Genomic DNA, 52438 nt, shown 5'->3' on the forward strand with positions numbered 1-52438 from the left:
CGCTTCGGTGGTGATGCGGCTATCGACGAGGGGCACACCCACGGTGAAGTGGTAGAGCGACTGCAGTTTCTGGTCACGGATACCGAGCAGATCGTGCAGCGCGTCGTCGAAATAACAGCCGATGCCGGTGCCGCGAAAACCATGTGCCTCGGCTTCCATGTAGAGCACCTGGCCGAGCAGGCCGGCTTCCTGGAACAGGCGGCGGTAGTCGGCCGGGTCTTCCTGCAGCGTGGTCGAGAATTCCGCCAGCATGGCCACGGCGAAGCAGGCGTCGGCGCCGATGCTCTGGTGGCAACACAGGGTGCGCAGGGTTGTCGCCAGCGCGGTGTCGGCCAGCAGGTAGAGCGGCAGCTCGGCCTCGCCGCCCAGTGGCAGCCATTTCATGTCGGCCGCCAGGGTGGCACGCAGGACTTGTTCGCCGCGCCGGCTGCGTGGCAGCACCCAGGCGCCGCTCTGCAAGCCCTCGACGCGATGCACGAAGAACACCGGATGGATGCGTGCGTCGTGCGGCCAGACATCGAAGGGCAGGGCATCGTCGAGCAGGCTGCGCGCCATCGCGAGAAAGCTTGCCAGCGGCATGCTGGCGCGGCGCTCGAAGTGCTGGGCGCTGCGGCGCTGGCGGATCAGGGTGGCCGCTGCGGTATCGGCGTGCAGGCGCGGCTGTGTGGTGGTCGGCGGCGCAGCGCGCGGGCGCTCGGTAATCGGCAGCTGATGGCGCGTCGCTTCAGCGACTTGCTCGATCACCGGCCATTGATACAGGCGCCGGCCCGGATCGAGGCGACTGGCCTTGCCCGTCCAGGTGCCCGGGGCGATCCAGTCGAGCGGCGCCAGCAAGCTGGCGCCGGCAGGGTAGAGCTCGATCAGCAGCTCGGGCTCTTCGGCCTCGGCGCCGGCGAAATCGCTGTCGCGATCCGTGCCGATCAGCGCGCCCAAGGTCGGTGTGTCGAGCGGGATGACGCGTGCCTGCCAGCCGAGCAGGGCGGCGGCGTAGCGCAGGGCGGCGATGGCGTGGCCGGTGTCGAGCTGGCAATAGCGGAAGGCGCGCTCGCCGTACTTCCAGGCTTCGCGCCACATCACCGAGCTCAGCGCGATCCACAGATGTGGCCGCGCCTGCGGCAGGCCGGGGCGCAGGCCTGCGCGCAGTTCGAGCTCGTGCTCACGCGGCGCGTAGTGCCACAGCCCGTCGGGCAGGCCGGCGACCTCGTGGGCGATGACATAGGCCTCGGTGGGGTGCAGATTGCCGCTGGAGGGATTGCAGCGCAGTGCCCAGCGGTCGGGCCCGTACTGCTTCCAGGCAGACAGGCCGAAGGAGAGTTCAAGCAGCGCGCCGAGCGATTCGCGGCTGAAGCATTGTGGTGCGATGCGGCCGCTGGCAAACAGCTCGGCCCAGCTGTAGGGCAGGGCGTCGGCGAACAGCGGCAGGGTCTCGACCGCGCTGCCGGCAAAGCGGCGGAAAGGGTCGGGCTGCATGTCCCAGTCCAGGGTTTCGGGGCCAGCCGCGTAGCGCTCCAGCGTGTGCTTGCTGCGCTGGTGATAGGCGAGGATGGTGTGCAGGTTTTCGTCGAGCATCTCAGTGCGGGCTCCGGTGGTCGGCAGGCGGGCGCATCACAGGCTCCGCGGGAAGGCCAGCGCGAGCAGCTGACGGGTCTGTACTTCGATGGCGTGGCGGATGTCCGGATCAACCTTGCGCAGCCACTGGCGCGGCAGACCGCGCACGCCAAAGCGCGCACCGGCGAGCATGCCGGCCAGCGCGCCGGTGGTGTCGGCATCGTCGCCACGATTGACGACGGCAATCAGGCAGTTCTCGAAGCTGTCCTGGCTGAAGAAGTGGTGCAGCACGGTCTGCGTGGTGTCGACGATGTAGCCGGTGGCGCGGCCCTTGTAGCGTTCGATGGAGAACTTCGGCTCGGCAACGAACAGCTCTTCAGCGATGGCGCGGGCGCGGCTCAGCGGCTCGCCGCGCAGCAGCGAGGCCGTCATGCGTGCAAAGGCGATATTGGCGAGGTCGGACAGCGGGTGGTTGTGGGTCAGACGGCCTTGTTCGTAGCTGTGCTTGACGAGCAGTTCATCGCTGTGCAGAAAGCCCAGCACGGCGGGCAGATTGCGCATCACCGCGCCATTGCCGGCATCGCCCTCGTTGAAGGCGGCTTCCAGCGTGCCTTCGAGCATGTAACGGCGAATCCCGCGGCGGCAGGTGTTGCCGCAATCGACAGGCATGGCGCGCATCCAGGCGACATAGCGTTCGGCGACTTCGCGCAGATCCCAGCCCTGGCGGGCGACGATGGCATCACCCAGGGCCAGGGCCATGGTTGTGTCGTCGGTGACCTGGCCGGGCTTGAGCTTGAGCCAGCCACCGCCGATGATCTGGCGGTGCGTGCCATAGGTGGCCATGATCTCGCGTGGCGTCATGAACTCCACGGTGGCGCCGAGCGCATCGCCGATGGCAAGGCCCAGATAGGCACCGAGGGCGCGGTCGAGCAGGGACAGCGGCGCGGTGCCCGCCGGGGTGTCGGGGGCACTGGACAACGAGGGTGCGAGCATTGCTTCAGCCATAACGAGCCTCCACGCGGTAGAGCCCGCCAATCACAAGCGCCTCGCCTTCAGCATTGAGAACGCGGTCATTGAGCAGGCCGGGGAAGAACAGCAGCTTGCAGGTGGGGACCTCGCTTTTAAGCACCCAGTCGCCGAACTCGCTGGCGCGTTCAGCATCGAGGCTGAACGAGACCAGGTTGTTCAGGCGCATGATGCAATTGCGCTGCCGCAGCGAGCCGCTGAGAATCTGCTCTTCCATGTGATTGGTGCCGCGCCACAGGATCTGTTTGGCCGGATGCCCGAAACGCGCGAGGCTCCATTGACAGAATTCGTACAACACATCGAGCTGCATGTTGATGCAGTTGTTGTGAAAGCGGCTGTTGAATTTCTCTTCGAGGAAGCCGGTCCAGGCCGGCGAGGGGTAGCGCTCCAGCGGCGCCTTGTGAAATGAGGGGGTGATGCCGAAGCGGCTCTCCACCCAGCCCTTGAGTACGGCGCCTTGCGGGCTGTTGGAATCGAAGCCCCAGCCCTGCAGCAGCTTCAGGTAGCTGGCGCGGAAGCGCCGCTCGCGTGGCCGTGGCTGCCCCGGCTCGGGCTTTTCGAGGCCGAACACGGCATCCATGTAATGCGCAAAGCGATCCGCCGCATCCGCCTGATCCAGCGCATCGGCGAGCAGGCGGAACAGGCCGGCATTGGCCTCGCGCGCACCGCCGATGGCCAGCGCCTGCGGCCAGCTGTTGAACTCGACCGACGCAATCAGATCCGCCGGCAAACCGACCAGATTGGTCGAATACCAGCGACTCGGTTGATGCTCAAGAAGCTGCGCGTTGTCACGAGCGGCCATTCCAGATGGTCCGGGTTTTGAACTTCATTCGCGATGTGACACATGCGCAGAAATCGTAGCGAGCGGCCCGAGGTCGAGACGAGGAGCGGAAACGTACAAATGTACGTTGAGCACCGGAATCTCGAGATCGGGCTGCGCAGTAGATTTATGCGCGTGGGTCAGACGGGGCGGTTTTCGTAGGGATTACGCACGGGCCCCATGGTGGCCAGCAGCTCTTCATAGGTGCTCTTGATGAACTTCTTGTCGCCGACGAACTTCAGGCCTGCATTGACAACGGCATCGACCTTGCCGCCGGTGTCGAGCTTCTTCAGCTCGGTCTTTTCGAGGTAGAGCAGTTCCAGGGTCTCGTTGTACACCGTGGCTTCGTCGATCGGCAGGATGTAGAAGGTCGCGCCAGCGTAATCGATGACGAACTTCTTCGACAGGTCGATGTTGTCGCAGTAGAGGATGTACTTGCCGGCCGGCGACAGCTTTTCGCCCAGGGTTTCGGCCAGCAGCTTGATGTAGCCGAAGGAGAGCAGGAAGCCGGAGAGGAAGGCGATGTGCGTTTCGCCTTCATTGGCGGCGGCGATGATCTGCTCGGCGCATTTTTCCGGCGGACGCTTTTCATCGGCGAACTGTTGCTGGAATTCGATGGCGATGTCGCCACGGAAGCCGAAGCGACCCTTGACGGCGGTGCCCGCCTTGAAGACGGCGTTGAGGAGGCGGCCCTCGGCATCGAGGGAAGCGAAGGCGGTGTTATCGATGGTGGTCATGATGGTTTCCCTGGTCGTTGCGGATGAAATCTGCGGTTTTGAAAAAAGCTTGCTCAAGTTGGGTCTTCAATGTCGCGTCGGGCACGACTTCTTCTAATGCCTTGCGCATGCAGAGCATCCAGGCATCGCGCTCTGCGGGGCCGATGGGAAAGGCCGCATGCTTCATGCGCAGGCGTGGATGGCCACGCTCGGCGGAATACTGCTTGGGCCCACCCATCCACTCGACCAGAAAATTCACCAGCACCTGCTTGACGGGCGCGAGGTCCGCCGGATGCATCGCGCGGATGCCTTGCGCTGCGTCCTGCGTATCCATGTGGAAGTAGAAACGATCCACCAGCGCAGCGATGGCCTCGGCTCCGCCAATCCGCGCGAAATGCGGATTGCTCGGGTGGGCGGCCTGCCCTGCGGCGGGTGAAGCGATTTCAGATGGCTTGATCATGATGTGCTGGCGACACGTTATTCAGGTACTGCGCTTGCATGCCTACAGCAAGGGCCGTACCCGACATTCATGAACAGCCTGCAAAGCCTTTACTGGCGCGACTTTGGCTGCTTTTGTGTGGTCCCTGACAGGGCTTTTGTCGGAAGTGATCTTTCCAACACGCCGCGCCGCTTTGTCGTGTTTGTCACATCGGGCTATCGCCACGATAGTCAATTCGAATCGTCCGGAAAGTGGCGCCAGATAAGGATCTACGCGATTTTTATCGAGAGTGGCACGCCAGTTGCTGAAAGCTCATCGCACCGACCATGTCTCGCCGACGAGTCGCTAACTCGAAGACCTAAAAATGGCGCGAGGGGCTGCATCCGGGGCACGGTAAAGCGCGAAGGTAAGCCCAACAGGGAACGCCAGTACCTTTGCGAAGACTTTTAACTGCTCATCTGTTTCAGGAGAATCACATGTCAGACCTTCGTCAGATTGCCTTCTACGGCAAAGGTGGTATCGGCAAATCGACCACTTCGCAAAACACGCTTGGCGCCCTCGCCGAAATGGGTCAAAAGATCCTCATCGTCGGCTGCGACCCCAAGGCCGACTCCACCCGTCTGATCCTGCACGCAAAGGCTCAAGACACCATCCTGTCGCTGGCCGCTGAAGCCGGTTCCGTGGAAGATCTGGAACTGGAAGACGTCATGAAGATCGGCTATCGCGACATCCGTTGCGTCGAATCCGGTGGCCCGGAACCCGGCGTTGGCTGCGCAGGTCGCGGTGTCATCACCTCGATCAACTTCCTCGAAGAAAACGGCGCCTACGAAGGTGTGGACTACGTTTCCTACGACGTGCTGGGTGACGTGGTGTGCGGCGGCTTCGCAATGCCGATCCGCGAAAACAAGGCGCAAGAAATCTACATCGTCATGTCCGGCGAAATGATGGCCATGTACGCCGCCAACAACATCTCCAAGGGCATTCTGAAGTACGCCAACTCCGGTGGCGTGCGTCTGGGTGGCCTGGTGTGTAACGAACGCCAGACCGACAAGGAACTGGAACTGGCTGAGTCGCTGGCCAAGATGCTCGGCACCACGCTGATCCACTTCGTGCCGCGCGACAACATCGTGCAACACGCCGAACTGCGCCGCATGACCGTGCTCGAGTACGCACCGGACTCCAAGCAAGCCAACGAATACCGTCAGCTCGCCCAGAAGATCCACGCCAACAAGGGCAACGGCACGATCCCGACGCCGATCACCATGGACCAGCTCGAAGACCTGCTGATGGAACACGGCATCATGAAGCAGATCGACGAATCGCAAGTCGGCAAGACGGCTGCAGATCTGGCCGCCTAAGAACCGAGAGTCGAGGGTCGAGAGCCTTGGGCCCAGCCCGGGCTCTCCTCCCCCGCCAGTGACCCAAGGTTCTCCTCCCTCCGCTCTCGATACGCACAGGAGTTTATGAAATGAGCATGACGATTGACGAAAAGAAGGCCCAGAACGCAGCCCTCATCGATGAGGTGCTGAAGGCCTACCCGGAAAAGACCGCCAAGAAGCGCGCCAAGCACTTGAATGTGCATGAAGAAGGCAAGTCCGACTGCGGTGTGAAGTCCAACATCAAGTCCCTGCCGGGCGTGATGACCATCCGCGGCTGCGCTTACGCTGGTTCCAAGGGCGTGGTGTGGGGTCCGATCAAGGACATGATCCACATCTCGCACGGTCCGGTCGGCTGTGGCCAATACTCCTGGGCGGCTCGTCGCAACTACTACATCGGCGTGACCGGCGTGGACACCTTCGTGACCATGCAATTCACCTCCGACTTCCAGGAAAAGGACATCGTCTTCGGTGGTGACAAGAAGCTCGAAGTCATCATGGACGAAATCCAGCAACTCTTCCCGCTCAACAAGGGTATCTCGGTGCAATCCGAATGCCCGATCGGTCTGATCGGTGACGACATCGAAGCCGTGTCGAAGAAGAAGAGCAAGGAATACAACGGTCACACCATCGTGCCCGTGCGCTGCGAAGGTTTCCGCGGCGTGTCGCAATCGCTCGGCCACCACATCGCCAATGACGCGATCCGTGACTGGGTGTTCGACAAGACGGATCCGGACAAGCGTCCCGAGTTCGTCTCCACCCCCTACGACGTGGCCATCATCGGTGACTACAACATCGGTGGTGACGCCTGGTCCTCACGCATCCTGCTCGAAGAGATGGGCCTGCGCGTCATCGCCCAGTGGTCGGGTGACGGCACCATCGCCGAACTGGAAAACACGCCCAAGGCCAAGCTGAACGTTCTGCACTGCTATCGCTCGATGAACTACATCAGCCGTCACATGGAAGAGAAGTACGGGATTCCATGGGTTGAGTACAACTTCTTCGGCCCGACCAAGATCGAAGAAAGCTTGCGCGAAATCGCCGGCCACTTCGACGACACCATCAAGGCCAATGCCGAGAAGGTCATCGCCAAGTACAAGCCGCTGATGCAAGCGGTGATCGACAAGTACCGTCCGCGTCTGGAAGGCAAGAAGGTCATGCTGTTCGTCGGCGGTCTGCGCCCGCGTCACGTGATCGGCGCCTACGAAGATCTGGGCATGGAAGTGGTCGGTACCGGCTACGAATTCGGCCACAACGACGACTATCAGCGCACCACGCACTACGTCAAGGACGGCACGCTGATCTATGACGACGTCACCGGCTACGAATTCGAGAAGTTTGTTGAGAAGGTCAAGCCTGACCTGGTCGGCTCCGGCATCAAGGAAAAGTACGTGTTCCAGAAGATGGGCGTGCCTTTCCGTCAGATGCACAGCTGGGATTACTCCGGCCCGTATCACGGCTATGACGGCTTTGCCATCTTCGCCCGCGATATGGACATGGCGATCAGCTCGCCGATCTGGGGTCTGTCGAAGGCGCCCTGGAAGAAGTAATCCGGTGAGGTGTGAGGGGTGAGGAGTGAGGAGCAATCCTTCGCCAGCCATCCCCCCTCACTCCTCCCTCCTCACCCCTCACGATTTTCAGGAGTATTTATCATGCCGCAAAACGCAGACAAGATCCTCGATCACGAGAACCTCTTCCGCGAGCCAGAGTACCAAAAGCTGCTCTCCGACAAGAAGGCTTTCGAGTTCAACCATCCCGATGCCAAGATCCAGGAAATCGTCCAATGGACGAAGACCGAGGATTACAAGCAAAAGAACTTCGCCCGTGAAGGCCTGACGGTCAACCCGGCCAAGGCTTGCCAACCGCTCGGCGCCGTGTTCGTCGCCAATGGCTTCCACAAGACCCTCTCCTTCGTGCATGGCTCGCAAGGTTGCGTGGCGTACTACCGCTCGCACTTCTCGCGCCACTTCAAGGAACCGACCTCCTGCGTCTCGTCCTCGATGACTGAAGACGCCGCCGTGTTCGGTGGCCTGAACAACATGATCGACGGTCTGGCCAACAGCTACAACCTGTACAAGCCCGAAATGATCGCCGTCTCCACCACCTGCATGGCCGAGGTGATCGGTGACGACTTGAACGCCTTCATCAAGACGTCCAAGGAAAAAGGCAGCGTGCCCGCTGAATTCGATGTGCCCTTCGCACACACCCCGGCCTTCGTCGGCAGCCACATCACCGGCTACGACAACGCGCTGCTGGGCATCCTCAAGCACTTCTGGGACGGCAAGGCCGACACCGCGCCGAAGCTCGAGCGCAAGCCGGATGAGTCGATCAACTTCATCGGTGGCTTCGACGGTTTCGTCGTCGGCAACATGAAGGAAATCAAGCGCATCCTCGGTCTCTTCGGTGTTGATTACAACATCATCTGCGACCCGTCCGAAGTGTGGGCCACGCCGACCGATGGCGAATTCCGCATGTACGAAGGCGGCACCACCAAGGAAACCGTCGAGCGCGCGCTCAACGCCAAGGCCACCTTCATCTTCCAGGAATACACCTGCGAGAAGACTGCCAAGTTCATCGCCGAGCATGGTCAGGAAGTTGTTATCCTGAACAGCCCGATCGGCGTGGCGGGTACCGACCGCTTCCTGATGGAAATCTCGCGCGTCACTGGCAAGCCGATCCCGGCTCAGCTCGAACGCGAACGTGGCCTGCTGGTCGACGCCATGGCCGACAGCCAGGCTCACCTGCACGGCAAGCGTTATGCCATGTATGGTGATCCGGACTTCCTGCTGGGCCTCTCCGAGTTCCTGCTCGAACTGGGTGCCGAGCCGGCTCACGTGCTCGCCACCAACGGCGAAAAGGAATGGGCTGAAAAGCTGCAGAAGGTTTTCGACGCCTCGCAATACGGCAAGGACTGCAAGGCCTATCCGAAGCGCGACCTGTGGCACATGCGTTCGCTGCTCTTCACCGAGCCGGTCGACTTCCTCATCGGCAACACCTACGGCAAATATCTGGAACGCGACACCGGCACCCCGCTGATCCGTCTCGTGTTCCCGATCTTCGACCGTCACCACTACCATGTCTACCCGATCTGGGGTTACGAAGGCGGCATGCGCGTGCTGGTGAACCTGCTCGATGAGTTCTTCGAAACGCTCGATGCCAACACCATCGTGGCCGGTAAGACCGACTACTCCTACGACATCATCAGATAAGGCACTTGCCTACTGCGCGGACCGATCTTGAAACTGCGGTGCTCAACGTACTCACGTACGTATCCGCTCCTCGTTTCAAGCTCGGCCCGCTCGCTACGGCAATTGCCTCATCTACCTGGGGTGTCAAAAAGCAGTTTGAAGTTGATGTAGTACCAAGTAATGAATGGCATAGCGGGTGGTGATTTACCACCCGCTGTTTCATCACGAGTCCGGACACAGAGCCGGGCCGCTATACACGTAGTCTCCCCTGACAAGAGGTGCAACATGCTGATCAGCCACGACATCCTCGGGCCGAAGAGCTTTGCCTTGGTGATGCAGGAAGCCGGCGTCGCGATCGAGTCTGAACCGATCCTGAGCTGGCCGCTGGGAATCAAGGGGCGCAGCACGGTGCAGCGCTACACCTATCTGTCGCCCAAGAGCGGCAAGACGGTGTGGGTGCTGTCCTACTCTGAGCCGCTGATGCCTGCAGGCGAACATCACGAAGTCTGGCAATTCGATCATGCCTTCTCCGAGTCTGAAGCCGTCGCTTCGCTCGATCAGCACAGCTCACTGAATTCCAGGCACAGCTAGGCGCGCCAGCGCGGCCACGGCGGTATGTGATGAGATGCAGCGAGTGAACGCGCAGCGCGCTGGATCCTCCGGCGCGGGCGATTGGCAGTTGCCACGTGCCCGGACCGGTGCGTGCGCTGCCAGCGACTCAGGAGACATACCGATGGCCAACGTAACCTTCACTTCGCCGCGCATGCAGCGCGACGTCACTGTCTATGCCACTGCCGGCGACTGCAGCACCTTGCTGTCGGTTGCGCAAAAGCATCAAATTCCGGTCAGCTTCGAATGCGAGAACGGCGAATGTGGTTCCTGCGCCATCGAAGTCTCCATTCTTGAACGCAAGGCGCCGATGGGCATGCACCTGACCGAGAAAGAAAAGACCGTGCTGCGCTACGCCGGCAAGATCACCGCTGCCCAGCTGGCCGACGCCGAAACGAACGACGTGCCGCCGCCCTGGCGTCTGGCCTGTCAGTTCATCGTGCGTGATGAAGATATCCTGGTGACATTCTGAGCCCGTTCGGCCCATGCTGATCAGTCACGACCTGCTCGGCCCGCGCAGCTTCCTGTCGATCACGGAAGCGGCGGGAATTGTCCTCTCCGAGCTGCCGATGCCCGGCTGGCAAGTCGGGCGGCCAGGGCGCCAGCTGGTCCGTCGCTACAGCTACGAGTCGCCGCGCACACAGCAAACGGTATTCGTGCTGTCCTGCACCCGACATTCGCCGGCCGTGGGCGCGCAGCATCAGGTCTGGCAGTTCGATCATGAATTCAGCGAGGCCGAAGCCATCGCCTTGCTGGCCCCACAAGAGGCTCCGCACAGCGCGGTCTGAGGCGGGGCAAACAAGCGGAACAGGAGCCGCGCATGGATAGCACGCAATCGCTGGTCTTTTTCAAATCCCGCCATGCGGCTTTTGCCGCCACGCTTGCCGCGAAAGCCGGCGATCTGCTGGCCGGCCTGCTCGATCAGGCTTTTGCCGATTTCGATCTGGAAGTCGATCAGCAATGCCGCGGCAAACCGGCGCTTGACTGCCACAAAGGCTGCGCCACCTGCTGCACCGTGCGCGTCACGGCGAGCGCTCCTGAAGTGCTGCTCGTCGCCCGCCACTTGCGCGAACAGGTGAGCCCCGAAGCCTGCGGCCGCCTCGTGCGCCGCCTGCTCGAAGCCGATGGCCTGACGCGCGACCTCGATGAAGCCGAGCGCGTGCAGCTGCGCCACCGCTGCCCCTTCGTTGAAAAAGGCGCCTGCGTGATCTACGCCGCCCGCCCGCTGGCCTGTCGTGGCCACGCCTCCTACTCGCGCCGCGCCTGTGTGCAAGCCGCTGCCGGGCGACTGACTGAAGTGCCGTACTCGATCCCTCACCAAAACGTACGCAGCCTGGTGCAGAACGCCATGCAATCGGCCCTGCGCGACGCCAGGCTGGCTTGGGCATCTTACGAACTCAATCACGCGCTGCGCATCGCACTCTCCGACGCCAGTAGCGAAGCGCGCTGGTGCGCGGGCGAAGATGTCTTCGCCGCCGCCCAGGTCAATGAGATCAGCGCTGCCGAGATGGCCGCCGGCTTCGACAGGATCAAGCTCATCGTCGGCTGAAGGGCAGCGCGCGCGCTGCCGGCGATTCGCGATGGCTAATATGCGCATCACGCAAGCGCCCATCAGGGCGGCGCTCTTGTCACAGCGCCGGCGCTAGAATGGCGCGCTGCGTGTTGGCGGAGCCTGATGGCTGCGCGGACATGTTGAGCGCCGCTGGGGCTCTGGCCTTGCGCGGATCGAAACCACTCCTTTGCACGACCCGAATCGAGGCCTATGAAGCTGTTTCGCCAGGCATTCACGCTCGCCCGCATCGAGGCCAGCTACTTGTGTCGTCATGCCCGCCTGCTGGTCGCCGCTCTGGTGGTGGTCTTGGTGCCGGCAGTCTATGCGTGGATCTATCTGGCCAGCGTGTGGGACCCGACGGCGCGCACCAATGCGCTGGCGGTCGGTTTGATCAATCTGGATCAGGGCATTGCCTATCACGAGCTGCAGTTCAATATCGGCCGCGAAGTGGTGGCCGAGCTCAAGAGCGGGCAGCGCTTCAACTACATCGAATATCAGGACGAGGCGCAGATTCGTCGCGATGTACGCCTCGGTCGCCTGAGCTTTGCGCTGATCATTCCGCATGATCTGAGCGCACAGGCGGTGCCGGGCACCGAAGCGGGCGCCGGCAAGCCGGTGATCTACGCGGCCGAGGGCAATAACTACGAAGCCGGTGCGATTGCGCAGCGTTTCGCCGAGACCTTGGGCGAGCGCATCAACACCAGTCTCAACGAGCGACGCTGGGCCCTGGTCTTGTCCAGCGAAGTGGGCTCTGAGCGCGGCGTGGCGCAGCTGCGGCGCGCGGTCGATGCGCTCGACAAGGGCGCACATGAATTGCGTAGCGGCGCGCACCGCGCCGAGCATGGCGCCGAGCAGTTGCTCGGCGGTGCCGAACGCGTGGCCGAGGGCGAGCAGCAGCTCAGTGCGGGCATGCGCCAGCTGAGCAATGGCTTGCGCAGCATCGACGCGCAACGACCGCATCGCAGCGAGCTGGCCCGTCTGGAGAGCGGCGCCGCAGCCTTGACCGCAGGCCATGCCGAGCTGGGCGAAGGGCTCGGCGAACTGCAGCACGGTTCAGCCAAGTTGCGCGAGGGCACACAGAAATATCGCGACAAGCTGGCCGACAGCCTGTTTGTGCCGGAGGCCCTGAGCACGCCGGCGGAGCAACTGGCCGACGGCGCGCAGAAGCTCGACAGCGGCATCGCGAGCGCACGCACGGCGCAGCAGAAGCTGGCGGAGGGCTTTGGCAGCTTCAACAACGGTGTGCTGAGCCTCGCCAATGGCACACGCAGCGTGTTTGGTGCGATCCATGGCGCCGTCGGCAAGCTGCCTGAGGAAAAGGATCTGGATGCGCTCGACAAGGGCACGGGCGAGCTGGCGCAGGGCGTCAAGCGCTTGTCCGACGGTAATCACCGCCTCGCAACGGGCGCCGATCAGCTGGCCTTCGGGATCGACCAGCTGGCGCACGCCTTGCCGGCCAGCCTCAGCAAGCCTGATGGCAGCCCGCGCGGTCTGGCCAATTCGATCGAGCCGCGCGTCGAGCGCTACGCCGCGGTCGAGAACAGCGGCAGCGGCTTTGCACCGAACATGCTGCCGGCGGCGCTGTGGTTAGGCTGCGGGGTGGTGATCTTCCTGCTCCACGTGCGCATCCTGCCGCGCGAGGCCGAGTCATTCAGCTTGCCGGCGCGCCTGCTCGGCAAGATGCTGCTGCCCGGAACCCTGGTGCTGGCGCAAACGCTCTGCCTGTTGTTTACCGCCTTGTTCGTGTTGCACATCCATGTGGTCGACATTCCGGCCTTCGTGCTGGTGCTGAGCGTCTCGGCGCTGACCTTCCTGTGCATCATCTTCGCGCTGGCCAAGGGCTTTGGCGACGCCGGCAAGGGTGCCGCGATGATTCTGCTGGCTTTGCAGTTGTCATCCTCCGGCGGGGTGATGCCGGTCGAGCTGAGCGGCTGGCTGTTCAAGGACATCAGCCCCTGGTTGCCGCTGACCTGGTCAGTCAAGGCGATCAAGGCCAGCATGTTTGGCGCCTTCGAAGGCGCCTGGCAGCAGCCTTTGTGCTACGTCGTGCTGTTCGCGCTGGGGGCTTTGCTGCTCGCCGCCTGCGTCGGGCGCTGGCGCCTGGTCAGTCACGACACCATGCGGCCCTCGGTGGAGTTCTAGGGCGTGTTCACATTCACCCGGCGGATTGCGTTGAAGTGCAGGGCTTGCCAGACAAGGCGTGCGACACAGTGCAGGGTGGCCCCCCTGCACAAGGAGCGCAACGCAGTATGGCGAGCCCTGCACTTCAACCCTCCGGGCGGGTACTGAATTGGCCGCAGCACAGCGTTGCAGCTCCTCGTCAGGGGGGCCACCCTGACAGCGTCGCTGCGCCTTGTTCTGCGCCCAATTCAGTACCCGCGCAACCGCCGCGTGAATGTGAACACGCCCTAGGCGCGCTTCAGTCTTCGTCGGCGCTGTCATCGTCCAGGTCAATCTCGATCATCTCGCCATTGATCTGGATCGGGTACTCAACCATTTCGCAGCCGCTCGGCGACAGTCCTTCGCCGCTGTGGCCATCAAACACCCAGCCGTGCGCCGGGCAGATCAGCGTGCTGCCGTTGAAAATGCCCTGGGCGAGCGATACGCCCTCGTGCGGGCAGCGTGCATTGAAGGCACGCGGGCGTCCGCCCTCGGGCCAGATGATCACGATCTCGGTGTTGTCCACCATCGCCGGCACCAGCTCGCTGGGACTCAGCAGGGTTTTCTTGCAGAGGGTCTGGTAGGCCATGTCAGCGGTGCTCGCGAGCGGGTGTGTGTGGGGCGCCTTCTCCCGGTCGCGGGAGAAGGCAGCGGGTGTGCGCTCAGAGCGGCAGGCCGAATTCCGGCGCAATCAGCTTGAGCCAGCCATCAAGGCGCTCGGTGGTGAGCTCGGGCTGGATGTCGTTGTCGATGGCCAGACCGACGAACTTGTCATCGATCACCGATTGCGAGGTCTCGAAGTTGTAGCCATCGGTCGGCCAGGCGCCGACGATCTTGGCTCCGGCATCCTTGAAGAAGTCGTAGAGCAGGACCATGCCGTCGACGAACTCATGGCCGTAGGTGTCCTGATCGCCGAGGCCGAAGATCGCCACCGTCTTGCCGGCGAAGCTGGTGCCCTTGAACTTTTCGATCGCTTCGGCCCAGCTCTCTTCGTCACACTCGGCTTCGATGCCGGGCAGCAGGCCGTCGCCCAGCGTCGGTGTGCCGAGAATCAGGAAGTCGTACTTGAGCAGGTCTTCGACCGTTGCCTTGTTGATGTTGACGGCGTCCGCCATGGTGTCGTCGTCGAAGCGTTTCTTGATCTGCTTGGCGATCTTGCGCGTGCTGCCGCTGTTGGTTCCGAAGAAGAGGCCGATGCGTGCCATGGTGTGTCCTTAATGAAGTGTGGTGGAAAAATGTTGGGGAAGTCTTGTTATGTGCAATGCATTCACGCCGCCAGCTCGTGTGCCTGATCCATGCCACGGAAAATGGCACAGCGTTTGAACACCTCCAGCGAAGCCTGACAGCCCTTGTGCTGGCAGTACTTGGCGGCAAGCTTGGAGAGGCCCTTGATGTCGCGCCCGGTGGCGGCGGGAAACAAGGCGGTGAGCTGATCGACCAGCGCGCTGTCGAGCGCCAGACCGAACTGATCGCCCATCACCTGCCAGATGCGGCGGCGGGCAGCTTCGTCGGGCGGGTAATACTTGATCATCGCGATGCAGCGCGAGACGATGGCTTCGTCGATGTCATCCACACGATTGGTGGTGAGGAACAGCAGGCCGTTGAAGTATTCGAGCACGCGCAGGAATACACCGACCACCGCATTCATGGTGATGTTGTCGTCACGGCGCTTGATGTAGACGTCGGCCTCGTCGATCAGCATCACCGCGCCCCAGCGCTGCGCACGCGTCAATACGTCTTTCAGCGCCGTCTCCATTGCCGCGACGTTGAGACCCAGCTGACCCGAGTGCACGCGGTAGAGCGGGCGCTTGATGATCTCCGAATAGACCTCGGCAGTGAGCGTCTTGCCGACACCGGCCGGGCCTGCACAGAGCACCGTGGTGCCGCCCGATTTGCCGGCGACGATGTCGTCCATCAGCACGTCCATCTCGGCCGTGAGGATGTCGATGAGGTCGGTCTGTTCCGGCGGCAGCACCAGCTTTTGCTTGAGCTCGGGCTGATAGACATAGGGCTTCATGTCATCGACGTGCACCCACAGATAGTGGTGCAAGTCGAGGTGGAACATCAGGATGTAGGCGTGGATCGGCAGCTGCGAAAACAGGCCGGCCGGAATCTCCGCTTGCGAGGCAATCGCCTCGTCTTCGCTCTCGTAGCGATTGCTCTTGGCCGCCTTGCGCAGATAGGGGCCAAGGATGTCGCCGGGCGCATCAAGGGTCAGCGTGCGGCTGGTAAGGATGCTTTCATCATTGACCAGGCGGGCGCTGCCGCCGCTGGCCGAGAGCACGATCACATCCTTGCGCGTCCAGTCATTATCGTGATGGGTCGCGTTGGGATCGCCCGAGTAGAAGCCGGTGCCGCTGCCCGAGAACTGCTCGCCATAGCGCGCGCGCCAGTCGAAATAGCGCTCGATGGTGCGGTCGTACTGGGCGATGAGTTCCGGCGTTTCCTTCAGGTAGCCTTTGGCGGCGAAGATCTCGCCGACCGTCTTGCCCGCCGCGTCGCTGGCGTAAATGCGCATCACCCGCGTGGTCAGCGTGCCCTTGGCATTGCCCTTGAGCTCGATGAAGACCTTGCCGGTCTCGTCATTGGCGGGCGGCGTGTAGTCCAGACGCGTCACCACGTAGGGCAGGGGCCGCGTAGTCATGTCGGCGGTGAACAGCCAGCCACGGATGGCGTTTGTCGCCAGGTAACGGGCAATCGCCGGCACCACGCTTTCGAGCTGATCGGCACCGAAGCGCGGGCCTTCAGCATCGAGTGCCTGGCGTAGGGTGGCCAGGTGCGCAGCGCGCTCCTGCATCGCCGGGCCGGCGTCGGCGTAGAGCTTGCCGAGAAAATCCAGCGCCGCGCCGGAGAGCTGCTGCAGGTGGATTTCCACCTTGTCGGAAAACAGCAGCTGCTCGCCCACCGGGCTCAGCTCGGTAAAAGCGCCGATCAGCGATTCGGCATAGGGGCGTTCGATGGTGAGTTTCATGGCCGCGCTTCCCGTTCCGCGCTCAGCGCACGACCACCGGGATTTCGAGGGCTGCGCGGCGGCCGATCTGCGCATCGACCTTGCGGCGCACGTTCTCCAGCTTGAGCGGGCGCAGCAGGGTACTGGCGGCGCCGAGCGACAGCGCTTCCTTGACCAGGGGCTCGTCGGCATCAAAGCAGACGATCAGGATGCGCACATCGGCAATGCTGTTCTTGAACTGCGTGACGACCGCTGCACCCTCGGCTTCGATCACGCTGAGGCCGAGCAGGATCAGCTCCGGCGGCGTGCCGGCGGCCTTGGCCAGCGCTTCGCCAGCGCTCATCAGCACATGCGTTTCCATCTCGTCCGCGAGCATGAACTGCAGCGCGGTACTGACCACATCATCATTGTCCACCACGAAGACGCGCTTGTTCTCGACCGCGCGCTGGCTATCCACACCGATTTGCATGATCAGTCCCTTCTCTCTGTTGCAAGGCACGTACTTGTTCGACGTTCGCGCTCCGTGTCCGTCTTGCTGCGGAAACCTCCGGGCTCAAACAGCTTGAGCAAGCTCCGTTCCCATGCCGGACAAGGCCGATTCATCGGGCTTTGCGCGGATTTGCGTGGTACGGCGCGCGCGATCGCGTCGCATTTGTCGTGTGCCATGTCTGTTTTGTCGCAGTGCAGCGCATCGTGGTGCGCGCTGCATCCCGACATGACGCGCAAATTGCCCGCCGTGACGCCACTTGGCAGCGCACGGCACGGGATCTGCTACGTGCCCCACACCAACCCTGTCAGGAGCACGAGATGAGTACGACTTTCATCAGGACCACCAGTGACGGCCGCAGGATCGAGGTCATCGACGGCAAAGTCTGTCTGGACGGCCGCCCCGAAGCCAGCGAGCTGGTCTCGCTCGACGAGCATCCGAATCGTCAGGCCATTGCCCGCGCCGTGCCGGGTGCCACACACGTCGCAGGGCGTCTGGTATTCACGCTCGAAGAGGCGCACATGGTTAACGACGCGATGAGCGAAGCCAAGCGCGAGCTTGATCTCTCGCCGGTGGCGATCAATCGGCGTTTGCAAGAAGTCATGTTCCACCGCGCCAAGATGGAAGGCGTCGAGTGATTTTCGTCGAAATGGGCGCGATGCTTTGTCGACCTTGCTTGCCGTGCAATTGCACTGTCAGAGCAAGGTCTTCGCGCCTCGCACCCATTGCGACGGAAATCGGCAGTCGTGGTGCACTGTCTCGCGTCGTCTTCGCGCCTCGCGGCGAATCCGGCCGGAATCGGCTGTGCTTGGCAAGGTCTTCGCGCCTCGCGCCCATTGCGACGGAAATCGGCGCTGTGCCGGATGTGTCTCGCGTCGTCTTCGCGCTGCGCGGCGAATCCAAACGGCAGCGCTTCAGTTGCCGGCCAAACCCGACAAAGCCTTGTCACAAAGACGCCATGCGAATGCGCACGGATCGACGCGAATTTTGCAGGTGATTGATTGAAATAATAAATTTAGCTTGGCATCAATCCTGCTGAGGGGTGATGTCAGCCGACAGAGAGGTGTGCCATGGATGCTCGAGTTTCCGCCAAGATTCAGGATGTGTTCGAAGAGCCCGCCTGCGAGCACAACCAGAACAAAAGCGCCAAGGAAAAGAAGAAGGGCTGCACCAAGCAGCTCTCGCCGGGCGCGGCTGCGGGTGGTTGTGCGTTTGATGGCGCCAAGGTTGCGCTGCAGCCCATCGTCGATGTCGCCCACCTCGTGCATGGCCCGATTGCCTGCGAGGGTAATTCCTGGGACAACCGCAATTCCACCTCGTCCGGCTCGCAGCTCTACCGCACCGGTTTCACGACTGACATCAATGAACTGGATGTCATCTACGGTGGCGAGAAGCGTCTGTTCAAGTCGGTCAAGGAAATCGTCGAGAAGTACAACCCGCCGGCTGTTTTCGTTTATCAGACCTGCGTCACGGCGCTGATCGGTGACGACATCGAGGCGGTCTGCAAGAAGGCGACCGAGAAGTTCGGCACGCCGGTGATTCCGGTGAACTCCCCCGGCTTCGTCGGCCCCAAGAACCTCGGCAACAAGCTGGGCGCCGAAGCGCTGCTCGATTACGTCATCGGCACCGCCGAGCCCGAATACACCACGCCCTACGACATCAACATCATCGGCGAGTACAACCTCTCCGGCGAGCTGTGGCAGATCAAGCCCTTGCTCGACGCGCTGGGCATCCGCATCCTGTCATGCATTTCGGGTGACGGACGTTACAAGGAAGTGGCTTACTCGCATCGCGCCAAGGCTTCGATGATGGTGTGCTCCAAGTCGATGATCAACATCGCGCGCAAGATGGAAGAGCGCTACGACATTCCCTTCTTCGAGGGCTCGTTCTACGGCATTGGCGACATGAGCGAGACCCTGCGCGAAATTGCCCGCCTGCTCATCGAGCGCGGCGCGCCGGCCGAGCTCAAGGACCGCACCGAGGCGCTGATCGCCATCGAAGAGAAGCGCGCTTTTGATCGCATCGCCGCCTATCGCCCGCGCCTGGAAGGAAAGAAAGTCCTGCTGATCACCGGCGGCGTGAAGAGCTGGTCGGTGGTCGCGGCGCTGCAGGAAGCCGGGCTGGAAATCGTCGGCACCAGCGTCAAGAAGTCGACCAAGGAAGACAAAGAAAAGATCAAGGAATTGATGGGGCAAGACGCCCACATGATCGACGACATGACGCCGCGCGAGATGTACGCGATGCTCAAGGACGCCAAGGCCGACATCATGCTCTCCGGCGGCCGCAGCCAGTTCATCGCGCTCAAGGCCAAGATGCCCTGGCTGGACATCAACCAGGAACGCCACCACGCCTACGCCGGTTACGAGGGCATGGTCGACCTCGTGCGCGAGATCGACAAGGCGCTCTACAACCCGATCTGGGAACAGGTGCGCAAGCCCGCGCCCTGGGAAGTCGTGGCGGCCTGAGGACGATGCCATGAACATGCCGTTCTCTCATCTTGCAGGCAGTGTGCTGGTGGGCATCAGCCTGAGCTTCCTGTTCCTGCGCGTGGTCATCGAAGTCAAACGCGAGCTGCGCACGCCGCAGCCGGAAGCGAGTGGGGTGACGACATGGCAAAGCTGATCGAGCCGAAGAAGGCTTGCGCGGTCAATCCGCTGAAGATGAGCCAGCCGCTCGGCGCCTGTTACGCCTTCATGGGGCTCGACAACACCATGCCGATGATGCACGGCTCGCAAGGCTGTACCTCGTTCGGCCTGGTGCTGCTGGTGCGTCACTTCAAGGAAGCGATTCCGCTGCAGACCACGGCGATGAACGAAGTGAGCACCATCCTCGGCGGCTACGAGAACATCGAGCAGGCTGTGCTCAACATCAAGAAGCGCGCCAATCCCGCGATCATCGCGATTGCTTCGACCGGCCTCACCGAAACCAAGGGTGACGATGTCGACGGCTATCTCAAGACCATCCATCGCAAGCATGGCGAGACGCTTGGCGAGACCAAGATCGTCTATGTGTCGACGCCGGACTACGTCGGTGCGTTTGAAGACGGCTGGGGCAAGGCTGTGCTGGCGGTGGTTGAAGCTTTCGCCGAACCGGCTAGCGAACGCAATGCGCGGCAGGTGAATCTGCTGCCCGGCTGTCATCTGACGCCGGCCGACATCGACGAGCTGCGCGAGATCATCGAATCCTTCGGCCTGCGCGCCGTGGTGCTGCCGGATATCTCCGGTTCGCTCGATGGGCACATCCCCGAGAATTTCACGCCGACCACGCTGGGCGGCACGACCCTGGCCGATCTCAAGAGCATGGGCGCCTCGCTCGCCACCCTGGCCATCGGCACGCAGATGAGCGCCGCCGCCACGGCGCTGGAAGATCGCACCGGCGTGCCGTTCAAAGTCTTCGAGCGCCTCACCGGGCTGGCCTCGGTCGATGCCTTCGTGCAATACCTTGCCGAGGTGTCGGGGCAGCCGGTCGCCAACAAGTATCGCCGTCAGCGCGGCCAGCTGCAGGACGCCATGCTCGACGCGCACTTCTGGGTTGGCGGCAAGAAATTCGCCATCGGCGCCGAGCCCGATTTGCTCAACGCGCTGACCTGGACCGCCTACGAGATGGGCGCCGAAGTGCTGGCTGCGGTGACCACCACGCAGTCCTCGGTGATTGCCGGCCTGCCCTGCGAAGAAGTGATTCTCGGCGATCTCGAAGACCTCGAAATGCGCGCCAAAGCCACCGGCTGCGAAGTGCTGGTGACGCATTCGCACGGCCGCCAGAGCGCGCAGCGCCTGGGCATTCCGCTGCTGCGCACGGGTTTGCCGATGTTCGACCGGCTCGGTGCTTCGCACACCTTGCTGGTGGGGTATCGCGGGACGCGGGAACTGATCACACAGTGGGCCAATACATTCCTTGAAGCCGAGCATGTGGCCACGCCACAAGACTGGCCATTGCCTGCAGAGAGCCTCGCCGCCGCACGCGGCGAGTCCGGCGAAGCCGCAGCCTGCGGTACGGGTTGTGGTTGTGGCGGCAGCGCTCCGGGCGAGCCGCAGGAAATCCATTTCACATAGGAGCAGATCATGAAGATCGCTTTTGCCACGCAAGACAAGCAGCGCGTCGACGCACACTTTGGCTGGGCCAAGTGCATTGCCGTGTATGAGATCAGCAAGGACGGTTACAGCTTTGTCGAGAACTTCGAGTTCGGCGGCAAGCTCGACGAGGACGGCGACGAAGACAAGCTCGCGCCCAAGCTCGACGCGATCAAGGACGTGGCCATCGTGTACGTGGCGGCCATCGGTGGTTCGGCTGCGGCGCGTGTCGTCGCCAGCAAGATCCACCCGATCAAGGTCAGCCAGCCCGAGCCCATTCTCGACATTCTCGACAAGCTGCAGGAAGTGCTCAAAGGTACGCCGCCCCCGTGGCTGCGCAAGGCGATCCTCAAGGATGAGGCGCGTGATCTGGATTTCGAAGACGAGGTGGAAAATGGTTGATACCGTGGCTGAACAAGAAGCGTTGTCCGCAGAGGACCTTGCCGCGCTGGAGACGCCCTTCATGAAGGAGCTGATCAAGCAGTGGCGCGCGCAGGACACGCATGGCACCTGGGAAGGCAAGAGCGACGTCAAGCTGCTCCATCCCTACATCCTGACCGCCGAGGCGCGTCGCGCCCTGCCGATCATGGGTGACCCGGACCCCGAAACCCTGTGGCGCATCGAGCTGTTCTTCAACGCCGTCGGCCTCACCATCGAGCGTACGACGGGCGTGATGGTGACGCCGATGATGAAGATGTCGCACGAAGGTTTCGGCCGTCAGGTGCTGATCGCCGGTCGCCTGATCGCGGTGAACAAGCAGCTGCGCGACGCCCACCGTTTCGGCTTCCCGACCCTGGCCAAGCTCGCCGAAGGCGGCACCAAGTTCGTCGAAGAGGGCGTCGGCATGGTCGAGAAGTTCAAGGAAGTGGCGACCTGGGGTTGATATGCCCCTCTCCCCACGGGGAGGGGGGAGCAGAAGACAGGAGTAAGAAAATGGAAGATCTTGAAACCCTCAAGACCAAAGTGAAGAAGCTCAACGCGCAAGCCACGCAGGCCAAGATGGATCTGCATGACCTGTCCGAAGAGTTGCCGACCAACTGGGAGAACATCCTGGAAGTCGCACAGAAGGCATTTGATTCGCATAAGGCCTTGATGGCCGCGCGCAAGGAATTGGCGGCAGCGACAGCCTGATCGGCCGCGCTGTACGCATCTGCGTAGCAAGAACGATTGCCCCGGCTTCCCCTCCTCCGGCCGGGGCAATCACCCCGATTGTGTGCCGCCTACGGCCGGCGCAATCGCCCAGCGAGGACGTTCGCGCCGGACAGTACGGGTCCGGGCACGATTTGAAGCAGAGGTATGCATCATGGCTACATTTTCCGTCACCCTGCCCAGCGGTGAAGTCTGGACGCCCAAGTTCGTCGCCGATCTGAATCAGGAAACCTGTATCGGCTGTGCGCGCTGCGTCAAGGTATGCGCCAACAATGTGCTGGCCCTGGCCGGCATGACCGAGGACGGCGAGCTGATCCGCGTCGACCCCGAGAACGACGATGACGACGACGAATACGAACGCAAGGTGATGACCATCGCCACCCAGGCCAACTGTATCGGCTGCCAGGCCTGCTCCAAGGTTTGCCCGAAGAAGTGCTACACCCACGCACCGGCTGAAGTCTGAGCGGCGCGCTGCCCAAGCGAAGGAGAGTGTCATGCAACTGGCCGAAGCCCTCATCGCTGATCATCCCGGCGCACACGTTCCGCCGCCCCTGCCGCCGGCGAGCGCCGCCGGCTTGCGTGACGCCTTGCTGGCCCTGGCGCCGCGCCCGGCCTATGGCGTGAGCCTGGCGTTGGCCGGGGTGGTCGCTGCCAGCTGGGCGCGCCGTGGCCCGCAGTACCTGCCGCTCTACGGCCTGGATGAAGCGGCGACCTGCCAGCTGCTCGACACCCACTTCCCCGGCGCGAGCACCGCGCTGCTGCACAGCAGCTTGCAGGAACCGCTGGAATTCAGCGAGGCGCTGGAGCTCGACGACCTGGTCACCCTGCTGGTCGATCACCGCACCATTGCAGATGAAGACAGTCGCGCCCTGGCCCACGCCATCGCCACCGCCTGCTTGAGCAGCGACCACCTCTGGCAGGACATGAACCTGCCCGCACGCAGCGTGCTGAGCGATCTGCTGCATGGCTTCTTCACCTCGCTGGCGGTGCGTAACCGGCAGGACATGAAGTGGAAGAAATTCCTCTACCTGCAGCTCTGCGAGCGCGCCGAGATCCGCGTCTGCAAATCCCCCAGCTGCGGCGTGTGCACCGACTACACCTTGTGCTTCGGACCCGAAGTCTGAGCCCGCGAATCCGCATCGCCCGCAGTCTGGCTCCAGTGATTGCCGCGCGAGCCTTGCGCGCGGCGCAAAGCCAAAGCCTGCTCAACCCTTGAGCAGGCTTTTGCGTTCTTTGGCCGAGAAGTTGCTGAAGTGCCCTTCCTTGGCCGCCGCACGGCGTGCGTTGGCGATGATGGCCTTGCTCTGCCCCGGCGCGGCGGGCAGGGACAGCAGTTTGTCGATCTGCGTGCTACCGCAATGCGGGCAGCTCGGCGTGTCGTTACCGCGCACCAGCAGCTCACTGGTTTTGTCGCAAAGCTGACAATGAAAGTCGAATAAAGGCATCAGATTCCCCGTGCATTGAGACACGAGGAGACTCCTGCAAGATCGGTGCCGGGCGCTGGCGCCCGCCCTCAGTCACGCACGCCGAGGATCACGTGGCTGGCCTTGATCAGCGCGCTGGCCGGCTTGCCGGGGGCGAGGCCCAGTTCGGCGACCGCCTCGTTGGTGATGACGGCGTGCACCTCGCTGCCGCCGGGCAGGCGGATGCTGACTTCGCTGTTGATGGCGCCGTGCTGGATCGCGCTGACCGTGCCACCGAGGCGGTTGCGTGCCGAAAAGCGGATCGGCGCATCTTCACCGAGCACCATTACCCAGGGCGCCTTGACGATGGCGACGGCCGGCTTGCCAACTGCCAGCCCCAGGCTGGTCACACTGTTGCGGGTGACAATCGCGACAATCGTGTCGCCGCCGCCGATGTCGAGGCTCACTTCGACATTGACCGCGCCAAGCGTCAGCTCTCTGACCTGACCTTCGAAGATGTTGCGCGCACTGACTTTCATGATCGGCTTCCTGGGCGGGTTCGCTGTGGGCGAGGGCTTGCGGTGCATCAGCGCCGCTTCGCTATGTATATGGCACTATAGATGGTACGACAGCTCGTAGTACTTGTCCGCAAAGTACTGAAAGTCCAGTTCTGTTGCTCAAAGCTACTCATAAAGCGGATTGCCGAACAAATTGGCCCGCTTAGTGCTTTAGATCGGGCATCCGTTATATACATTCAGATATTGATATAAACATGACAAAAAGCGCCAAGCGCAGCAGCGAACCCACGGGCCCACGCCTGGTCAGCAAGCTGGAAGTGTCCACCGAGTTCGGCAATTTCCTCGGCGATACCCGCATCCGCCTGCTGGAGGCAATTGCCGAGCATGGTTCCATCTCGCAAGCCGCGCGCCATGTGCCGCTGTCGTACAAAGCCGCCTGGGATGCTGTCGATGCGATGAACAATCTGGCCCAGCAGCCCCTGGTCGAGCGCCTCACCGGCGGCCGTCAGGGCGGCGGTACGACGCTCACCGAATACGGCCGGCGCGTCATCGCCATGTATCGCGCGGTGGAGCAGGAATACCAGCTGGCGCTGGACCGCCTGTCGCAGCAACTGGGCGCCGAGGCCGGCAGCGCGCAGCAGTTCCAGCAGCTGTTGCGGCGCATGAATCTGCGCACCAGTGCCCGCAACCAGTTCGCCTGCACCGTGGTGGGGCTGCGCGAGGGCGATGTCGACTACGAAGTCTATCTGCGCCTCGACAATGCCATCGAACTGGTGGCGATCATCACCCGCGACTCGGCCGAGCAGCTGGAGCTTACCATCGGCACCGAGGTGTTTGCCCTGGTCAAGGCTTCGTCGGTGTTGCTGATGACCGAGCGCGGCCTGCGCACCAGTGCGCGCAACCATCTGTGGGGCACGGTCAGCCGCGTGCATGAAGGCCCCGTCAATTCCGAAGTGGTGATCGATCTGGGCGGCGGCAAGAGCGTCACCGCCGTCGTCACCACCGAGAGTGTCGCCAATCTGGGCGTCGAAGTCGGCAAGCCGGCTTGCGCCGTCATCAAATCTTCCAACCTCATTCTCAGCGTTGTCGGCTGAGCCCATTGCTGCAAGGAGCGTCGTCATGAAATCTGCATGTGTTTCGCGTGTATTGCTTGGTTTGCTGTTGAGTGTGTCGCTGGCGGCACGGGCGGCGGATGTTCAGGTCGCCGTGGCGGCCAACTTCGCCGGCCCGTTCGAGAAGATCGCTGCCGACTTCGCCGCGGAAACCGGCCACAAGGCGATTGTCGCCGTCGGCTCGACCGGCAAGTTCTACTCGCAGATCAAGGCCGGCGCGCCCTTCGAGATCCTGCTGGCGGCCGATGACGAAACGCCCAAGAAGATCGTTAGCGAAGGAGATGGCGTGGCCGGCAGCCAATTCACCTACGCCCGCGGCAAGCTGGTGCTGTGGAGTGCCAAGCCCGGCGTGGTGGACGACAAGGGCGCGGTACTCACCAAGCCGGAGATCGCCCACATCGCGATCTGCGATCCCAAGCTGGCGCCCTACGGCCTCGCCGCCGAACAAGCGCTCAAGGCCAGCAAGCTGTATGACACGCTCAAGCCCAAGTTCGTGACCGCCGAGAGCATCAGCCAGGCCTACCAGTTCACCGCCAGCGGCAATGCCGAGATCGGCTTCATCGCGCTGTCGCAGGTCGCCGTGCCAGGCAAGCCGCAAGCGGGCTCGTACTGGGTGGTGCCGGCCAATCTCTATTCGCCGATCCAGCAGGACGCCGTGTTGCTCAAGAAGGGCGAGGCCAATCCGGCCGCCGTGGCCCTGCTCAAGTTCCTCAAGGGCGACAAGGCGCGTGCGCTGATCAAGTCCTACGGCTACGAGCTCTGAGGCGGGATTGCAGCGATGCCTGATGTCGACCTCTCCTCCGTCACGCTGACGCTCAAGCTCTCGGCGGTCACGGTGTTCATCCTGCTGCTGATCGGCACGCCGATCGCCTGGTGGCTGGCGCATACGCGGTCGCGCTTCAAGGGGCCGATTGGCGCGGTGGTGGCTTTGCCGCTGGTGTTGCCGCCCACCGTGCTGGGTTTCTACCTGCTGGTCCTGCTCGGGCCGCAGGGCCCGGTGGGCAAGCTGATGCAGGCGCTGGGCCTGGGCCTGCTGCCCTTCACCTTTGCCGGCCTGGTAGTCGCCTCGGTGCTGTATTCGATGCCCTTTGTCGTGCAGCCGCTGCAGAACGCTTTCGAAGCCATCGGCCCGCGTCCGCTGGAGGTCGCCGCCAGCTTGCGCGCCGGCCCCTGGGACCGTTTCCTCAGCGTTGCCGTGCCGCTGGCGCGGCCGGGCTTCATCACCGCCGCAGTGCTCGGCTTCGCGCACACCGTCGGTGAGTTCGGCCTGGTGCTGATGATCGGCGGCAATATTCCGGGCAAGACGCGCGTCATCTCGGTCGATATCTACAACCACGTCGAAGCACTCGAATACGCCCAGGCGCACTGGCTGGCCGGTGGCCTGCTGGTATTTGCCTTTGCCGTCCTGCTGATTCTCTATTCCTTCAATGCAAAGACTCGATCCTTCTGAGCTGGCGGGCTACGTGCAGGCCCGCTTCGCCGTGCATCACAGCGACTTCTCCCTGCAGCTGGCGATGCAGCTGCCGGCGCGTGGCGTCACCGCCTTGTTCGGCCGCTCCGGCTCGGGCAAGACCACCGCCTTGCGCGCCATAGCCGGGCTGCAGCGCCCGCAGGATGCCTTCATCGCCATCGCGGGCGAAGTCTGGCAGGACGATGCACAAGGCATCTTCGTGCCGGTGCACAAGCGTGCCCTCGGCTACGTGTTCCAGGAAGCCAGCCTGTTTCCGCATCTCGATGTGCGCGCCAATCTGCGCTACGGCATGCAGCGTGTGCCGCAGGCGCAGCAGCGCGTCGGCTGGGACATGGCGGTCGAGCTGCTGGGCATCGGCCATCTGCTGGCGCGCCGCCCCGACCAGCTCTCCGGCGGCGAGCGCCAGCGCGTGGCCATCGCCCGTGCGCTGCTGACCAGCCCGCGCCTGCTGCTGATGGACGAACCCCTGTCGGCGCTGGACGCGATCAGCAAGGACGCCATCCTGCCCTACCTCGAACGCCTGCACGACGAGCTGTCGATTCCGGTGCTCTACGTCAGCCACTCCATCGACGAAGTGGCGCGTCTGGCCGACCACATCGTGCTGCTCGAAAAAGGCCAGCTGCGCGCCAGCGGCCCGCTGCGCGAAGTGTTCACCCGGCTCGATCTGCAAAGCGCCTTCGTCGACGACCTGGGCACCGTGATCGACGCCAAGGTGGTGGCGCACGACCACGACTACAGCCTCAGCCGGCTCGAATTCCCCGGCGGCGCCTTGCTCGTCGGCGGCCTCACGCATGCCCTCGGCGATCGGGTGCGCGCCCGTGTGCTGGCGCGCGACGTGAGTCTGGCGGTCGAGGCGCCGGGCGCATCGAGCATTCTCAATGTGCTCGCCGCCCGCGTGCTCGAAGTGCGTGACGACGGCCCCGACAAGGTCAATGTGCGCCTGCTGCTGGGCGAGGAGGGCGCCGGCACCGTACTTATCTCGCGCATCACGCGCCGCTCGCGCGACCAGCTTGGCCTGCAGCTGGGCCAGTCGGTGTTCGCCCAGGTCAAGAGCGTGGCCCTGGTGACCTGATGTGAGCTGATCCCGCGTTATGTAGCGCGCTACATCGCCCGGATCGTTCCGATGCCATGTGCGTAGCGAGCTGCGGTTGAATCTATACATCGCTTCCCCCTAAGCTCGAAGCCACTCTGCGGGCCGCGACGCGTGGTCGGGCAGGGGATTGATTTCGACGAGAGGTAAGGCATGGCACACACCACAGCGGAGCTTGAACAGCTCCTCATGCAGCGCTCCCTGACCGACGAGCAACTGCAGGCCGCAGCGGGCGAGGCGGCGGATTTCCGCATCCTGCCCGCCGTCACGGTCATCAAGATCGGCGGTCAGAGCGTCATCGACCGTGGCCGCGCTGCGGTCTATCCCCTGGTCGATGAAATCGTCGCCGCACGCCAGACGCACAAGCTGCTGATCGGCACCGGTGCCGGCACCCGCGCACGACACCTGTATTCGATTGCCGCCGGGCTCGGCCTGCCCGCCGGCGTGCTGGCGCAACTGGGCGCCTCGGTCGCCGACCAGAACGCCGCCATGCTCGGTCAGCTGCTCGCCAAGCACGGCATCTGCGCGGTCGATGGCGCCGGCCTGTCGGCCGTGCCGCTGTTCCTCAACGAAGTGAATGCCGCCATCTTCAGCGGCATGCCGCCCTACAAGCTGTGGATGCGTTCGCCGGCCGAAGGCGTGATTCCGCCGTATCGCACCGATGCCGGCTGCTTCCTGCTCGCCGAGCAATTCGGCTGCAAGGCGATGATCTACGTGAAAGACGAAGACGGCCTGTTTAGCGCCAACCCGAAGACCGACAAAACCGCCCAGTTCATCCCGCAGATCTCGGTCAGCGAAACGAAAGCCAAGGGCCTGCAGGACTCGATCCTCGAATTCCCGGTGCTCGATCTGCTGCAAGCGGCGCAGCACGTGCGCCAGGTCCAGGTCATCAATGGCCTGGTCCCCGGCAATCTGACGCGTGCGCTTGCGGGCGAACACGTCGGCACCATCATCACGGCAAACTGAGGGCTCATCGTCATGGCAGATACCAGCAACACCATCAAGCACGTCGCCTCGCCACTCGCGCGCCAGACCCTGCAGAACCGCGACCTCACCCGCCCGGTGGCCGGCGTTCAGCCGATCCGCCTGCTGCCCTGGCTGCAGGTCGTCAAGATCGGCGGGCGCTCGATCATGGACCGCGGCGCAGAAGCCATCCTGCCCATCGTCGACGAACTGCGCAAACTGCTGCCCGAGCACCGCCTGCTGATCCTCACCGGCGCCGGCATCCGCGCCCGCCACCTGTATGGCGTCGGGCTCGACCTCGGCTTGCCGGTCGGCTCGCTTGCCCCGCTTGCAGCGAGCGAAGCCGGGCAGAACGGCCACATCCTCGCCGCGCTGCTCGCTGCCGACGGCGTCTCCTACGTCGAACACCCGACCATCGCCAGCCAGCTCGCCATTCACCTCGCCGCCGCCCGCGCCGTGGTCGGCAGCGCCTTCCCGCCCTACCACCACCACGAGTTCCCGACCTCGCGCATCCCGCCACACCGCGCCGACACCGGCGCCTTCCTGCTCGCCGATGCCCTCGGCGCAGCCGGGCTGACCATCGTCGAAGACGTGGACGGCGTCTACGACCGTGACCCCAATGGTGCCGAAGGCGACCGCGCGCAGCTCCTGCGTGACACCAGCGTCGCCGAACTTAGCGCCCAGAGCGGCCCCTTGCCCTTCGACCGTGCCCTGCTCGAAGTCATGGCCACCGCCCGCCACATCGAACGCGTGCAAGTCATCAACGGCCTCGTCCCCGGCCGCCTCAGCGCCGCCCTGCGCGGCGAACACGTCGGCACCCTCGTCCGCACCGCCGCCCACCCGGCTTGAGCAGGCGCTCCGCTCGCCGGTGTTTGCCGGCGAGCGGGGGATGATGGCGCAAGGCCACATCCCTCCATTGCGGCGCCCGCCGTAAAAGACATTCCATTGACAAGTAATCGACATTTAGAATGACGGTGTGCTGGCTTGCGCAGTTGCCGACTAGGTCTGCTCTGGCGTGGGTTTGACGCGCAGCGGTAACGCGTTAGCAGGCTCTGCAAAGGCGTTCGGTGGCTTGCTCTGCGAACCTTCCATCAGGGTCTGCGGATATTTCACGTGAGATGTACATTTGGACGGTTATATGTCAGAAATTAGGTCAATCAATATCGATGAGCTTGATAAAATAGGTGTCGATGAAAATAATAAGCTTTACTGGGATGGCCGCCCCATCGTTGTAGAAGAAAGAATTACGCTGCAATGGTGGGTGAACTTATCCGCCATAGCTGGAGCTCTATCCGGAGTTACATTGGCTGTAATTGAAGTTTTGAGGTATTGCGCGGGGAAATAAAGCTAGAAGGTAAGGCCGTACTTCGGAGTAATTAAATGCTTGGCCTTAGGCCGCAAAAGCCGTAAGCGCCCTGCGATGGTTCTACCAATCTACGGTGACATTCCACCGGTAGGCGCTAAAAGACGCTCTGTGTGTCGTTTCGCCAATCCGTCCTACGGACTTAGTTTGTAGGGTGCGCACCGCGCACGCGGAACTCATGTTCGAACTCACGCCGTGCTTTTTGCATGGATACTGACGGATTAATGGAATGGTGCGCAATGTGCACCCTACTGCTGTGCACGGTTACGCAGGCGTGTCGTAGGGGTGGTGAAAAATGAAAAACTTCAAGAAAAAGGCATGTGCATTCGTGGTCTTGATCCTTGTTGTCGCTGTTTATGGGTTTTTGTGGTTAATTTTCATACGCCATTTGATAAATAATTTGGTCAGTGGCGCCCCGGAGTTTGTTCAAGCCGCGGCTATTTTTGTTTCATTATTTCCATTGTTTGTTTTCCAGAAATTTTATTTGGAGAAGCTAAAGAAAATTGACAATGATTCGTGACGGCGTAATTTTGTGCTGATTTTTTTGCTGTTTTTGCAAGGCTGTAAGCCGGAATGAATAAATGCGTGGTGCTAGGTCGTAAAAGCCACAGGCGTCTTCCGACGTTTGTGCTGCTCAGGCTCTCTGAGCACACCTAGTGGCTCCAGCCCTCTCCCGGCGCTTCGCGCCACCCTCTCCCGCAAGCGGGCGAGGGGACGGCAAGTGCGTAGCCCGGAGCCAGGCTTCACCGGGGTACGAATTTTGTTACGCGTAGATTTCTCGCCTCCGTCTGCAGCCTTGAGACGGGTAGTTACTTTCCTTCGTGAGACGCCATGAAGCGGTTCTTCATCTCATTGTTGTTGGTCTCCCGGCTTGCCGGCGCATCGGATGAGTTTGCTGCGGAAGAGCAGATTGAAAATCCCGACAAAATCCCCGCGTCCATCATTGCGCTGCTGGCTCACAAGATCGATCTGGCGGAGCTTGGCTGTCTGGAAAGCAAGCTGAGCGATACACTGGAGGCCAAACGGATTTACATCGGTACGCAGGTCAAAACATTCCTCGTCAAACCGAAGTCTTGGTGCCTCTGCGGTGTAGCCAGCTGCCCGATGTGGATATTTCAAATGCGCGGTCAGGCGGCAAATCGTATCTGGTCTACGGAGGGCAGCGCTGCACTGGAAATCCTCGATCAAAAGCGCAATGGCTACCGCCGACTCCGAGAGATCAGTGACACCGCGGGGCACGGCGCCGAGTCAATCTGGTCATGGCATGGGGCAAAGTACGAGGAAACCTACAGGCAGGTGTGGACCTGGAACGAGCAGAAAAAATGCCGCGAAACGGAAGTGTCCCGTTTGATCAACGGCAAGCTGAAAAACACCGCCAATTCATGCGTGCCTGAATAAAGCCTTTAAGGCCGTAAGTCGGAATGAATAAATGCATAGCAGCAGGTCGGACAAGCCGCAGGCGCCTTCCGACGTTTGTGCAACTCAGACTCACTGAGCACGCCTAGTGGCTTCAGCCCTCTCCCGGCGCTTCGCGCCACCCTCTCCCGCAAGTGGGCGAGGGGACGGCAAGCGCATAGCCTGGACGAAGGCGTAGCCGGAATCCGCCGCTTTCTCCTGGCGCCGATGTCCCGGATGTCTTTGGGCGGCATCCGTGTTAGGTTTCCAGGCCCTCACCTCCGGCCTGACAACGAATCGCCATGATCAGCACCCGCATCGCCACGCTCGACGATCTGAATTCCATCGCGCCCTTGTTCGACGCTTATCGGCAGTTTTATGAGCAAGCGCCCGATCTTGAATTGGCCACGCGCTTCATACGCGAGCGCCTGCAGAACAGCGAGTCGGTGATCCTGCTGGCGAGCGGTGCCTCCGGGGAGGTGCTGGGTTTCTGTCAGCTGTATCCGAGCTTCTGTTCGGTCGAGGCGCGGCCGATTTATGCGCTCTACGATCTTTTCGTCACGCCCGCAGCGCGGCGCAGTGGCGCGGGCAGCGCCTTGCTGCAGGCGGCGGAGCAGCTGGCGGCGGCGCAGGGCAAGGCGCGCATGGATCTGACCACCGCCAAGACCAATACGGCGGCGCAGGCGGCCTATGCAGCGCAGGGCTGGGTGCGGGACGAAGTCTTCTTCGCCTACAGCAAACACCTCGCCCGCTGAGGGGCGGCGGAGCAGCCACCCCGCAGATGCGCCTCACTGCTGCGCGAAAAAGTCCCAGATCAGTTCGGTGGCCTTGATCGCGCTGGAGGGCTGGCTGCCGCCGCGTGGCTTCTGGCCGCCCGGCCAGGAGTGACCGCCGCTTTCGGTGACACACAGCTGCACCTGGGTGCCGCCCTGGCAGCCGGTGTAGGCCTCGCAGTAGGCGCCGGCGGTGCTCAGGACGCGTTGTGGCGCCGGCCGGCAGGCATCGAGTTTGACCCATTTGGCGATCGAGTCGGGCACCGAGACGAAGGCGGTGACTTTGTCGGATTCGCGCCCGGCGCCGCCGTTGAAGAGCACCAGCTCGTCATCGCGTGCGTGGATGTGGAGGATCGAGACCGGCCGGCTCGGCGTACAGACCGTGGTGTTGTCGGTCCCGGCCACGGCGGCGATGGCGCGGAAGGTGTCGGGCATTTCGCAGGCCAGGCGGTAGCTCATCATCGCGCCATTCGAGATGCCGCTGGCGAAGATGCGCTGGGCGTCGATGTTGAGCTGGCGTTTGAGGCGCGCCACCACTTCGCGCACGAAGCCGACATCGTCGCTCTGCGTGTCGCGCGCGCCGCCGCAGCAGTGGCCGGCATTCCAGGTCGCCAGCTTGCCGCCGAAGCGGCTGTAGCCATTCGGAAAAGCGACGATGTAGCCGGCTTGCTCGGCTTGGCTGATCTGCCCGTAGTAACGGTCATCGGCCTGGATGTCCATATTGCCGCCCCCGCCGTGAAAGACGAGCAGCAACGGCCGTGGCGTGTCGTCGCGGTAGCTGGCGGGCACGTGCACGCGGTACTGGCGCGTGGCACCGCCGTGTTCGAAGCTGAAGCTGTAGTCGCCGGGGCGGGTGATCGCGGCCGGCTCGGCGGCGGGCGCCTCCTTGCGCTGGGCGATGCGCGCCTGGATGCGTTCGCGCAGGCTCGGCGCGTCGGCATTCTGCGCCTGTGCCGGCAGGCTGAGGGCGGCCGGCAGCAGCAGGGCTACAACAAGGCGTGCGAGGCGAGAGCGGCAGGTGGGCGGGCGCGGCATGAGCAGTCCTGACAGCAAGGCGACGGCGCTTACTGTGGAATAAACACTTGGCCCTGACAAGCGCTGTTCATCGCTGCTTACAAGATCGGTTTGGCGGCGCGGATGGCGGTGTGCGCCGCGCGCTCAGGCGCCCATCCAGCGCGGTAGCAGCAGGCTGGCCGAGAGCCCTCTGCCGGTGCTGCGCGCGCGCAGCTCGAGACGGCCGCCGTAGAGCTGGACCAGCTCTTGCACGATGGCTAAGCCAAGTCCCGAACCTGACGTCTGTTCGTCGAGGCGAACGCCGCGTCCGCGCACGTGTTCGAGCTGCTCCGGCGCGATGCCGGGGCCGTCGTCTTCGATGCGCACGATCAGCATGGCGGGCGCTTCGGCGGCCTCTACCGTCAGCCAGATGTTGGCGCTGGCCCATTTGCAGGCGTTCTCCAGTACGTTGCCAAGCATTTCTTGCAGGTCCTGCTCCTCGCCAGCAAAACTCAGCGCCGGGTCGGCGTTGTGGTGAAAGCTCAGCTGGCGTGACTCGAAGGTGCGCACGAGCACACGCAGCAATCCGCTGCTGACCGCGTGCACGTTCACATGGCGTCCGGGTACCGCATACGCTGCGCTGATCCGCGCGTGCCGCAGATGCCAGTCGATCTGGCGGCGTATTTGTGCGAGTTGCTCGCGCAGCAAGGATTCGGTGATCGCCTCCGCGTTGCGTTGCGCACGTTCGGTTTCGTTCTCCAGCACGGTCAGCGGGGTTTTGAGCGCATGGGCCAGATTGCCCGCCAGCGAACGGGCGCGCTGGATCAGCTCGGCATTGCTGCCCAGTACCTGGTTGAAGTCGCCGACCAGGGGCGCGATTTCCTGCGGGAAGTGGCCTTCCAGTTGCGCCGTGCGCCCCTCGCGCACCGCCGCCAGCGCGTGTTGCAGCTTGCGCAGCGGGCGCAGGCCAATGCTCACCTGCGCCCAGGCGGCCAGCCCGAGCAGCACGAACAGCCCGCTCAACGCCAGTGCCAGCAAGATGCCAAAGCGCCGCGTCGCTTCCAGATTGAAGCGCAGGTCGCCCGCTACGATCAGACGGTAGGCGCGCTCGGGTGACTCCTGCAGGTGTACGAGACGCTGCAGCACCAACAGCTGCTCGCCGGCGGGCCCCTTGGCGCTGCTGACCTCCAGCGTGCCGGAGACGGAGCGCCCGCCTGTGCCAAGAGCGAGATTGGCATCCCACAGCGAACGCGAGCGCAGCGCGCCTATTGTCGTCTGCTGCTGCGGGCCGAGCACGTCGATCTGCCAGTACAGGCCAGAGTAGGGCTTGAGCAGGCGTGGGTCGAGCATGGCATCGGCATCGACACGGAGCTGGCCGTCGACAAATTCCAGCTCGACGACGAGCTGGTCGAGCTGGCGCGCCAGCGCCGCCTGGAATTGATTGACCACGTGATCGCGGAACAGCGCCGTCAGCGCGAAGCCGGTCAGCAGCATGGCCAGGGCCGTGCCGCCGAGCGTCAGGCCGAGCAGGCGCAGGCGCAGCGAGCGTGGCTGCGTCGGGGGGGCGGTGGAGGTGGCCTCAGCCATGTTCGACGAGCCGGTAGCCCATGCCGCGCACCGTCTCGATCAGCGCCGGATCGAGCTTCTTGCGCAGGCGTCCGACGAAGACCTCGATGGTGTTGGAGTCGCGGTCATGGTCCTGAGCGTAGAGATGTTCGGTCAATTCGCTGCGGCTGACCATCTGGCCGGGCCGGTGCATCAGGTACTGCAGCAGCTTGAACTCGTGGCTGGTCAGGCTTACCGCCGTGCCGTCCTGTCTCACCGTACCGTCGCGCGTATCCAGCGTCACCCGGCCGCAGCGCAGCAGCGGCGAAGCCAGCCCGGCGCTGCGGCGGATCAGCGCACGCAGACGGGCCAAGAGCTCCTCGCCGTGGAAGGGCTTGGCCAGATAGTCGTCGGCGCCCGCGTCCATGCCCTCGACTTTCTCGTGCCAGGCGCCGCGCGCGGTGAGGATCAGCACCGGCATCCTGCGCTGTGCGTTTCGCCAGTGCCGCAGCACGCTGAGGCCATCGAGTCCGGGCAGTCCGAGGTCGAGCACCACGGCATCGAAGTCCTCGCTTTCGCCGCGATAGCGGGCATCACGCCCTTCGGCGCTGGTCTCCAGGGTGTAGCCCGCTTCGCTCAGCAGTTGAACGAGCTGCGCTTGCAAGGTGGGCTCGTCTTCCACCAGCAGGATCTTCATCGTGTCTCCAGGGGATTCATGCCTTTGCGCTTGATCTTGAGGATCTCGCCATTGGCCGCTGCAATCTTCATCTTGAGTACCTGCCCATCCGGCGTGATGGCCTTGATCTCGTACACCAGAAAGCGCCGGCCGTCCTCCTTCTCCTCGTGCAGCTTGGCTTCGAGGAGTTCGCAGTTGCCGCAGTAGCGGGCGACCCGCTCGCGCACTGCCTGGAACGGCAAGGCCAAGCCGGCTTGTACGGCATACCGCGCATCGTCTTGCTCGCTTTGCTGAGCGGCATGCGTTGGCAGCATTGCGCCGAGAACAAGGGCGCAGCGTGCAATTTTGAGACAGAGCATGAAAGGGCGGCGGGACATGAGCGTTGCGGACGGCGGTCAGGATGGCAGAAGAATGCACCGGCTTGGATGAACAGAGTCTGAACAGGACGTTCAGGCAAGGTTCAGCAAGGGCTCCCTAGACTGCACAGCACGCTGTCGGAATGCACAGCTCTCTGCATTCATCACCCAAGGAGTCAGTCATGAAATCCCTCATCATCATCAGCCTGCTGTCTGCTGCCATTGTGAGCAGCGAGCCTGCCAAGGCGCAGTACGTCGGCCCGGATGGTTCGCCGAAGAGTATCAAGGAACTGAGCGGAAGCCTGCTCGTCAAGGACCAGCGGGTCACCCTGAAAGGTCATATCATCCGCCGCGTCGCTGACGAACTGTATGAGTTCAGCGACGGCAGCGGCACGATTTACCTCGACATCGACAACAAGTTCTGGCGCTGGCCGGGCAATATGCCGATTGACCAGAACACCATGGTCGAGGTGCACGGCAAGTTCGTCAATAAGGCCTTCCACTTCGACAAGATCAAGCTGATCGACCTGCGCATCGTGAGCAAGTGAGCCCGGTTCGCAGAAGCCTTAAACGTGGCTGCTGGAAGCCGGTGCCGCCTGTCGCCCTAAAGACGATGCGATGGCCGATGTTTCCGAAGGCCGCGCCCACTGAGCAGCGCTGCGCTGAATACACGCAGTTCAGCGTGCCGGCAGTTGCCCGAACAGAAAAGTCTCGATGGCGCGCTCGGCGATGCGTTTGATCTCCGCCTTGCTGACTTTGGCCGGCGCTTGTTGGTACAGGCGCGCATTGGTCTCGGCGGTGACCAGGGAGAGCAGCTGCAGGGCGCAGACATGGGGATCGCGCGCCTGCAGCATGCCGCGCGCCATGCACGCGCTGAGCAGCTTGCCGAGCAGCTCGATGGCTTCCGAGGGTCCCGCCTCATAGAAGATCTGCCCGACATCCGAACGTCCCGACTCCCCTAGCACCATGCGATACACCGCCAGGGCGTTGTCGTCATTGGTGAGAATCTGCAACACATCTTCAGCAAAGCGCTGCAGGGATTGGCGCAAGTCGGCCTCGCGGTCGACGTTCTTCTGCAGCGTCATCACCGCATTGGACAGATGCGAGGTGGCGATTGAGCGCACCACCGCCGCGAACAGCACTTCCTTGGACGGGAAGTAGCCATAGAGCGTCGCTTTGGAGCCCCCCAGACGCCTGACCAGCTCGTTCATGGAGGCGCCTTCATAGCCCAGTTCAAGGAACAGCTGACTTGCCGCAAACAAGATGGCGTCTCGCTTGGCGGCTGTTCTGACCTTCATTCCGGCTCCTTTTTTTTGCTTTTAAAAGTGTACCGGATTGTACATTTTTATTGACAGTTGGAAAGTGCCTCTCTAATAATGAAAACGTACCGATTGGTACATTTTTGGTCGTCTCCAACGTTCTTGTGCGCATCGCGCCAAGTGGGGCGGGACGGTTTGTCGAACTTTTCAGGGGGCATCGCGCCGGGCTGCACACCTGCTCGCTATGCCTGCACCCATCTTTCTCCCCAAAAGGAACCACCGCCATGAACCTCAAGAAAAACCTGTTTCGCTTCACCGGCACCCTGCTGATCGCCCTGCTGGCGGCCGGCTGCGCCAGTACCAATCCGACGCGCTACAGCGATCTCGCTTCGGCGGGCCAGCTGCAAACCAATACCGGCAGCCAGGCGGCGCGCATTCCGTTTCGCTACGAAACGGCGACCAAGTGGAGCGAGTACCGCAATGTCATCATTGATCCGGTGAGCGTGTATCGCGGCGCTGATGCGCAGTTCAAGGACATCAGCGAAGCGGAAAAGTCCGAGCTCTCGCGTTACATGCAGGAGGCATTCAGCAAGGAACTGTCGGCGCGCTTCAAGCTCAGCCGCGATCCGGCGCCGGGCACCTTGCGCGTCAAGCTGAGCCTCACCGGTGCCGAGCCGACCACGCGTGTGGTGGCGCCCATCCTGCGTTTCGATCTGGTGGGCATGCCGTACAACATCGTGCAGTCGATTCGTGGCAAGGAGGGCGCTCTCACCGGTTCGGTGATGTACGCGGTGGAAATCTACGATGCGCAAAGCAAGCAGCTGCTCAATGCCTACGTGGCCAAGCAGTACCCGAATGCGATGAACGTACTGGCCAACTTCAGCGCGCTGGGCGCGGCGAAGACCGGCCTGGACAAGGGCGCCACCGAGTTGGCCAGCGCCCTGCAGTAAAGCCTGTCAGCCCGCTGGATGCTGAGTCGTACCGCCAGCTCGGCGGCCGGCTCGGCGCCGCCGGGCGGTCTTGAGCTTGGAGTGCCGTGCGCCGCACCGGGGGGGCCATGAAGACATTTCTCGACTGGGTTGTTTGCAAGCATTGCGATAGCGTGCATCAGCGTCGTCCGCTGCCGCGTGGCGCCCGCGCACGCTGCGCGCATTGCAGCGCGCCGCTGTATCAGGGCCATTGGCTGGATGTGGATGCCTGGCTGGCGCTGAGCATTGCGGCAGGCATCGCCTTCCTGATCTGCAATCTGTGTCCGCTGCTGGCGCTGCGGGTGCAGGGCCAGCAAGTCAGCGTGGGGGTGTGGCAGGCGGCGATGGCTTTGCTGCATCGATCGAGCAGTCCGCTTGCCGTGCCCTTTGCGCTGTCGATCATCATCGTGCCGATGCTGCAGATCGGCCTGCTGATCTGGCTGCTGTGGCATGCCCGCAGGCAGCGGCCCGCGCCGGGACATGCGTTGGCGCTGCGCTGGCTGAGCCGCTTGCGGCCCTGGTGCATGGTCGAGGTGTTCCTGCTGGGCAATCTGGTGGCGATCATCAAGCTTGGCGCCCTGCTGAGCCTCAGCGTCGGCCCTGGTTTGTGGGCCATGGGGGCCTTGATGCTGCTGCTGTGCATGATCACCCAGCACACGCTGCATGATTTGTGGCGCTTGCATGGCCGCATCGCCAGCGCGGAGCCGCAGGCATGAGGCCGCCGCGCGCCGCCGAGCTGGGCTTGATCGCCTGCCATTGCTGCGATCTGGTCTGTGAATACCACCCCGGCTGCGAGGGCCGGCCCTGTCCGCGCTGCGGCAGCCGCTTGCAGCGCCGCCGCCCGGATGCGCAGGCGCGGGCCTGGGCATTGCTGATCGCCGGTGTGCTGCTCTACATCCCGGCCAATCTGCTGCCCATCGTGTCCAGCAGCCTGCTCGGCAAGGATGACAACAGCACCATCCTGAGCAGCATCCTTGATTTCTGGAATGGCGGCAGCTGGGGCATCGCCCTGCTGGTGTTCGGCGCCAGCGTTGTCGTGCCCTGCGTCAAGTTCCTGGCACTCGCCTTCCTGTTGCTGAGCAGCCGGCGCGGCAGCACCTGGGCCGGCGTGCAGCGCACGCATCTGTATCGCCTGCTCGAACTGTTTGGCTACTGGTCGATGCTCGATGTGATGGTGGTGGCGATGCTGGCGGCGGCCGTCAATTTCCCCGCGCTCGGCGAAATCGAGCCGGCGCCGGGCGTTCTTTTCTTTGGTGCGATGGTCATTGTCACCATGCTCTCGACCATGAGTTTCGACCCACGCAGCATTTGGGATGGCGATCAAACATGAATCCACAGCACAGCGAAGACGCAGCGGAACCGCTGATCACCTCTCCGCGCTGGCCGGCGGCCCTGGTCTGGCTGGTGCCGCTGCTTGCCGCCTTGCTCGGCGCCTCGATCTTGCTGCAGAGCTGGCTGTCCACCGGCCCGGAGATCAGCATCGAGTTTCGCACCGCCAATGGCCTGGAGGCGGGCAAGACGCCGGTCAAATACAAGGATGTGACGGTCGGCACGGTCAGCGACATCAGCCTCAGCGAAGACGGCTCGCATGTGATTGCCCGCGTCGCGCTGATCAAGAACGCGGCGAGCCTGGCCTTTGACGGCACGCGCTTCTGGGTGGTGCGGCCGCGGGTGGGCGCCAATGGCGTCTCCGGCATCGACACCCTGCTCTCGGGCGCCTACATCGGTGTCGACAAAGGCATCGCAACCAAGCCGGCGCGCCACTTCATCGGCCTGGAGCAGCCGCCGGTGGTCCTCGGCGGCATGCCGGGCAAGTCTTTCGTGCTGCACACCGATGATCTCGGTTCGCTCGATATCGGTTCGCCGGTGTATTACCGGCGCATCGCCGTCGGCCGTGTGGCCGCCTACCATCTGGCGCCCGATGGCAAGGATGTGCGGGTGCAGATCTTCATCGACGCGCCGTATGATCGTTCGGTCAGCCGCAATACCCGCTTCTGGAATGCCAGCGGTCTGGATGTCTCGGTCAATGCCGATGGCTTCAAGCTGAAGACCCAGTCGCTGTCCACCATCGTCGCCGGCGGTGTGGCATTTGCCACGCCTGACTATGCGCCGGGCGAGGCGGCGGCCGAAAACGCCGAGTTCGAGCTTTCACGCGATCAGGAATCGGCGATGGCCGCGCCGGACGGACCGGCCCACTTCATCCAGTTGCGCTTCACGCAGGCTTTGCGCGGTCTGTCGATTGGCGCGCCGGTGAAATTCCTGGGCATGGATCTGGGCCGTGTGGTGTCGATGGATCTCGATTACGACACAAGCCGGCGGCGCTTCCCGACCATCGTCGGCATCCTGGTCTATCCGCAGCGCCTGGGCCAGGTGCGCAAGAAGCTGCCGGATTTCGAAGGTCAGGCGCAGCAACAGGCGGTGGCGTTCCTGCGCAGCATGGTTGCCCAGGGCCTGCGCGCCCAGGCCCGCTCGGGCAATCTGCTCACCGGCCAGCTCTATATCTCGCTGGAATTCGTGGCCAACGCAGCTCCGGTCAGCTTCGATGCCGATGCGCGCCCGCTGGTGCTGCCCACCGTCGAGAGCAGTCTGGACTCGCTGCAGGATCAGCTGGCCAGTGTGGTCAGCAAGCTGGACCGCCTGCCCATCGAATCGATCGGCCACCATCTCGACAGCACTTTGCTGAATCTCGACCAAACCCTGGTCCAGTTCAATGGCCCCTTGCTCGGCGAGACCACGCGCACCTTGCAGCAGGCGCAGCGCACGCTCAGCAGTGCGCAGGCCATGTTCAGTGAAGATGCGCCGATGCAGCAGGAGATCGGCCAGACCCTGCAGGACGCGCAGCGCAGTTTCCGCTCCCTGCGCGCCTTGAGTGAGCTGCTCAGCCGCCAGCCCGAATCCCTGCTGCGCGGTTTGCCCGCCGCGCCTCCTGCTTCCCCCCATGCGCCGGAGGCGCCGACGCCATGACTGCTCGCCTACGTATCCACTTCGCCGCGCTGTTGCTGGCCTTGAGCGCCTGTGCATCGCCCCCGGCAGTGCACTTCTACACCTTGCAGCCGGCGGCGCCCGCGCTGGACGGCGCCTCCGCGCCGGTGGAGGCGGCACCGTTTTTCATCGCCCTGCAGACGCTCAGCATTCCGATCCGTCTGGATCAGCCCCAGCTCAGTGTGCGCCAGGGCGAGCGCCTGGTGATGCTGGAAACCGAGCGCTGGGCTGGCCCGCTCGATGAGGAACTGAGAGCAGCATTCAGTGCGGCCCTGACTGAGCAGCTGGCGACCCAAGATCTCAGTGGCTTGCCGCTGCGTGCCAGCAAGCCGGTGATGCGCATCCAGCTGCAGGTCCGCCGCCTCGATGCCTGGCTGGGCAAGGTGGTCGAGTTCGAGGCCGATTGGAGCCTGAGCTTTGTCGGCGAGGCGACGCCCGCCCTGAATTGCCATAGCCGCTTCAGCGAGCCGGCGGCTGCAGGCTATGGCGGCATGGTGCAGGCCGTGCAGCGCAGTGTGGTGGCGACGGCGCAGCAGATTGCGCAGGATGCGCGGCGCTGGGCGCAGTCGCGCAATGCGGCGTGTACGCCGCCGTGACGGCCTGGCAGTCAGGGCGCAGTTCAGAACTTCGGTATATCGCGCGCGGCGACGCGTTCAAAGCCTTTGTCGGGGGTGTGGCTGCGGCATTCGCCGGCGGCGCCGTTGCGTTGCAGGCGGCGTAGCCAGCTGCCGTCGGTGCAGCGCCAGGCTTCGAGGGCTTCGGCTTCGAGCTGGCGCAGATAGGGCTGGTCTTCGTCGTCGAAGCATTCCTGCCACAGCGTGTAGGTGTGGCGGTAGTAGCAGATCTCGCCGCTGCTGTCGTAGCCACGCCATTTCGACGCGGGGATGCTGTCATCATGGAAGGACTCGATGTAGGCCGGCGCGATCACCATGTCCTGTAATTCAATAGGCAGGCGTGCTTGCCAGTTTTCGAAGGAGCGTTCCATGTTTCGTCGCCTTTGTCGGGTTTCGTTGTAAATATCTCTATATAGCGATAACAGCAAAAAGAGTGCCTGCCAAAGTGCCGCAGGCATCGCGTGGATGCCGATATGGGCGCTTCATTTACGCATGCCCCGGCACCGCGCGTGGCGAGGCCGGGGGCTCAGCTGGGCTGCCGGGTTTAGGCGGCCTTCAGGCGGGTGAGCAGTTCGGTGGCGCGGGTGGCGGCGGCGGATGCGTCGAAGAACTTGCCGAAATGCACTTCCCAGACCAGTTTTTCGAGGATGTCGACAACCGGCGTGACGTCGTCGAATTTGACGTAGCGGCCGGACTGATCTTCGCTTTGGTCGCAGCTATAGGCGCTGCCGCTTTGCGTGAAGCTAACGCTCTTCAGGCTCATGGTGATTTCTCCTGTCGGGATTACTAGGGTTGGGTATTACTGTGGCCGTTTTTATGGGTACCGGCGTGCGCGTTCGGCCTGTTTTTTGTGGCGCGCACGTCAAAAAATCAGCTGTTGCGTGTTCCTTCCAGCAAGGCGTTGATGACATCGTCACCCAGGCCGTGGCCGCTGTGCAGTTCGCGGATCTTGCCCAGCGCGGCGCTGGCTTCGTCGCTACGCCCCTGGCGCAGCATGATGAAAGCGAGGGCCTTGAGGGTGAACAGCCAGAAGCGCGCCGGGCCGGTACTGGCGAAGTCCGCTCCATTGGCGACTGCTTCGCGCCAGTTCTCGGCTAGGCCGGCCTGGCGCGCGGCCTGGCTGAGGCCGGTCTGCGCGGCTTTCTCGGCCAGCTCAAACTGGCGCCGGCTGGCGTGGAACTTGTAGAGCAGGTAATACACCGGCAGGCATTCGGGGCTGCTGGCCTGCGCGGTCCATAGCAGGGCTTCGATCTGTGCCGGCGTGGCGCCGGCGATCTGGTCGAGCATGCGGCGTGCGGCGGGCGTGACTTCGCCGCCGAAAAAGGCGTCCGAGGATTCGCCGGTAAACAGGTTCACCACACGGCTCCCGGCGCCAGCAGACGCGCCACCGGTTCGCCGCCGATCAGGTGCGAGTCGAAGATCTCGGCTACGTCACCCGGGGTGACATTGTTGTAGAGCACGCCTTCGGGATAGACCAGCACATTGGTGCCGACATCGCAGGGGCCGAGGCAGCCCGAGTAGGTGACGGCGATCTTGTCGTACACGCCGCGCTTTTGCAGCTCGGACCAGAAGGACTGCAGCACGTCGGTGCTGCCCTTTTGCTGACAGGAACCACGCGGGTGATTGGGCGGACGTGATTGCGAACAGACGAAAACGTGGCGAAGTGGCTTGGGCATGATGCTTCCTTTTGGCGCTGGCGACTTAGGCGGACAGTCGTACGATCCATTGTTCAAGCGCGGCCAGGTGGGCTGCGCTTTCGGTTTCAAAGGCCTGCGCTGTCTGGCGCAGTGTGGAATCGGTGCTCAGCGCAATCATGCTGAGGTAATAGGCATGGCAGCGCCGCTTGAGTTCAAGGGCTTGGGTCATCACGCGGTGCAGGTCGAGCAGGGTATCGCCGCCGACCTTGATCGCTGAACGCGGGTGATCGGTGAATTCCGGCAGCTTGCGCAGGCGGATATTGGCGCGGGCGCCGGGCCCGCCACTGATGCGTGCATCGTTCGCTTCGATCCGCGTCAGCTCGGCCAGCGCGGAGAAGAAAGACTCCAGTTCGACATCACCGGCCTGCAGGGCGCGCTGGGCGAAGCGCTCGTAGTGCTCGGCCGCTTCGCTTTCGAGCAGCACGACATTGGCAAGAAACTGCTCGAGGGTGGTCACGATCTGGGTCCCGGTTTCAGCTGGCGACCGAGCTGCGTTGCAACCAGTTCTGCAGCAAGGCAACGTGTTCGGCTTCTTCGATGGAGAACTCGGCGGCGACGACGCGGACGGTGTCATCCTGAGTCAGCGAACAGACCTGGCTATAGAAGCGCTGGCTGCGATGCTCGCCTTCTAGCGCGAGGAGCAGGGCCGACTGCACGTCCATCAGCGGATGGATGTCGTCCAGTTCTGGCGCTTCGGGCGATTCGCCACCGGGCCAGCGGAACGCGTTGCGGTCCATCGCCGGGATCTCGTGCAGGCCGCCACGCTCGACGGCTTCGTCGAGGTGCCGCCGGGCGTAGATCGCCATCTTGGCGAAGAAGCTCGCCACTTCGTGGTTGCCAAGGTTTTCCATGGCCGCTGCGAGTTCGACGTAGCGGGCGGCTGCTTCGCGTTCGAGTTGAATCGCGTGCGAAAGAAAGAGCTGGATCTCCGTCATCGCAAACCCTGGTCAGGCCGCCGAAGGCAGCGTGGCGCGCAGGCTGTCCAGCGTCACGCTTTGCTTGCCGTCGGTGTCCTGGAAGACCTTGAAGACCTTCTCTTGTGCCGGCGTCGACTTGACGAAGTCTTCGTAGGCTTGCGACAGCAGGCTGCGATAGCGCGCGTAGAGGCTGGCTTCATCGACCATGCCGGAGAGCTCGGTGTCGCGGCGCAGGTACTGGTAGAAGCGCTTGAGGATGTGCAGGCGGCTGACATTGACGACCGATTGATCGTAAGCCAGGGCAAAGAAGTCGAGGAATTCCTCGGCAGAGGACAAATTCGCAAGACGTGCGGTCAGTTCATTCATGGCGGGGTACTCCTGTGGTGTGGTCAACGCCGGGCGTGCTGCCGTCGAAGCTGGGTTGCGAGCAGGTGTCGTCGCAGTCGCCGCAGGCGCTCTGCACCGCAATGCGCTCGCCTCGCATGCGGAGAACTTCTTTCTCCAGTTCGCTGATCCGTTCGAGCAGGCAGCCAATGGCCTTGCCGACCGGGTCAGGCATCTGGTGGTGATCAAGGTCGATGCCACCGTCGATACGACGCTGGCTTTTGGGCAGGACCATGCGGCCGGGAATGCCGACCACGGTCATGCCGGGGGTGACGTCTTCAATGACGACCGAATTGGCGGCGACGCGGGCGCGGTCGCCCACCGTGATGGCGCCGAGAATCTTGGCGCCGGCGCCGACCACCACGCCGTGGCCCAGGGTCGGGTGGCGTTTGCCGGCGGTCCAGGTGGTGCCGCCGAGGGTGACACCGTGGTAGAGCGTGACATCGTCGCCGATCTCGGCCGTCTCGCCGATCACCACGCAGGCACCGTGGTCGATGAAGAAGCGGCGGCCGATGGTGGCACCGGGATGGATGTCGATATTGGTCAGGAAGCGCGCGATGAACGAGATCAGGCGCGGCAGGTAGCGCAGGCCGGAGGTCCACATGGCATGCGCGAAGCGATGCAGCACTAGCGCCTGGATGCCCGGATAGATGGTCAGCAGCTCCAGGGTGTTGCGCGCCGCCGGGTCGCGCTGGAACACGCAGGCCACGTCTTCACGCAGCATCGCCAGCATGCCCGGACGGGGTGCTTGTTGTGCGGCCGCAGCCAGAGAGTCCATGATCGTGTGTTCAGCTTTCATGAAGCCTCCCGCAGGCTACGCGAGGCTTCAAGGTAGAAGTGGGTCAGATCGGTGGCGCTGGGCTCATGCTTGGTCTGCATGGCGTGGGCGCGGATGCGTTCGATGATCTGTGCCGTCTCCAGCGCCGTCGGGTGCAAGCCCAGATTGGCGTAGGCGGCCTGTACGGCGTGTGAGCCCGAATGCTTGCCGAGCACCAGGCGATGCGAGCGCCCCAGCTCAGCCGGGTCGAAGCCCTGATAGTTACGTTGGTCTTTCATGAGGCCATCCACATGGATTCCGGATTCATGCGTGAATACGCCAGCGCCGACGATGCTCTTGTTGGCGGCCACCGGCCGGCCGGAGGCCTCTTCGACGAGGTGCGAGATCGGCAGCAGCCAGTGCGAGTCGACCCCCAGATCGGCGCCGTGAATGTGGCGCATCGCCATCACCACTTCTTCCAGCGGCGCATTGCCGGCGCGCTCGCCCAGGCCATTGACGGTGGTGTTGGCGTGCGTGGCGCCGGCACGGAAGGCGGCGAGGGTGTTGGCGGTGGCCAGGCCCAGATCGTTGTGGGCGTGGATTTCGATTTCCAGATCGACTGCGCGGCGCAGCTGGGCAATCGCCTCGACGGTGCTGAACGGATCGAGAATGCCCAGCGTGTCGGCAAAGCGCACGCGGCGTGCACCGGCGGCCTGGGCGTGCTCGGCGACGCGGCAGAGGAAGTCGCGGTCGGCGCGCGAGGCGTCTTCCATGCCGACGCTGACATCCAGACCGGCGGCCAGCGCCATCTCGACATTCGGGCGGATCTGCGCCAGCACCCAGTCACGGCTGCGGCGCAGCTTGGACTCGATATGCACATCGGACACCGGGATCGACAGATGCACGATGTCGGCACGGCAGCGCAGGGCGGCGCGCACATCGGTCTCGACCATGCGACCCCAGACCATCAGCAGGGAATCGAGGTGCAGCTCGGCGATGCTGTTGATCACTTCGATCTCGGCTTCACCCATGGCGGGAATGCCGATCTCCATCTCAGGCACGCCGGCCTGCGCCAGTGCCTGGGCAATCGCACACTTCTCTTCTACGGTGAAGGCGACGCCGGCCGTCTGCTCGCCGTCGCGCAAAGTCGTGTCGTTGATGATGAAGCCAGCGTTCATGGAGAACCCCCTCGACAGGGATTCAGCAAGCACCGTGCCACTGGTTAAGTTACTGTTTTAAAAGGTGTGCGGGCGTTGTTCAGGGCGAGAGCCTGTGGGGAATGTGCGCTTTGTCGCAGACAGCGGTCGGCGCGCTGCGCGGTGTGGCGGGCCTGCGCCGGACATGAAAAAGGCTGGATGTCACCGACATCCAGCCTGCAAGGTGATGAGCGTGCGCTTAAGGACGCACTTTGCCCTTCATGTCGATGCCGGCCTTGCCGCTGGCGGCCAGGCTGTCGAGCGAGTCGTAAGCGATCTGCAGGGCGTAGCGGCCGTTGTGATAGGCGGCGCCCGGGTCACGGATCAGGAAGGTGTAGTTATAGACCGCTTGCAAGAGGCGCGGCGTATACGCCTTGTAGCTATTGCTTGGCTTGAGCTCCTCGGGGTCGACCTTGCCATTGCCATTGCTGTCGGCATACCAGTAGGGCGAAGCGGCGGAGGAGTAGGCCAGCGCGCTGCCGCCGACCGCACGTGCGTACTGCTGGATGCCGGCATACAGCTCAGCGAGCTGTTTCTTGAGCTCGACGGCATCGGTTTCGGGCACACCCGTTTTCTCGTCGTCATGGCAGCTGGCGCATTGCTCGCGTTTGAGCTCGCCGCTGTGCGGGTCATGGCAGGCGGTGCACTGGTTCATCTTCTTGGGGTGGTTGTAGCGACCGGCGTAGGTCTTGCCGGCGTACTCGTAGGCCACCTTGGCCTGGGTGCCGTAGAGCGTGGCGCCGGCCGGGTAGTAATGGACGTGGATGAAGGCGATCTTCGGATCCGGCGTATCCACTGGCTTGTCGCCAATCGCTTTGTTGACGCTGTTGGTCGATTCACGCCCCTGGTGACAGGTCATGCACAGATTGGCGTCGTTGTTGCCGGTGTCGACCGTCAGCTCGCTGGGGAAGGTGACCTTGCTGACCGTATTGCGCTCGTAGCTGAGCATGTCGGCATGGCAGTTGGTGCAGGCATAGGCATTCTTGACCAGCTTGGCCGGCGTGTTCTTGCCTTCCTTGAGGTACTGCGGCACGCCTTCCGCGGCGTGACAGCGCGCACAGGGCGCGGGAATCTCTCCGGCCTGATCCCAGTAGTGAAAGGGTTTGGCGTCACGCTTGAAGTGGCCTTTGCCCATTTCAATGCGCGCTCCGCTGCTCTTGCCCGTGCTCGCTTCGCCTTCCTTGGCGGATGCATTGAGCCCGAAACAGCCCAACATCAGCGCGCACATCACGATGATCATTCTTTTCATTGCCAACTCCTTGGACGGTGCCGGCGTGCGGTGGCACCTGCTGCGGTTCGGGGCCCGGCGGGCGCCTTTCCTGGATGCATGCTAGTGTCGCCAGACCCGCTTGGGGCTGGTTCAGATCAAACTCTCATGCGATGGCTGCATTCATTTGCTGGCAGCCTTGTAGCTGCTGTGTTCGATGCGCTCGGCGAAGGCGCGCATCAGTTCGGGATCGTGCTTGCTGCCGCTCTCGGCCTGCAGGATGCGCATGATCTCGCCGTGCGGCTTGGCGTTCTGGTAGCTGCGTGATTCGGCCATGGCGTCGTAGCTGTCGGCGATGCTGATGATGCGCGCGAGCAGCGGGATGTCTTCGCCAGCCAGCCGGTCCGGATAGCCCTGGCCGTCGTAGTGTTCGTGGTGGTGGCGGATGATCCGCGCGGCTTCCTGCGCGCCGTCGATCAGCGTGGCGGCGATGATCTCTTCGCCAATCGCCGAGTGCGCCTGCATCTGCCGCCATTCCTCGGCGTTGAGTTCGCTGGTCTTGAAGAGGATGCGGTCGGGCGTGCCGATCTTGCCGATGTCGTGAAAGCTGGCGGCAATGCGCAGCAAACCCATCTGCTCCGCAGAGAGTCCCAGCCCTTCGCCCAGCTCTTGCGCCAGCCCCAGCACGCGTTCCGAGTGCAGGCGGGTGAGCAGGTCGCGGTAGGCCAGCGCAACCGCCAACGCCTGTGTGTAGGAGTGCAAAGCGGCGTAGGCGGGGTCCGACTGTTCCATGCTCAATTCTCGCTGTGGTGTCGATACGGCGTGACATCGCGCCAAGCGTTATGCCACACGGTTCTAGCGTAGCTGGAACTGTGCCGAGTCTCAATGAGTACAAGGCTGGATTGTGGCCTCAATTGCCGGTTTAGGCCGCCGCGAGGTGATTATTCGCGCGCCAGGTTACGGGTGTGGCGGGGTAGCTCGACGGTGACATCGGCTTGGCCGATCTTGGCACAGCAGGCCAGGCGCGAGGCGGCTTCCAGCCCCCAGGCGGCGTCGAGCTGGTCTTCTTCCTCATCGTCGGGCTGGTTGAGCGAGCTGGCGCCCTGGCGCACGTAAACATGGCAGGTGGCGCAGGCGGCCACTTTTTCACAGGCGTGCTCGATGGCGATGCCGGCGTCGAGCAGGGCGTCGCAGATGCTGATGCCGGGTTTGGCTTCGATGCGGGCGCCTTGCGGGCACAGCTCGGCATGGGGGAGAACGGTCAGCGTGCTCATGTCAGTTCTTCCAGTTTGGTGCCCGAGAGGGCGCGGCGGATGCTGGCATCCATGCGCAGTTCGGCAAAGCGCGTGGTGGCCTGGTTGAGCGCATCGCTCACGCGCTTGAGTTGCTGTGCGTCGCTGCCGCTCTCCAGTTCTTCACCCAGCGCATACATCGCGGCCTGGATGGCGACGTACTCATCATGGCTGAGCAAGGTGTGGCCATCTTCCTGCAGCGCGATGTCAGTAGCGTCGAGCAGGCGGCGTGCATCGACCTGGGCTTCGCGCAGCATGCGCGCGGCCATGTCGGCGTCGGCCTTGCCGTAGGCGTCGAGCAGCATGTCGGTGATTTGATCGTCGTTGAGCCCGTAAGAAGGCTTGACCTGGATCTGCGCCTCGATGCCCGAGGTTTCCTCGCGTGCGCTGACCGACAACAGGCCGTCAGCATCGATCTGGAACGTTACCCGGATGCGTGCCGCACCGGCCACCATCGGCGGGATGCCGCGCAGCTCGAAGCGCGCCAGCGAGCGACAGTCGCTGACCAGCTCGCGCTCGCCTTGCAGCACGTGGATCGCCATTGCGGTCTGGCCGTCCTTGAAAGTGGTGAATTCCTGGGCGCGTGCGGTGGGAATCGTCGAATTGCGCGGAATCACCTTCTCGACCAGGCCGCCCATGGTTTCCAGCCCCAGCGACAGCGGACAGACATCGAGCAGCAGCCAGTCGTCGCCACTGCCCGGTGCGCGATTGCCGGCCAGGATATTGGCCTGCAGCGCGGCGCCCAGGGCGACCACTTCGTCGGGGTTGAGATCGGTCAGCGGCTCGCGACCGAACAGCCCGCGCACGGCCTCGCGTACCTGCGGCATGCGCGTCGAACCACCAACCATGACGACTCCATCGACCTCGTCTGCACGCACACCGGCGTCGCGCAACGCCTTGCGCACCGGCGCAAGACTGCGGGCGATCAGATCCTTCGTCAGCGCCTCGAAAGCCTCGCGGCTGAGGCTGAAGTCGAAGCGGTGTCCGTTCGACAGCGTCCCGGTGACCTGAGTGACAGGTGCACTCGACAGCGTTTCCTTGGCGGCTCGTGCCTGCGCCAGCATCATGCGCGTGTCGTTGGGGGAGGGCGCTGCGAGTGCGAGGTTGGACCCGGTTTGCAGCTCGATCTGTTGTCTGATCCAGTCGGCAATCCGGTGATCGAAATCGTCGCCTCCCAGCGCGGCGTCGCCTGAAGTCGACAGCACTTCAAACACACCGCGGGAGAGTTTGAGAATTGAAATATCGAAGGTGCCGCCACCCAGATCATAGATAGCGAAGGTCCCTTCGGAACCATTGTCGAGGCCGTAGGCAATCGCCGCCGCCGTCGGTTCGTTGAGCAGGCGCAGCACGTTCAGCCCGGCCAGGCGCGCCGCGTCCTTGGTGGCCTGACGCTGGGCGTCGTCGAAATAGGCCGGCACGGTGATCACTGCGCCGACCAGTTCGCCACCCAGCGAGGCTTCGGCACGGCTACGCAGGCTGCGCAGGATCTCGGCCGAGACCTCGACCGGCGATTTGACGCCGGCCCGCGTGTTGAGGCTAAGCATGCCGGGCGCGTCGACAAACTCGTAGGGCATGCTGGCCGGTTCGGCAATGTCCGCCAGACCACGGCCCATGAAGCGCTTGACCGAGACGATGGTATTGCGCGGGTCCTGGATCTGCTCGGCCTGTGCGGCGTAGCCGACGATGATCGGCGCTTCCTCATCGCCGGTGTAGCGCACCACGGAGGGCAGCAGCATCTTGCCGGCCTCGTCGGGCAACACCTTGACGACACTGCTGGCCACCGTGGCGACAAGCGAGTTGGTGGTGCCCAGATCGATGCCGACGGCCAGGCGATGCTGATGGGGCGCAGCGCTCAGTCCGGGTTCGGCAATTTGCAGCAAGGCCATGGTGAAGCTCCGTGGTAAAGCAGTGTCGCAAGAGTCCCCTCCGCCCGCGTGCAGCGGGCAGTGTCAGCGCGTGCTGTGCTGTGCTGCGCGGAGAGGTAAGCCGGGCGGTTAAACGGCGAAGCTTTCGCCGCAACCGCAGGCGGCCTTGGCATTCGGATTGTTGAACTTGAAGCCTTCGTTGAGACCTTCGCGCACGAAGTCCAGCTCGGTGCCATCGAGGATCACATGGCTCTTCGGATCAACGACGATGGTCACGCCATTGCTCTCGAAGAGCTGGTCTTCCGCTTCCGGCGTATCGACGAATTCGAGCGCGTAGGCGAGGCCGGAGCAACCGCTGGTCTTGACGGCCAGACGCAGGCCGACACCACCGCCACGCTTGATCAGACTCTTCTGCACATGCCGTGCAGCAGCAGGGCTGACTGTGATCATGATGAAGCTCCTTAGACCGAGAACGAGCTGCCGCAACCGCAGGTCGAGGTTGCGTTCGGATTGCGGATGACAAAGCGCGAACCTTCGAGGCCGTCTTCGAAATCGATCTCGGCGCCCATCAGGTACTGCATGCTCATTGCATCGACGACCAGCTTGACGCCGCCCTTTTCGATGGCCATGTCGTCTTCCTTGTCTTCTTCTTCGAAGGCGAAGCCGTACTGGAAGCCCGAGCAGCCTCCGCCGGAGACATAGACGCGCAGCTTCAGCGCGGGATTGCCTTCTTCGGCGATCATTTCAGCGACCTTGCTGGCCGCTGCGTCGGAGAAGTTGATCGGCGAGGGCATTTCAGTGACTGCATTCATGACGCTTCCTTTCAGGCGGCTTGTTCGACGACGACGGCGGGGCAGGCACCATCCGCTTGCTGCTTGGTGCGGAAGTCGGCGACAGCGGCCTTGATGGCGTCTTCGGCGAGGATCGAACAGTGGATCTTGACCGGCGGCAGGGCCAGCTCTTCGGCGATGTCGGTGTTCTTGATGGCCAGCGCTTCGTCGAGCGTCTTGCCCTTGACCCATTCGGTGACCAGGGAGGACGAGGCAATTGCCGAGCCACAGCCATAGGTCTTGAATTTCGCGTCCTCGATGACGCCGGCCGCATTGACCTTGATCTGCAGCTTCATCACATCGCCGCAGGCTGGCGCGCCAACCATGCCGGTGCCCACATCATCATCCGCCGAAGACATCGAGCCAACGTTGCGGGGATTGTCGTAGTGATCCAGAACCTTGTCGCTATATGCCATTTGCTTGCTCCTTTCAGTCGCGAGGCTTAGGGGCTGGAGGCTATGGACTAGATTGAGTTTCCGCGCGCTGGTGCGCGCGCATGCTTTCTCTAGCCCCTTATCCCTAGCTCCTAGTCCCTCAAATCAATGTGCAGCCCACTGCACGGAATTCAGATCGATACCTTCGCGATGCATGTCCCACAGCGGCGAGAGCTCGCGCAGCTTGCTGACGGCAGTGGAGATTTTCTCGATCACCGCATCGACTTCGTCCTGCGTGGTGAAGCGACCGATCGAGAAGCGGATCGAGCTGTGCGCAAGCTCGTCGCT

Annotated in this window: 66 protein-coding genes (2 of these 66 only partly in view); 33 read left to right on the top strand and 33 right to left on the bottom strand. The window is 63.2% G+C overall.

The window, feature by feature from the left end; genetic code table 11:
* From ABDB84_RS16525 to ABDB84_RS16545, 5 genes are all read right to left on the bottom strand, one after another.
* Window positions 1-1569, bottom strand: partial view of a SagB family peptide dehydrogenase gene (locus ABDB84_RS16525; protein ID WP_345920865.1) — the 5' portion only. The gene continues 30 nt to the left of window position 1, outside the view; 1569 of the gene's 1599 nt are visible here — the first part of the coding sequence; the start codon lies at window positions 1567-1569; its stop codon lies beyond the left edge, outside the window.
* 36 nt (window positions 1570-1605) lie between these two features.
* Entirely contained in the window at window positions 1606-2553 is a 948-nt protein-coding gene (draG, locus tag ABDB84_RS16530) for an ADP-ribosyl-[dinitrogen reductase] hydrolase (protein WP_345920866.1), read from the bottom strand.
* A complete protein-coding gene (locus ABDB84_RS16535; protein WP_345920867.1) occupies window positions 2546-3376 on the bottom strand; it encodes an NAD(+)--dinitrogen-reductase ADP-D-ribosyltransferase in 831 nt (276 codons plus the stop codon). Before ABDB84_RS16535 ends, draG begins: the two co-directional genes overlap by 8 nt.
* A 158-nt stretch (window positions 3377-3534) precedes the next feature.
* Complete coding sequence (locus ABDB84_RS16540) at window positions 3535-4131, bottom strand: hypothetical protein (protein ID WP_345920868.1); 597 nt, start codon at window positions 4129-4131, stop codon at window positions 3535-3537.
* Window positions 4115-4570, bottom strand: coding sequence for a group II truncated hemoglobin (locus tag ABDB84_RS16545; RefSeq protein ID WP_345920869.1), 456 nt, complete (start codon window positions 4568-4570; stop codon window positions 4115-4117). Before ABDB84_RS16545 ends, ABDB84_RS16540 begins: the two co-directional genes overlap by 17 nt.
* 69 nt (window positions 4571-4639) lie before the next feature.
* On the opposite strand from ABDB84_RS16545, the gene ABDB84_RS16550 reads away from it, so the two are divergent.
* The 9 genes from ABDB84_RS16550 (at window position 4640) to ABDB84_RS16590 (ending at window position 13416) form a co-directional block, all read left to right on the top strand.
* A complete protein-coding gene (locus tag ABDB84_RS16550) occupies window positions 4640-4999 on the top strand; it encodes a hypothetical protein (RefSeq protein ID WP_345920870.1) in 360 nt (119 codons plus the stop codon).
* A gap of 26 nt (window positions 5000-5025) precedes the next feature.
* Complete coding sequence (gene nifH, locus ABDB84_RS16555; protein ID WP_345920871.1) at window positions 5026-5907, top strand: nitrogenase iron protein; 882 nt, start codon at window positions 5026-5028, stop codon at window positions 5905-5907.
* A gap of 110 nt (window positions 5908-6017) precedes the next feature.
* The gene (gene nifD, locus ABDB84_RS16560) at window positions 6018-7475 is read left to right on the top strand and encodes a nitrogenase molybdenum-iron protein alpha chain (protein ID WP_345920872.1); all 1458 of its coding nucleotides are present in this window, start codon (window positions 6018-6020) and stop codon (window positions 7473-7475) included.
* 102 nt (window positions 7476-7577) lie between these two features.
* Window positions 7578-9134 (top strand): nitrogenase molybdenum-iron protein subunit beta, encoded by a 1557-nt coding sequence (gene nifK, locus ABDB84_RS16565; RefSeq protein ID WP_345920873.1) that lies wholly within the window; start codon window positions 7578-7580, stop codon window positions 9132-9134.
* A gap of 264 nt (window positions 9135-9398) precedes the next feature.
* Window positions 9399-9704, top strand: coding sequence for a hypothetical protein (locus ABDB84_RS16570; protein WP_345920874.1), 306 nt, complete (start codon window positions 9399-9401; stop codon window positions 9702-9704).
* Window positions 9705-9846: 142 nt separating this feature from the next.
* Window positions 9847-10194 (top strand): 2Fe-2S iron-sulfur cluster-binding protein, encoded by a 348-nt coding sequence (locus ABDB84_RS16575; protein WP_345920875.1) that lies wholly within the window; start codon window positions 9847-9849, stop codon window positions 10192-10194.
* Between the two features lie 13 nt (window positions 10195-10207).
* Window positions 10208-10510 (top strand): hypothetical protein, encoded by a 303-nt coding sequence (locus ABDB84_RS16580; RefSeq protein WP_345920876.1) that lies wholly within the window; start codon window positions 10208-10210, stop codon window positions 10508-10510.
* A 32-nt stretch (window positions 10511-10542) separates the two neighbouring features.
* Window positions 10543-11271 carry a YkgJ family cysteine cluster protein gene (locus ABDB84_RS16585; protein ID WP_345920877.1) on the top strand — a complete coding sequence of 243 codons (729 nt, stop codon included), beginning with the start codon at window positions 10543-10545 and terminating at the stop codon, window positions 11269-11271.
* Window positions 11272-11484: 213 nt separating this feature from the next.
* A complete protein-coding gene (locus tag ABDB84_RS16590; protein WP_345920878.1) occupies window positions 11485-13416 on the top strand; it encodes a YhgE/Pip family protein in 1932 nt (643 codons plus the stop codon).
* A 277-nt stretch (window positions 13417-13693) separates the two neighbouring features.
* Here the strand turns inward: ABDB84_RS16590 and ABDB84_RS16595 are convergent, their stop codons facing one another.
* The 4 genes from ABDB84_RS16595 to ABDB84_RS16610 all read right to left on the bottom strand — a co-directional run bounded on the left by ABDB84_RS16595 (window position 13694) and on the right by ABDB84_RS16610 (window position 16853).
* A complete protein-coding gene (locus ABDB84_RS16595) occupies window positions 13694-14023 on the bottom strand; it encodes a Rieske 2Fe-2S domain-containing protein (protein ID WP_345920879.1) in 330 nt (109 codons plus the stop codon).
* Window positions 14024-14096: 73 nt separating this feature from the next.
* Window positions 14097-14639, bottom strand: a complete 543-nt coding sequence (locus ABDB84_RS16600; RefSeq protein WP_345920880.1) for a flavodoxin — start codon at window positions 14637-14639, stop codon at window positions 14097-14099.
* Window positions 14640-14701: 62 nt separating this feature from the next.
* Window positions 14702-16405 (bottom strand): AAA family ATPase, encoded by a 1704-nt coding sequence (locus ABDB84_RS16605; protein WP_345920881.1) that lies wholly within the window; start codon window positions 16403-16405, stop codon window positions 14702-14704.
* A gap of 22 nt (window positions 16406-16427) precedes the next feature.
* Complete coding sequence (locus tag ABDB84_RS16610) at window positions 16428-16853, bottom strand: response regulator (RefSeq protein WP_345920882.1); 426 nt, start codon at window positions 16851-16853, stop codon at window positions 16428-16430.
* A gap of 338 nt (window positions 16854-17191) precedes the next feature.
* On the opposite strand from ABDB84_RS16610, the gene ABDB84_RS16615 reads away from it, so the two are divergent.
* The 9 genes from ABDB84_RS16615 (at window position 17192) to ABDB84_RS16655 (ending at window position 23214) form a co-directional block, all read left to right on the top strand.
* Window positions 17192-17509, top strand: coding sequence for a hypothetical protein (locus ABDB84_RS16615; RefSeq protein WP_345920883.1), 318 nt, complete (start codon window positions 17192-17194; stop codon window positions 17507-17509).
* A gap of 432 nt (window positions 17510-17941) precedes the next feature.
* Window positions 17942-19336 carry a nitrogenase iron-molybdenum cofactor biosynthesis protein NifE gene (gene nifE, locus ABDB84_RS16620; protein WP_345920884.1) on the top strand — a complete coding sequence of 465 codons (1395 nt, stop codon included), beginning with the start codon at window positions 17942-17944 and terminating at the stop codon, window positions 19334-19336.
* A gap of 10 nt (window positions 19337-19346) precedes the next feature.
* Window positions 19347-19493: a hypothetical protein gene (locus ABDB84_RS16625; RefSeq protein WP_345920885.1), complete on the top strand. Its 147-nt coding sequence runs from the start codon at window positions 19347-19349 to the stop codon at window positions 19491-19493.
* Window positions 19481-20923 (top strand): nitrogenase iron-molybdenum cofactor biosynthesis protein NifN, encoded by a 1443-nt coding sequence (nifN, locus tag ABDB84_RS16630; RefSeq protein ID WP_345920886.1) that lies wholly within the window; start codon window positions 19481-19483, stop codon window positions 20921-20923. The genes ABDB84_RS16625 and nifN overlap by 13 nt, the downstream gene beginning before the upstream one ends.
* A 9-nt stretch (window positions 20924-20932) precedes the next feature.
* Window positions 20933-21343 carry a nitrogen fixation protein NifX gene (nifX, locus tag ABDB84_RS16635; protein WP_345920887.1) on the top strand — a complete coding sequence of 137 codons (411 nt, stop codon included), beginning with the start codon at window positions 20933-20935 and terminating at the stop codon, window positions 21341-21343.
* Window positions 21336-21824 (top strand): NifX-associated nitrogen fixation protein, encoded by a 489-nt coding sequence (locus ABDB84_RS16640; RefSeq protein WP_345920888.1) that lies wholly within the window; start codon window positions 21336-21338, stop codon window positions 21822-21824. Before nifX ends, ABDB84_RS16640 begins: the two co-directional genes overlap by 8 nt.
* Window positions 21825-21874: 50 nt before the next feature.
* Window positions 21875-22072, top strand: a complete 198-nt coding sequence (locus tag ABDB84_RS16645; protein WP_345920889.1) for a CCE_0567 family metalloprotein — start codon at window positions 21875-21877, stop codon at window positions 22070-22072.
* Window positions 22073-22244: 172 nt separating this feature from the next.
* Window positions 22245-22553, top strand: a complete 309-nt coding sequence (fdxB, locus tag ABDB84_RS16650; protein ID WP_345920890.1) for a ferredoxin III, nif-specific — start codon at window positions 22245-22247, stop codon at window positions 22551-22553.
* Between the two features lie 31 nt (window positions 22554-22584).
* The gene (locus ABDB84_RS16655) at window positions 22585-23214 is read left to right on the top strand and encodes a nitrogen fixation protein NifQ (RefSeq protein WP_345920891.1); all 630 of its coding nucleotides are present in this window, start codon (window positions 22585-22587) and stop codon (window positions 23212-23214) included.
* Between the two features lie 81 nt (window positions 23215-23295).
* On the opposite strand, the gene ABDB84_RS16660 is transcribed toward ABDB84_RS16655, so the two are convergent.
* The gene (locus ABDB84_RS16660) at window positions 23296-23535 is read right to left on the bottom strand and encodes an FmdB family zinc ribbon protein (protein WP_345920892.1); all 240 of its coding nucleotides are present in this window, start codon (window positions 23533-23535) and stop codon (window positions 23296-23298) included.
* Window positions 23536-23603: 68 nt separating this feature from the next.
* Window positions 23604-24032 carry a TOBE domain-containing protein gene (locus ABDB84_RS16665; protein WP_345920893.1) on the bottom strand — a complete coding sequence of 143 codons (429 nt, stop codon included), beginning with the start codon at window positions 24030-24032 and terminating at the stop codon, window positions 23604-23606.
* A 233-nt stretch (window positions 24033-24265) separates the two neighbouring features.
* Between ABDB84_RS16665 and ABDB84_RS16670 the strand changes: the two genes are divergently transcribed.
* The 9 genes from ABDB84_RS16670 (at window position 24266) to ABDB84_RS16710 (ending at window position 32160) form a co-directional block, all read left to right on the top strand.
* Window positions 24266-25105: a TOBE domain-containing protein gene (locus ABDB84_RS16670; RefSeq protein ID WP_345920894.1), complete on the top strand. Its 840-nt coding sequence runs from the start codon at window positions 24266-24268 to the stop codon at window positions 25103-25105.
* A 25-nt stretch (window positions 25106-25130) separates the two neighbouring features.
* Window positions 25131-25886, top strand: coding sequence for a molybdate ABC transporter substrate-binding protein (modA, locus tag ABDB84_RS16675; RefSeq protein WP_345920895.1), 756 nt, complete (start codon window positions 25131-25133; stop codon window positions 25884-25886).
* 15 nt (window positions 25887-25901) lie between these two features.
* Window positions 25902-26573 (top strand): molybdate ABC transporter permease subunit, encoded by a 672-nt coding sequence (gene modB, locus ABDB84_RS16680; protein WP_345920896.1) that lies wholly within the window; start codon window positions 25902-25904, stop codon window positions 26571-26573.
* A complete protein-coding gene (gene modC / locus ABDB84_RS16685) occupies window positions 26551-27666 on the top strand; it encodes a molybdenum ABC transporter ATP-binding protein (protein WP_345920897.1) in 1116 nt (371 codons plus the stop codon). Before modB ends, modC begins: the two co-directional genes overlap by 23 nt.
* A gap of 171 nt (window positions 27667-27837) precedes the next feature.
* Window positions 27838-28650 carry an amino acid kinase family protein gene (locus ABDB84_RS16690; protein ID WP_345920898.1) on the top strand — a complete coding sequence of 271 codons (813 nt, stop codon included), beginning with the start codon at window positions 27838-27840 and terminating at the stop codon, window positions 28648-28650.
* Between the two features lie 12 nt (window positions 28651-28662).
* The gene (locus ABDB84_RS16695; protein WP_345920899.1) at window positions 28663-29496 is read left to right on the top strand and encodes an amino acid kinase family protein; all 834 of its coding nucleotides are present in this window, start codon (window positions 28663-28665) and stop codon (window positions 29494-29496) included.
* A gap of 289 nt (window positions 29497-29785) precedes the next feature.
* Window positions 29786-29992, top strand: a complete 207-nt coding sequence (locus ABDB84_RS16700) for a hypothetical protein (RefSeq protein ID WP_345920900.1) — start codon at window positions 29786-29788, stop codon at window positions 29990-29992.
* A gap of 849 nt (window positions 29993-30841) precedes the next feature.
* Window positions 30842-31408 (top strand): hypothetical protein, encoded by a 567-nt coding sequence (locus tag ABDB84_RS16705; RefSeq protein WP_345920901.1) that lies wholly within the window; start codon window positions 30842-30844, stop codon window positions 31406-31408.
* Window positions 31409-31707: 299 nt separating this feature from the next.
* On the top strand, window positions 31708-32160 hold the full coding sequence (locus tag ABDB84_RS16710; protein WP_345920902.1) for a GNAT family N-acetyltransferase: 453 nt from the start codon (window positions 31708-31710) through the stop codon (window positions 32158-32160).
* Window positions 32161-32193: 33 nt separating this feature from the next.
* Here the strand turns inward: ABDB84_RS16710 and ABDB84_RS16715 are convergent, their stop codons facing one another.
* The 4 genes from ABDB84_RS16715 to ABDB84_RS16730 all read right to left on the bottom strand — a co-directional run bounded on the left by ABDB84_RS16715 (window position 32194) and on the right by ABDB84_RS16730 (window position 35769).
* A complete protein-coding gene (locus ABDB84_RS16715; RefSeq protein WP_345920903.1) occupies window positions 32194-33213 on the bottom strand; it encodes an extracellular catalytic domain type 1 short-chain-length polyhydroxyalkanoate depolymerase in 1020 nt (339 codons plus the stop codon).
* Between the two features lie 123 nt (window positions 33214-33336).
* Complete coding sequence (locus ABDB84_RS16720) at window positions 33337-34758, bottom strand: ATP-binding protein (RefSeq protein WP_345920904.1); 1422 nt, start codon at window positions 34756-34758, stop codon at window positions 33337-33339.
* Window positions 34751-35413, bottom strand: coding sequence for a response regulator transcription factor (locus ABDB84_RS16725; RefSeq protein WP_345920905.1), 663 nt, complete (start codon window positions 35411-35413; stop codon window positions 34751-34753). Before ABDB84_RS16725 ends, ABDB84_RS16720 begins: the two co-directional genes overlap by 8 nt.
* Complete coding sequence (locus ABDB84_RS16730) at window positions 35410-35769, bottom strand: PepSY domain-containing protein (RefSeq protein ID WP_345920906.1); 360 nt, start codon at window positions 35767-35769, stop codon at window positions 35410-35412. The genes ABDB84_RS16725 and ABDB84_RS16730 overlap by 4 nt, the downstream gene beginning before the upstream one ends.
* A 161-nt stretch (window positions 35770-35930) precedes the next feature.
* Between ABDB84_RS16730 and ABDB84_RS16735 the strand changes: the two genes are divergently transcribed.
* A complete protein-coding gene (locus ABDB84_RS16735) occupies window positions 35931-36296 on the top strand; it encodes a NirD/YgiW/YdeI family stress tolerance protein (protein ID WP_345920907.1) in 366 nt (121 codons plus the stop codon).
* Window positions 36297-36425: 129 nt separating this feature from the next.
* Here ABDB84_RS16735 and ABDB84_RS16740 read toward each other — a convergent pair whose 3' ends face one another.
* Complete coding sequence (locus ABDB84_RS16740) at window positions 36426-37046, bottom strand: TetR/AcrR family transcriptional regulator (RefSeq protein WP_345920908.1); 621 nt, start codon at window positions 37044-37046, stop codon at window positions 36426-36428.
* Between the two features lie 245 nt (window positions 37047-37291).
* On the opposite strand from ABDB84_RS16740, the gene ABDB84_RS16745 reads away from it, so the two are divergent.
* The 5 genes from ABDB84_RS16745 (at window position 37292) to ABDB84_RS16765 (ending at window position 41553) form a co-directional block, all read left to right on the top strand.
* Window positions 37292-37957, top strand: coding sequence for a DUF3313 domain-containing protein (locus ABDB84_RS16745; protein ID WP_345920909.1), 666 nt, complete (start codon window positions 37292-37294; stop codon window positions 37955-37957).
* Between the two features lie 107 nt (window positions 37958-38064).
* Window positions 38065-38691, top strand: coding sequence for a paraquat-inducible protein A (locus tag ABDB84_RS16750; RefSeq protein ID WP_345920910.1), 627 nt, complete (start codon window positions 38065-38067; stop codon window positions 38689-38691).
* Window positions 38688-39305, top strand: a complete 618-nt coding sequence (locus ABDB84_RS16755) for a paraquat-inducible protein A (RefSeq protein WP_345920911.1) — start codon at window positions 38688-38690, stop codon at window positions 39303-39305. Before ABDB84_RS16750 ends, ABDB84_RS16755 begins: the two co-directional genes overlap by 4 nt.
* Window positions 39302-40939: a PqiB family protein gene (locus ABDB84_RS16760; RefSeq protein WP_345920912.1), complete on the top strand. Its 1638-nt coding sequence runs from the start codon at window positions 39302-39304 to the stop codon at window positions 40937-40939. Before ABDB84_RS16755 ends, ABDB84_RS16760 begins: the two co-directional genes overlap by 4 nt.
* Window positions 40936-41553, top strand: a complete 618-nt coding sequence (locus tag ABDB84_RS16765; protein ID WP_345920913.1) for a PqiC family protein — start codon at window positions 40936-40938, stop codon at window positions 41551-41553. Before ABDB84_RS16760 ends, ABDB84_RS16765 begins: the two co-directional genes overlap by 4 nt.
* A gap of 23 nt (window positions 41554-41576) precedes the next feature.
* Here the strand turns inward: ABDB84_RS16765 and ABDB84_RS16770 are convergent, their stop codons facing one another.
* From ABDB84_RS16770 to ABDB84_RS16850, 17 genes are all read right to left on the bottom strand, one after another.
* Window positions 41577-41942, bottom strand: coding sequence for a hypothetical protein (locus ABDB84_RS16770; RefSeq protein WP_345920914.1), 366 nt, complete (start codon window positions 41940-41942; stop codon window positions 41577-41579).
* Window positions 41943-42115: 173 nt separating this feature from the next.
* Window positions 42116-42334 carry a hypothetical protein gene (locus tag ABDB84_RS16775; protein ID WP_345920915.1) on the bottom strand — a complete coding sequence of 73 codons (219 nt, stop codon included), beginning with the start codon at window positions 42332-42334 and terminating at the stop codon, window positions 42116-42118.
* A 107-nt stretch (window positions 42335-42441) separates the two neighbouring features.
* A complete protein-coding gene (locus ABDB84_RS16780) occupies window positions 42442-42927 on the bottom strand; it encodes a hypothetical protein (RefSeq protein WP_345920916.1) in 486 nt (161 codons plus the stop codon).
* Window positions 42924-43247 (bottom strand): (2Fe-2S) ferredoxin domain-containing protein, encoded by a 324-nt coding sequence (locus tag ABDB84_RS16785; RefSeq protein WP_345920917.1) that lies wholly within the window; start codon window positions 43245-43247, stop codon window positions 42924-42926. Before ABDB84_RS16785 ends, ABDB84_RS16780 begins: the two co-directional genes overlap by 4 nt.
* A gap of 25 nt (window positions 43248-43272) precedes the next feature.
* Entirely contained in the window at window positions 43273-43725 is a 453-nt protein-coding gene (locus tag ABDB84_RS16790) for a ferritin family protein (RefSeq protein ID WP_345920918.1), read from the bottom strand.
* Between the two features lie 16 nt (window positions 43726-43741).
* Window positions 43742-44203 (bottom strand): ferritin-like domain-containing protein, encoded by a 462-nt coding sequence (locus ABDB84_RS16795; protein WP_345920919.1) that lies wholly within the window; start codon window positions 44201-44203, stop codon window positions 43742-43744.
* 12 nt (window positions 44204-44215) lie between these two features.
* Complete coding sequence (gene nifW / locus ABDB84_RS16800) at window positions 44216-44551, bottom strand: nitrogenase stabilizing/protective protein NifW (RefSeq protein ID WP_345920920.1); 336 nt, start codon at window positions 44549-44551, stop codon at window positions 44216-44218.
* A complete protein-coding gene (gene cysE, locus ABDB84_RS16805; RefSeq protein ID WP_428715103.1) occupies window positions 44544-45302 on the bottom strand; it encodes a serine O-acetyltransferase in 759 nt (252 codons plus the stop codon). The genes nifW and cysE overlap by 8 nt, the downstream gene beginning before the upstream one ends.
* Before the next feature lie 62 nt (window positions 45303-45364).
* Window positions 45365-46504 (bottom strand): homocitrate synthase, encoded by a 1140-nt coding sequence (nifV, locus tag ABDB84_RS16810; RefSeq protein ID WP_345920922.1) that lies wholly within the window; start codon window positions 46502-46504, stop codon window positions 45365-45367.
* A gap of 217 nt (window positions 46505-46721) precedes the next feature.
* Complete coding sequence (locus ABDB84_RS16815; RefSeq protein WP_345920923.1) at window positions 46722-47771, bottom strand: hypothetical protein; 1050 nt, start codon at window positions 47769-47771, stop codon at window positions 46722-46724.
* Window positions 47772-47912: 141 nt separating this feature from the next.
* Complete coding sequence (locus tag ABDB84_RS16820; RefSeq protein ID WP_345920924.1) at window positions 47913-48521, bottom strand: HD-GYP domain-containing protein; 609 nt, start codon at window positions 48519-48521, stop codon at window positions 47913-47915.
* A gap of 149 nt (window positions 48522-48670) precedes the next feature.
* Window positions 48671-49003, bottom strand: coding sequence for an ISC system 2Fe-2S type ferredoxin (fdx, locus tag ABDB84_RS16825; protein WP_345920925.1), 333 nt, complete (start codon window positions 49001-49003; stop codon window positions 48671-48673).
* Window positions 49000-50907, bottom strand: coding sequence for a Fe-S protein assembly chaperone HscA (gene hscA / locus ABDB84_RS16830; protein ID WP_345920926.1), 1908 nt, complete (start codon window positions 50905-50907; stop codon window positions 49000-49002). The genes fdx and hscA overlap by 4 nt, the downstream gene beginning before the upstream one ends.
* A 108-nt stretch (window positions 50908-51015) precedes the next feature.
* On the bottom strand, window positions 51016-51336 hold the full coding sequence (gene iscA / locus ABDB84_RS16835) for an iron-sulfur cluster assembly protein IscA (RefSeq protein WP_428715102.1): 321 nt from the start codon (window positions 51334-51336) through the stop codon (window positions 51016-51018).
* Between the two features lie 11 nt (window positions 51337-51347).
* A complete protein-coding gene (gene erpA / locus ABDB84_RS16840; protein ID WP_345920927.1) occupies window positions 51348-51698 on the bottom strand; it encodes an iron-sulfur cluster insertion protein ErpA in 351 nt (116 codons plus the stop codon).
* A gap of 11 nt (window positions 51699-51709) precedes the next feature.
* Entirely contained in the window at window positions 51710-52132 is a 423-nt protein-coding gene (iscU, locus tag ABDB84_RS16845; RefSeq protein WP_345920928.1) for a Fe-S cluster assembly scaffold IscU, read from the bottom strand.
* 123 nt (window positions 52133-52255) lie between these two features.
* Window positions 52256-52438, bottom strand: partial view of an IscS subfamily cysteine desulfurase gene (locus ABDB84_RS16850; RefSeq protein ID WP_345920929.1) — the 3' portion only. It continues 1029 nt past the right edge of the window; only the last 183 of its 1212 coding nucleotides appear in the window; the start codon falls outside the window, past its right edge; the stop codon is at window positions 52256-52258.

Source organism: Uliginosibacterium sediminicola (assembly GCF_039631295.1).
GTDB lineage: Bacteria > Pseudomonadota > Gammaproteobacteria > Burkholderiales > Rhodocyclaceae > Viridibacterium > Viridibacterium sediminicola.

Excerpts from the sequence above, each read along its gene's own strand:
- draG (WP_345920866.1), bottom strand. The coding sequence starts at position 2,553 with ATGGCTGAAGCAATGCTCGCACCCTCGTTGTCCAGTGCCCCCGACACC.
- ABDB84_RS16535 (WP_345920867.1), bottom strand. The coding sequence starts at position 3,376 with ATGGCCGCTCGTGACAACGCGCAGCTTCTTGAGCATCAACCGAGTCGC.
- ABDB84_RS16540 (WP_345920868.1), bottom strand. The coding sequence starts at position 4,131 with ATGACCACCATCGATAACACCGCCTTCGCTTCCCTCGATGCCGAGGGC.
- ABDB84_RS16545 (WP_345920869.1), bottom strand. The coding sequence starts at position 4,570 with ATGATCAAGCCATCTGAAATCGCTTCACCCGCCGCAGGGCAGGCCGCC.
- ABDB84_RS16550 (WP_345920870.1), top strand. The coding sequence starts at position 4,640 with ATGAACAGCCTGCAAAGCCTTTACTGGCGCGACTTTGGCTGCTTTTGT.
- nifH (WP_345920871.1), top strand. The coding sequence starts at position 5,026 with ATGTCAGACCTTCGTCAGATTGCCTTCTACGGCAAAGGTGGTATCGGC.
- nifD (WP_345920872.1), top strand. The coding sequence starts at position 6,018 with ATGAGCATGACGATTGACGAAAAGAAGGCCCAGAACGCAGCCCTCATC.
- nifK (WP_345920873.1), top strand. The coding sequence starts at position 7,578 with ATGCCGCAAAACGCAGACAAGATCCTCGATCACGAGAACCTCTTCCGC.
- ABDB84_RS16570 (WP_345920874.1), top strand. The coding sequence starts at position 9,399 with ATGCTGATCAGCCACGACATCCTCGGGCCGAAGAGCTTTGCCTTGGTG.
- ABDB84_RS16575 (WP_345920875.1), top strand. The coding sequence starts at position 9,847 with ATGGCCAACGTAACCTTCACTTCGCCGCGCATGCAGCGCGACGTCACT.
- ABDB84_RS16580 (WP_345920876.1), top strand. The coding sequence starts at position 10,208 with ATGCTGATCAGTCACGACCTGCTCGGCCCGCGCAGCTTCCTGTCGATC.
- ABDB84_RS16585 (WP_345920877.1), top strand. The coding sequence starts at position 10,543 with ATGGATAGCACGCAATCGCTGGTCTTTTTCAAATCCCGCCATGCGGCT.
- ABDB84_RS16590 (WP_345920878.1), top strand. The coding sequence starts at position 11,485 with ATGAAGCTGTTTCGCCAGGCATTCACGCTCGCCCGCATCGAGGCCAGC.
- ABDB84_RS16595 (WP_345920879.1), bottom strand. The coding sequence starts at position 14,023 with ATGGCCTACCAGACCCTCTGCAAGAAAACCCTGCTGAGTCCCAGCGAG.
- ABDB84_RS16600 (WP_345920880.1), bottom strand. The coding sequence starts at position 14,639 with ATGGCACGCATCGGCCTCTTCTTCGGAACCAACAGCGGCAGCACGCGC.
- ABDB84_RS16605 (WP_345920881.1), bottom strand. The coding sequence starts at position 16,405 with ATGAAACTCACCATCGAACGCCCCTATGCCGAATCGCTGATCGGCGCT.
- ABDB84_RS16610 (WP_345920882.1), bottom strand. The coding sequence starts at position 16,853 with ATGCAAATCGGTGTGGATAGCCAGCGCGCGGTCGAGAACAAGCGCGTC.
- ABDB84_RS16615 (WP_345920883.1), top strand. The coding sequence starts at position 17,192 with ATGAGTACGACTTTCATCAGGACCACCAGTGACGGCCGCAGGATCGAG.
- nifE (WP_345920884.1), top strand. The coding sequence starts at position 17,942 with ATGGATGCTCGAGTTTCCGCCAAGATTCAGGATGTGTTCGAAGAGCCC.
- ABDB84_RS16625 (WP_345920885.1), top strand. The coding sequence starts at position 19,347 with ATGAACATGCCGTTCTCTCATCTTGCAGGCAGTGTGCTGGTGGGCATC.
- nifN (WP_345920886.1), top strand. The coding sequence starts at position 19,481 with ATGGCAAAGCTGATCGAGCCGAAGAAGGCTTGCGCGGTCAATCCGCTG.
- nifX (WP_345920887.1), top strand. The coding sequence starts at position 20,933 with ATGAAGATCGCTTTTGCCACGCAAGACAAGCAGCGCGTCGACGCACAC.
- ABDB84_RS16640 (WP_345920888.1), top strand. The coding sequence starts at position 21,336 with ATGGTTGATACCGTGGCTGAACAAGAAGCGTTGTCCGCAGAGGACCTT.
- ABDB84_RS16645 (WP_345920889.1), top strand. The coding sequence starts at position 21,875 with ATGGAAGATCTTGAAACCCTCAAGACCAAAGTGAAGAAGCTCAACGCG.
- fdxB (WP_345920890.1), top strand. The coding sequence starts at position 22,245 with ATGGCTACATTTTCCGTCACCCTGCCCAGCGGTGAAGTCTGGACGCCC.
- ABDB84_RS16655 (WP_345920891.1), top strand. The coding sequence starts at position 22,585 with ATGCAACTGGCCGAAGCCCTCATCGCTGATCATCCCGGCGCACACGTT.
- ABDB84_RS16660 (WP_345920892.1), bottom strand. The coding sequence starts at position 23,535 with ATGCCTTTATTCGACTTTCATTGTCAGCTTTGCGACAAAACCAGTGAG.
- ABDB84_RS16665 (WP_345920893.1), bottom strand. The coding sequence starts at position 24,032 with ATGAAAGTCAGTGCGCGCAACATCTTCGAAGGTCAGGTCAGAGAGCTG.
- ABDB84_RS16670 (WP_345920894.1), top strand. The coding sequence starts at position 24,266 with ATGACAAAAAGCGCCAAGCGCAGCAGCGAACCCACGGGCCCACGCCTG.
- modA (WP_345920895.1), top strand. The coding sequence starts at position 25,131 with ATGAAATCTGCATGTGTTTCGCGTGTATTGCTTGGTTTGCTGTTGAGT.
- modB (WP_345920896.1), top strand. The coding sequence starts at position 25,902 with ATGCCTGATGTCGACCTCTCCTCCGTCACGCTGACGCTCAAGCTCTCG.
- modC (WP_345920897.1), top strand. The coding sequence starts at position 26,551 with ATGCAAAGACTCGATCCTTCTGAGCTGGCGGGCTACGTGCAGGCCCGC.
- ABDB84_RS16690 (WP_345920898.1), top strand. The coding sequence starts at position 27,838 with ATGGCACACACCACAGCGGAGCTTGAACAGCTCCTCATGCAGCGCTCC.
- ABDB84_RS16695 (WP_345920899.1), top strand. The coding sequence starts at position 28,663 with ATGGCAGATACCAGCAACACCATCAAGCACGTCGCCTCGCCACTCGCG.
- ABDB84_RS16700 (WP_345920900.1), top strand. The coding sequence starts at position 29,786 with ATGTCAGAAATTAGGTCAATCAATATCGATGAGCTTGATAAAATAGGT.
- ABDB84_RS16705 (WP_345920901.1), top strand. The coding sequence starts at position 30,842 with ATGAAGCGGTTCTTCATCTCATTGTTGTTGGTCTCCCGGCTTGCCGGC.
- ABDB84_RS16710 (WP_345920902.1), top strand. The coding sequence starts at position 31,708 with ATGATCAGCACCCGCATCGCCACGCTCGACGATCTGAATTCCATCGCG.
- ABDB84_RS16715 (WP_345920903.1), bottom strand. The coding sequence starts at position 33,213 with ATGCCGCGCCCGCCCACCTGCCGCTCTCGCCTCGCACGCCTTGTTGTA.
- ABDB84_RS16720 (WP_345920904.1), bottom strand. The coding sequence starts at position 34,758 with ATGGCTGAGGCCACCTCCACCGCCCCCCCGACGCAGCCACGCTCGCTG.
- ABDB84_RS16725 (WP_345920905.1), bottom strand. The coding sequence starts at position 35,413 with ATGAAGATCCTGCTGGTGGAAGACGAGCCCACCTTGCAAGCGCAGCTC.
- ABDB84_RS16730 (WP_345920906.1), bottom strand. The coding sequence starts at position 35,769 with ATGTCCCGCCGCCCTTTCATGCTCTGTCTCAAAATTGCACGCTGCGCC.
- ABDB84_RS16735 (WP_345920907.1), top strand. The coding sequence starts at position 35,931 with ATGAAATCCCTCATCATCATCAGCCTGCTGTCTGCTGCCATTGTGAGC.
- ABDB84_RS16740 (WP_345920908.1), bottom strand. The coding sequence starts at position 37,046 with ATGAAGGTCAGAACAGCCGCCAAGCGAGACGCCATCTTGTTTGCGGCA.
- ABDB84_RS16745 (WP_345920909.1), top strand. The coding sequence starts at position 37,292 with ATGAACCTCAAGAAAAACCTGTTTCGCTTCACCGGCACCCTGCTGATC.
- ABDB84_RS16750 (WP_345920910.1), top strand. The coding sequence starts at position 38,065 with ATGAAGACATTTCTCGACTGGGTTGTTTGCAAGCATTGCGATAGCGTG.
- ABDB84_RS16755 (WP_345920911.1), top strand. The coding sequence starts at position 38,688 with ATGAGGCCGCCGCGCGCCGCCGAGCTGGGCTTGATCGCCTGCCATTGC.
- ABDB84_RS16760 (WP_345920912.1), top strand. The coding sequence starts at position 39,302 with ATGAATCCACAGCACAGCGAAGACGCAGCGGAACCGCTGATCACCTCT.
- ABDB84_RS16765 (WP_345920913.1), top strand. The coding sequence starts at position 40,936 with ATGACTGCTCGCCTACGTATCCACTTCGCCGCGCTGTTGCTGGCCTTG.
- ABDB84_RS16770 (WP_345920914.1), bottom strand. The coding sequence starts at position 41,942 with ATGGAACGCTCCTTCGAAAACTGGCAAGCACGCCTGCCTATTGAATTA.
- ABDB84_RS16775 (WP_345920915.1), bottom strand. The coding sequence starts at position 42,334 with ATGAGCCTGAAGAGCGTTAGCTTCACGCAAAGCGGCAGCGCCTATAGC.
- ABDB84_RS16785 (WP_345920917.1), bottom strand. The coding sequence starts at position 43,247 with ATGCCCAAGCCACTTCGCCACGTTTTCGTCTGTTCGCAATCACGTCCG.
- ABDB84_RS16795 (WP_345920919.1), bottom strand. The coding sequence starts at position 44,203 with ATGACGGAGATCCAGCTCTTTCTTTCGCACGCGATTCAACTCGAACGC.
- nifW (WP_345920920.1), bottom strand. The coding sequence starts at position 44,551 with ATGAATGAACTGACCGCACGTCTTGCGAATTTGTCCTCTGCCGAGGAA.
- cysE (WP_428715103.1), bottom strand. The coding sequence starts at position 45,302 with ATGCTGGCGATGCTGCGTGAAGACGTGGCCTGCGTGTTCCAGCGCGAC.
- nifV (WP_345920922.1), bottom strand. The coding sequence starts at position 46,504 with ATGAACGCTGGCTTCATCATCAACGACACGACTTTGCGCGACGGCGAG.
- ABDB84_RS16815 (WP_345920923.1), bottom strand. The coding sequence starts at position 47,771 with ATGAAAAGAATGATCATCGTGATGTGCGCGCTGATGTTGGGCTGTTTC.
- ABDB84_RS16820 (WP_345920924.1), bottom strand. The coding sequence starts at position 48,521 with ATGGAACAGTCGGACCCCGCCTACGCCGCTTTGCACTCCTACACACAG.
- fdx (WP_345920925.1), bottom strand. The coding sequence starts at position 49,003 with ATGAGCACGCTGACCGTTCTCCCCCATGCCGAGCTGTGCCCGCAAGGC.
- hscA (WP_345920926.1), bottom strand. The coding sequence starts at position 50,907 with ATGGCCTTGCTGCAAATTGCCGAACCCGGACTGAGCGCTGCGCCCCAT.
- iscA (WP_428715102.1), bottom strand. The coding sequence starts at position 51,336 with ATGATCACAGTCAGCCCTGCTGCTGCACGGCATGTGCAGAAGAGTCTG.
- erpA (WP_345920927.1), bottom strand. The coding sequence starts at position 51,698 with ATGAATGCAGTCACTGAAATGCCCTCGCCGATCAACTTCTCCGACGCA.
- iscU (WP_345920928.1), bottom strand. The coding sequence starts at position 52,132 with ATGGCATATAGCGACAAGGTTCTGGATCACTACGACAATCCCCGCAAC.